Source organism: Aneurinibacillus sp. REN35 (assembly GCF_041379945.2).
In the GTDB taxonomy this organism is placed as follows: Bacteria; Bacillota; Bacilli; order Aneurinibacillales; family Aneurinibacillaceae; genus Aneurinibacillus.
This window is the reverse complement of the sequence record NZ_JBFTXJ020000002.1, coordinates 56668-114338: the sequence shown is the minus strand read 5'-3', so window position 1 is coordinate 114338 and position 57671 is coordinate 56668. Positions and strand designations below refer to the sequence as shown.

The 57671-nt window shown below is 43.9% G+C and carries 51 protein-coding genes (2 of these 51 only partly in view); 9 read left to right on the top strand and 42 right to left on the bottom strand.

Annotation, left to right across the window (positions count from 1 at the left end; all coding sequences use genetic code 11):
• On the top strand, positions 1-1293 hold the 3' portion of the coding sequence (locus AB3351_RS03740) for an MATE family efflux transporter (RefSeq protein WP_371145790.1). It extends 72 nt beyond the left edge of the window; only the last 1293 of its 1365 coding nucleotides appear in the window; its start codon lies beyond the left edge, outside the window; its stop codon occupies positions 1291-1293.
• A gap of 60 nt (positions 1294-1353) precedes the next feature.
• On the opposite strand, the gene AB3351_RS03735 is transcribed toward AB3351_RS03740, so the two are convergent.
• The 10 genes from AB3351_RS03735 to AB3351_RS03690 all read right to left on the bottom strand — a co-directional run bounded on the left by AB3351_RS03735 (position 1354) and on the right by AB3351_RS03690 (position 11644).
• Positions 1354-2400: a S8 family peptidase gene (locus tag AB3351_RS03735; protein WP_371145789.1), complete on the bottom strand. Its 1047-nt coding sequence runs from the start codon at positions 2398-2400 to the stop codon at positions 1354-1356.
• Positions 2401-2578: 178 nt separating this feature from the next.
• On the bottom strand, positions 2579-3919 hold the full coding sequence (locus AB3351_RS03730; RefSeq protein WP_371145788.1) for a YjiH family protein: 1341 nt from the start codon (positions 3917-3919) through the stop codon (positions 2579-2581).
• Between the two features lie 13 nt (positions 3920-3932).
• Complete coding sequence (locus AB3351_RS03725; RefSeq protein ID WP_371145787.1) at positions 3933-4952, bottom strand: agmatinase family protein; 1020 nt, start codon at positions 4950-4952, stop codon at positions 3933-3935.
• Positions 4922-6226 carry an imidazolonepropionase gene (gene hutI / locus AB3351_RS03720; protein WP_371145786.1) on the bottom strand — a complete coding sequence of 435 codons (1305 nt, stop codon included), beginning with the start codon at positions 6224-6226 and terminating at the stop codon, positions 4922-4924. Before hutI ends, AB3351_RS03725 begins: the two co-directional genes overlap by 31 nt.
• 10 nt (positions 6227-6236) lie before the next feature.
• On the bottom strand, positions 6237-7898 hold the full coding sequence (gene hutU / locus AB3351_RS03715; protein WP_371145785.1) for a urocanate hydratase: 1662 nt from the start codon (positions 7896-7898) through the stop codon (positions 6237-6239).
• Between the two features lie 158 nt (positions 7899-8056).
• Positions 8057-9550: a helix-turn-helix domain-containing protein gene (locus AB3351_RS03710; RefSeq protein ID WP_371145784.1), complete on the bottom strand. Its 1494-nt coding sequence runs from the start codon at positions 9548-9550 to the stop codon at positions 8057-8059.
• Between the two features lie 57 nt (positions 9551-9607).
• On the bottom strand, positions 9608-10393 hold the full coding sequence (locus AB3351_RS03705) for a DUF4240 domain-containing protein (RefSeq protein ID WP_371145783.1): 786 nt from the start codon (positions 10391-10393) through the stop codon (positions 9608-9610).
• A 137-nt stretch (positions 10394-10530) separates the two neighbouring features.
• Positions 10531-10845, bottom strand: a complete 315-nt coding sequence (locus tag AB3351_RS03700) for a DMT family transporter (protein WP_371146255.1) — start codon at positions 10843-10845, stop codon at positions 10531-10533.
• On the bottom strand, positions 10845-11198 hold the full coding sequence (locus tag AB3351_RS03695) for a DMT family transporter (RefSeq protein WP_371145782.1): 354 nt from the start codon (positions 11196-11198) through the stop codon (positions 10845-10847). Before AB3351_RS03695 ends, AB3351_RS03700 begins: the two co-directional genes overlap by 1 nt.
• Before the next feature lie 242 nt (positions 11199-11440).
• Positions 11441-11644, bottom strand: coding sequence for a hypothetical protein (locus tag AB3351_RS03690; RefSeq protein WP_371145781.1), 204 nt, complete (start codon positions 11642-11644; stop codon positions 11441-11443).
• Positions 11645-11893: 249 nt separating this feature from the next.
• Here AB3351_RS03690 and AB3351_RS03685 point away from each other — a divergent pair, with 249 nt between their 5' ends.
• The 4 genes from AB3351_RS03685 to AB3351_RS03670 all read left to right on the top strand — a co-directional run bounded on the left by AB3351_RS03685 (position 11894) and on the right by AB3351_RS03670 (position 14881).
• A complete protein-coding gene (locus AB3351_RS03685; protein WP_371145780.1) occupies positions 11894-12643 on the top strand; it encodes an SDR family NAD(P)-dependent oxidoreductase in 750 nt (249 codons plus the stop codon).
• 35 nt (positions 12644-12678) lie between these two features.
• On the top strand, positions 12679-13128 hold the full coding sequence (locus AB3351_RS03680; protein WP_371145779.1) for a MarR family winged helix-turn-helix transcriptional regulator: 450 nt from the start codon (positions 12679-12681) through the stop codon (positions 13126-13128).
• 16 nt (positions 13129-13144) lie between these two features.
• On the top strand, positions 13145-13945 hold the full coding sequence (locus AB3351_RS03675) for an SDR family NAD(P)-dependent oxidoreductase (protein ID WP_371145778.1): 801 nt from the start codon (positions 13145-13147) through the stop codon (positions 13943-13945).
• Between the two features lie 219 nt (positions 13946-14164).
• Positions 14165-14881 (top strand): polysaccharide deacetylase family protein, encoded by a 717-nt coding sequence (locus AB3351_RS03670; RefSeq protein WP_371145777.1) that lies wholly within the window; start codon positions 14165-14167, stop codon positions 14879-14881.
• A 37-nt stretch (positions 14882-14918) separates the two neighbouring features.
• On the opposite strand, the gene AB3351_RS03665 is transcribed toward AB3351_RS03670, so the two are convergent.
• The 10 genes from AB3351_RS03665 to AB3351_RS03620 all read right to left on the bottom strand — a co-directional run bounded on the left by AB3351_RS03665 (position 14919) and on the right by AB3351_RS03620 (position 27727).
• The gene (locus tag AB3351_RS03665) at positions 14919-16292 is read right to left on the bottom strand and encodes a vWA domain-containing protein (protein ID WP_371145776.1); all 1374 of its coding nucleotides are present in this window, start codon (positions 16290-16292) and stop codon (positions 14919-14921) included.
• Positions 16293-16490: 198 nt separating this feature from the next.
• Positions 16491-18152, bottom strand: a complete 1662-nt coding sequence (locus AB3351_RS03660; RefSeq protein ID WP_371145775.1) for a thiamine pyrophosphate-dependent enzyme — start codon at positions 18150-18152, stop codon at positions 16491-16493.
• A gap of 23 nt (positions 18153-18175) precedes the next feature.
• Entirely contained in the window at positions 18176-19348 is a 1173-nt protein-coding gene (locus tag AB3351_RS03655; RefSeq protein WP_371145774.1) for an LL-diaminopimelate aminotransferase, read from the bottom strand.
• Positions 19349-19360: 12 nt separating this feature from the next.
• On the bottom strand, positions 19361-21310 hold the full coding sequence (locus tag AB3351_RS03650) for a TRAP transporter permease (RefSeq protein WP_371145773.1): 1950 nt from the start codon (positions 21308-21310) through the stop codon (positions 19361-19363).
• A gap of 78 nt (positions 21311-21388) precedes the next feature.
• The gene (locus AB3351_RS03645; RefSeq protein ID WP_371145772.1) at positions 21389-22408 is read right to left on the bottom strand and encodes a TAXI family TRAP transporter solute-binding subunit; all 1020 of its coding nucleotides are present in this window, start codon (positions 22406-22408) and stop codon (positions 21389-21391) included.
• A gap of 154 nt (positions 22409-22562) precedes the next feature.
• A complete protein-coding gene (locus tag AB3351_RS03640; RefSeq protein WP_371145771.1) occupies positions 22563-23336 on the bottom strand; it encodes an IclR family transcriptional regulator in 774 nt (257 codons plus the stop codon).
• Positions 23337-23590: 254 nt separating this feature from the next.
• Positions 23591-24445: a GNAT family N-acetyltransferase gene (locus AB3351_RS03635; protein ID WP_371145770.1), complete on the bottom strand. Its 855-nt coding sequence runs from the start codon at positions 24443-24445 to the stop codon at positions 23591-23593.
• A 17-nt stretch (positions 24446-24462) separates the two neighbouring features.
• Positions 24463-26508 (bottom strand): S-layer homology domain-containing protein, encoded by a 2046-nt coding sequence (locus AB3351_RS03630; RefSeq protein WP_371145769.1) that lies wholly within the window; start codon positions 26506-26508, stop codon positions 24463-24465.
• Between the two features lie 489 nt (positions 26509-26997).
• The gene (locus AB3351_RS03625) at positions 26998-27477 is read right to left on the bottom strand and encodes a DsrE/DsrF/DrsH-like family protein (RefSeq protein ID WP_371145768.1); all 480 of its coding nucleotides are present in this window, start codon (positions 27475-27477) and stop codon (positions 26998-27000) included.
• A 22-nt stretch (positions 27478-27499) separates the two neighbouring features.
• Positions 27500-27727, bottom strand: a complete 228-nt coding sequence (locus AB3351_RS03620; protein ID WP_371145767.1) for a sulfurtransferase TusA family protein — start codon at positions 27725-27727, stop codon at positions 27500-27502.
• Positions 27728-27950: 223 nt separating this feature from the next.
• On the opposite strand from AB3351_RS03620, the gene AB3351_RS03615 reads away from it, so the two are divergent.
• The 4 genes from AB3351_RS03615 to AB3351_RS03600 all read left to right on the top strand — a co-directional run bounded on the left by AB3351_RS03615 (position 27951) and on the right by AB3351_RS03600 (position 31135).
• A complete protein-coding gene (locus tag AB3351_RS03615) occupies positions 27951-28643 on the top strand; it encodes a response regulator transcription factor (RefSeq protein ID WP_371145766.1) in 693 nt (230 codons plus the stop codon).
• On the top strand, positions 28630-29733 hold the full coding sequence (locus AB3351_RS03610) for a sensor histidine kinase (protein ID WP_371145765.1): 1104 nt from the start codon (positions 28630-28632) through the stop codon (positions 29731-29733). The genes AB3351_RS03615 and AB3351_RS03610 overlap by 14 nt, the downstream gene beginning before the upstream one ends.
• A 109-nt stretch (positions 29734-29842) precedes the next feature.
• Entirely contained in the window at positions 29843-30556 is a 714-nt protein-coding gene (locus tag AB3351_RS03605; protein WP_371145764.1) for a cytochrome c biogenesis CcdA family protein, read from the top strand.
• A 15-nt stretch (positions 30557-30571) separates the two neighbouring features.
• Positions 30572-31135: a peroxiredoxin family protein gene (locus AB3351_RS03600; RefSeq protein ID WP_371145763.1), complete on the top strand. Its 564-nt coding sequence runs from the start codon at positions 30572-30574 to the stop codon at positions 31133-31135.
• 70 nt (positions 31136-31205) lie between these two features.
• Here AB3351_RS03600 and AB3351_RS03595 read toward each other — a convergent pair whose 3' ends face one another.
• The 22 genes from AB3351_RS03595 to AB3351_RS03490 all read right to left on the bottom strand — a co-directional run.
• Positions 31206-32330 carry an MBL fold metallo-hydrolase gene (locus tag AB3351_RS03595; RefSeq protein WP_371146254.1) on the bottom strand — a complete coding sequence of 375 codons (1125 nt, stop codon included), beginning with the start codon at positions 32328-32330 and terminating at the stop codon, positions 31206-31208.
• A 218-nt stretch (positions 32331-32548) separates the two neighbouring features.
• A complete protein-coding gene (locus tag AB3351_RS03590; RefSeq protein ID WP_371145762.1) occupies positions 32549-33871 on the bottom strand; it encodes a hypothetical protein in 1323 nt (440 codons plus the stop codon).
• A gap of 139 nt (positions 33872-34010) precedes the next feature.
• Positions 34011-35774: a S9 family peptidase gene (locus AB3351_RS03585; RefSeq protein WP_371145761.1), complete on the bottom strand. Its 1764-nt coding sequence runs from the start codon at positions 35772-35774 to the stop codon at positions 34011-34013.
• A gap of 15 nt (positions 35775-35789) precedes the next feature.
• On the bottom strand, positions 35790-36782 hold the full coding sequence (locus AB3351_RS03580; protein ID WP_371145760.1) for an ABC transporter ATP-binding protein: 993 nt from the start codon (positions 36780-36782) through the stop codon (positions 35790-35792).
• Complete coding sequence (locus tag AB3351_RS03575) at positions 36763-37776, bottom strand: ABC transporter ATP-binding protein (RefSeq protein ID WP_371145759.1); 1014 nt, start codon at positions 37774-37776, stop codon at positions 36763-36765. Before AB3351_RS03575 ends, AB3351_RS03580 begins: the two co-directional genes overlap by 20 nt.
• Positions 37777-37812: 36 nt before the next feature.
• Positions 37813-38715 (bottom strand): ABC transporter permease, encoded by a 903-nt coding sequence (locus AB3351_RS03570; protein WP_371145758.1) that lies wholly within the window; start codon positions 38713-38715, stop codon positions 37813-37815.
• 13 nt (positions 38716-38728) lie between these two features.
• Entirely contained in the window at positions 38729-39679 is a 951-nt protein-coding gene (locus AB3351_RS03565) for an ABC transporter permease (RefSeq protein ID WP_371145757.1), read from the bottom strand.
• 105 nt (positions 39680-39784) lie between these two features.
• Positions 39785-41359: an ABC transporter substrate-binding protein gene (locus AB3351_RS03560; RefSeq protein WP_371145756.1), complete on the bottom strand. Its 1575-nt coding sequence runs from the start codon at positions 41357-41359 to the stop codon at positions 39785-39787.
• Positions 41360-41423: 64 nt separating this feature from the next.
• On the bottom strand, positions 41424-42632 hold the full coding sequence (locus AB3351_RS03555; protein ID WP_371145755.1) for a M20 metallopeptidase family protein: 1209 nt from the start codon (positions 42630-42632) through the stop codon (positions 41424-41426).
• 492 nt (positions 42633-43124) lie between these two features.
• Entirely contained in the window at positions 43125-44306 is a 1182-nt protein-coding gene (locus tag AB3351_RS03550) for a thiolase family protein (protein ID WP_371145754.1), read from the bottom strand.
• 19 nt (positions 44307-44325) lie between these two features.
• Positions 44326-45471 (bottom strand): acyl-CoA dehydrogenase family protein, encoded by a 1146-nt coding sequence (locus AB3351_RS03545; RefSeq protein ID WP_371145753.1) that lies wholly within the window; start codon positions 45469-45471, stop codon positions 44326-44328.
• Positions 45472-45627: 156 nt separating this feature from the next.
• The gene (locus AB3351_RS03540) at positions 45628-47712 is read right to left on the bottom strand and encodes a sigma 54-interacting transcriptional regulator (RefSeq protein WP_371145752.1); all 2085 of its coding nucleotides are present in this window, start codon (positions 47710-47712) and stop codon (positions 45628-45630) included.
• 108 nt (positions 47713-47820) lie between these two features.
• Complete coding sequence (locus AB3351_RS03535; protein WP_371145751.1) at positions 47821-49335, bottom strand: class I adenylate-forming enzyme family protein; 1515 nt, start codon at positions 49333-49335, stop codon at positions 47821-47823.
• Between the two features lie 343 nt (positions 49336-49678).
• The gene (locus AB3351_RS03530; RefSeq protein ID WP_371145750.1) at positions 49679-49957 is read right to left on the bottom strand and encodes a hypothetical protein; all 279 of its coding nucleotides are present in this window, start codon (positions 49955-49957) and stop codon (positions 49679-49681) included.
• Between the two features lie 157 nt (positions 49958-50114).
• Complete coding sequence (locus AB3351_RS03525; protein WP_371145749.1) at positions 50115-50417, bottom strand: hypothetical protein; 303 nt, start codon at positions 50415-50417, stop codon at positions 50115-50117.
• A gap of 37 nt (positions 50418-50454) precedes the next feature.
• Positions 50455-50772 carry a hypothetical protein gene (locus AB3351_RS03520; protein WP_371145748.1) on the bottom strand — a complete coding sequence of 106 codons (318 nt, stop codon included), beginning with the start codon at positions 50770-50772 and terminating at the stop codon, positions 50455-50457.
• Between the two features lie 139 nt (positions 50773-50911).
• Positions 50912-52900 carry a tetratricopeptide repeat protein gene (locus AB3351_RS03515; RefSeq protein WP_371145747.1) on the bottom strand — a complete coding sequence of 663 codons (1989 nt, stop codon included), beginning with the start codon at positions 52898-52900 and terminating at the stop codon, positions 50912-50914.
• Positions 52901-53201: 301 nt separating this feature from the next.
• A complete protein-coding gene (locus AB3351_RS03510; RefSeq protein ID WP_371145746.1) occupies positions 53202-53417 on the bottom strand; it encodes a hypothetical protein in 216 nt (71 codons plus the stop codon).
• Positions 53418-53543: 126 nt separating this feature from the next.
• On the bottom strand, positions 53544-56183 hold the full coding sequence (locus AB3351_RS03505; protein WP_371145745.1) for a cation-translocating P-type ATPase: 2640 nt from the start codon (positions 56181-56183) through the stop codon (positions 53544-53546).
• 301 nt (positions 56184-56484) lie between these two features.
• On the bottom strand, positions 56485-56694 hold the full coding sequence (locus tag AB3351_RS03500; RefSeq protein ID WP_371145744.1) for a small, acid-soluble spore protein, alpha/beta type: 210 nt from the start codon (positions 56692-56694) through the stop codon (positions 56485-56487).
• A 119-nt stretch (positions 56695-56813) separates the two neighbouring features.
• Entirely contained in the window at positions 56814-56951 is a 138-nt protein-coding gene (locus AB3351_RS03495) for a hypothetical protein (RefSeq protein ID WP_371145743.1), read from the bottom strand.
• On the bottom strand, positions 56948-57671 hold the 3' portion of the coding sequence (locus tag AB3351_RS03490) for a response regulator aspartate phosphatase (RefSeq protein ID WP_371145742.1). 362 nt of this gene lie beyond the right edge of the window; the window shows 724 of its 1086 coding nt (coding positions 363-1086); its start codon lies off the right edge, out of view; the stop codon is at positions 56948-56950. The genes AB3351_RS03495 and AB3351_RS03490 overlap by 4 nt, the downstream gene beginning before the upstream one ends.

The window sequence follows — 57671 nt, the reverse complement described above, 5'->3', positions numbered from 1 at the left end:
TCGCTCATCATCGAGACATTAACCTCAGTCATCGATACTTCCTTTGCGGGGCATTTAGACAATAAAAGCGAGGCGGCATTGGCTGCCCTCGGATTATTATCACCGTTATTAGCAATATTTGTTGCACTTCAAACACTTTTTGCGGCTTCTACCGCCATTATGATTTCAAAGTGCTTAGGCCGGGGAGATGATGTTGGCGTCCAGACGTATTTTACGATTGGCTTTACCATGACAGTAGTAGTTAGCCTATGCACCTCCTTGGTCACATTCTTATTCATGGACCCTTTGCTCCTATTTTTGGGTGCGGTAGGAGATACGTATACGCTTGCTTCCGATTATCTACAGATTATACTGATCAGCAACGTTTTTAGCTCGCTAGGGTACACACTAACGAGCAGCATTCGTGCATTTGGACATCCACAAGCAGAGACAGCGATTATTCTCCTGTCTGTTGTTATTAATATTATTGGCAACACCATATTGACCTTTGGCCTTCAGCTTGGCATGACAGGCATTGCACTGGGTACGCTGATAAGCGAATTGCTTTGCGCCCTTCTTTCACTAATATATCTTTATAAAAAGAAAAGGTGGTTTACATCGCGTACATTTTCTCTTTCCGAGCACCTTTTGTTTTCCTATACACTGTTCAAAATAGGATTGGCCCAAACCATCATTCAAATCATCGCAGGCATGTCCGCTTTTACCATCAACTACCAGCTTATCACTACGGGCGGCGCTCCCTATATCAGCACCTGGAATATCGCCAATAAACTGTACATGCTTATGCTCATGCCCGTGATTGGAATGACCCAAGGAGTGCAAACGATTCTGGCATATTTTGATGGAAAAAACGAGGAGACAAAGAAAAAGAGCACGGTACGAAAGACGATAAGCGCCTGTCTTGTTTATGGGATCGCTGTTACGGCAATGATCTATCTCTTCGAGAAACCTCTCCTTTATTTATTTACTTCAAATCCGTCTCTATTGGAATCAGCAGTGAATGTGGTACAGGTAATTTTCTTCACCTTTCCTCTGCTTGGCATCACATACACTGTAATGACCATACTCCAAGTGACAGGAAAAGAGGGGGGAGCCATACTACTTAGTCTATTGCGGCAGGTGATTATTCTTATACCACTTGTGATTGTCATTCCTATTATTTTTGATATGTTTCATCTACCGCAAATCGATCCAGCCTTTTCCATTTTCTTTGCTATCCCGCTAGCTGATATGCTAACACTTGGCTGCGCATTTATTTTTCTTACGGCCACCCGCTCTTCTAGCAATCAATAAAGCATCCACTCCCTCATCATCTCCCTTTCGCTGCTGCCTGCAGCAATGAAGGGGAGATGATTACTTTGCAAGAAGTGAAAGGTCGAGAACACCGTGCCCATACTCTCTTCGCGGTCCAAGCCGTTTGCTTAACTGCACAATATTTCTCGGTGCACTCTTATCGCTTCTGCTAAAGTTACGGCCAAGCATTAGAGCGACTCCTCCGCTTACATGTGGAGCTGCCATTGACGTACCGCTTTCTATCTTATATCCCCCGCCCTTCCATGCACTCCGTATGTCCACTCCAGGTGCCATCAGATCAACCCCGCTTCCCGTGCTAGAAAACGAGGCGCGCTTCATGTCACGGTCCACTGCCCCAACCGAGATGACCCAGGGAAAGCGGGCAGGATAATCAACCGTGCCGCCGCGTTCTCCGTCGTTTCCTGCGGAAGCAACTAAAATGATCCCTTTCTGCTGCGCCATTCTGGTTGCATACGCCAAGGCGGCGTTATACGTATTACTCCCGATGCTCATATTCAACACCTGCATCCGGTTATCAATCGCCCACTCAATCCCTTTGATGATATCGCTCATATTCCCCATACCGTCCCGATCCATAACCTTGATCCCGTATAATGCTGCCCCTGGCGATACACCATACAGGCCGCCTGATTTGTTCGCGGCAATAATGCCTGATACATGGGTTCCATGTCCATTATCATCCATGAAATTTTGGTTATCTGCGATGATATTGTACCCACCGGCGATATGACTGCGAAGCGCCTTATGAGAGTAAGCGATACCGGTATCTAATACGCCTATACGAATCCCCTCGCCTTTGCTCTTAGGCCAGACAGCGGGCGCATGAACCGCTTGAATATTCCATGGCACATGGGAAGCAGGTTGATTATGGGTTGAAGGCTCCGCGCGGTGAATTCGAATTCTCATATCTTCCTCAACCAAAGAAAAAGCCGGATGATGACGCAAAATCTTGCTGTTCTCCATGGTAGCCACAATAAAGGGAAAATGCTTCAGACAGTGTAATACTTGAACACCTTTTTGTTTTAAACATACTTCGCGCGCTTGATTCATGTCCGCTTTTACGTGGATGAGATATCGTTTTGCCATAAATATACCTCCTCCCTTACGGTCGTAGTACCAGTATATGAAGCGGTTCAGGAAAGGGGATTCGACATGCGGTAGAAGATACCTAAATCCCCGCCCTATTTTCGTTCCTACTCACATGCAAATGAGCAGCTACCTAAAAAGGCAGCCGCTCATTACTTGTTTACTTGCTATGAATATGTCAAAGCAGCAGGAAAGCAACAGGGGTCACCAGCAGGAAGGTAAGCAACGTGCGCTGGAACCATACGATAACCAACTGTGGAATGCTAATTGGAATCTCGGTTGATAGAATACATGGAATGGATGCCGAGAAGAACAGAACAGATGAAACCGAGACGATAGCGATAACGAACTTGGTTACCAGCGGCGCACTCGCTACGACAAGGGACGGCAAGAACATCTCAGCAATCCCGACCGAGAGCGCTTTCGCCGTAAGCATCGGCTCAGGTATCTGCATCAGCCAGGTGAATGGATAGAATGCATAACCAATGATATCGAACAGCGGCGTATATTTTGCCAGCACAAGACCAAGCAGGCCGACCGACATAATCGATGGCAGAATCCCCATCGTCATGATGAAACCATCTTTAAAATTTTGTGCCACATTGCTAAATAAACCCGGCGCTACATTCGATGCTTTCATTGCTTCACTCCAGGCAGATTTGATCAGACCTGATGTATATTCCGGCTCTGGGTCGCCTTCCTCCGTATAGTACGTATCGCTCTTTCTGCTGAGCGGGCGAATGCGTACCGTAATGGCAGTGACAATAAAGGTAATGACGAGCGTCGTCCAAAAATACAGGTTCCAATATGGCATAATATCAAGCGTCTTAGCCACTACAATCATGAAGGGTGTAGATACAGTAGAAAATCCAGTGGCAATAATGCACGCTTCTTTTATCGTGTACTTTCCTTCCTTAAAAACACGATTTGTAATCAAAAGACCAATCGAATAACTGCCCACGAATGAGGCGACCGCATCGACCGCTGAACGCCCTGGCGTCTTCCAGATCGGCCGCATAATCGGACGAACAAGCACACCGATAAATTCCAATAGGCCGTATCCTGTAAGCAGAGCTAAGAATACAGAACCGATCGGAACCAATAAACCAACCGGGATGACAAGCTTATCTAAGAGAAACGGCCCCATATCCTTCTCGAACAGCCATGCCGGTCCGATGTTAAACACCAGCATGACCGCGACAAAAAAGCCAATCACTTTAAAAAAGGAAAAGACAATGCTGATTTTATCCTTGTTCCATGTCCTGCTTACAAATGGATACAGACAGCCTATGAAAATCACCAGCAAAGCATAAAACGGCAGAAGAGACGGTACGCCTGCTTTGATGGCATTGACGATATGATCGAGAATAATCGTTGATTTCCCGCCTATGGTGATGGGGACAAAAAAAGCAAAGATGCCAAGAAAGCTAAAGATGAAAAATTTGTACGCATTCCCTCTCGCATTCGTCTGAATAGGTCCAATCTCAGACGCTGCAAGATTCATCTGCTCTTTACTCATCACGTATTCCCCCTTATTCGCTGCGAAGCTGTGTACGTTTCCGCTGCGCAAAACCGGTCAAGAAGGAGAGCATCACATGAACGGCCGTTTTTACCGTTGCTTCCCCCCTGTCTTTATATGGATCGAGGCATACAATGTCCATCGCTTTCACCTTTGGATGCGTTCCCGCTGTGTATACAGCATCAAACAACTCGTCACTGCGCATGCCGCCCGGTGTAGATGCCGGCACGCCCGGACCGTAGCTGCTGTCAAGAACATCCATATCAACGGTTAGATAAATCGTATCCACTTTAGCGCTCAACGCTGCAATCGCCTCGCGTACGGTCGCTTCCACCCCTTTTTTGCGAGCCTGGGTCAGCGTCGTATAATTTAACTTGACCTCATCGGCATACACTTTCAAGGAGCGAGCATTAAAGAAACCATGCAGGCCGATATTGTGCACATCCTCTCCTTTGATTACCCCGCTTTCAATCAAATTGCGGATTGGTGTACCGTTGCTCGGCCCGTTATCGGATAGATCTCGCAGATCAAAGTGCGTATCCAACTGCAGAATACCTACCCGCTCATCACGATGTACATCCTTCCATCCTTTTACGAGCATTGCTGTAATGGAATGGTCGCCGCCCATTGTAATAGGCAGGGCATGTGGATGATAGGTTCGCATGCTGGCCATCGCCTGTCGAATATTCGTATGACATGTCTCAATACTCGTTACATGCTGACGAACATCGCCTAGGTCGACGATACGCAGGTCGGATAAATCTTCATCATGATCCAGATTGTAGGTGGTAAAATACTTCCACGCACGTCGCATAGCATCCGGATTTTCACTGGCTGCAGATGCTGAAATCGAAGAGCGGGATAGGGGGACGCCGAGGATGACCGCATCATAGCAGTCCCAAGGCATCTCTTCTCCCCCCTCGGAACGAATGGTTTCAATCCATTCATGAACTTTCGGCTCTTCGCTTCGCATACTCTGATCCCAGGAAAATGTCGGGGGCTTTAGTTGGGGATACGGGTAGCTGTGCTGCACACTACTCTCCCCCCATCTACGACAGTTATGCCTTCTTTGAGTACCGTATGCGCATGATTAACACCATAGCGATATTGAAGCTGCATATAATTCGGCACATCGAAAATCGTCACATCTGCCTTTTTTCCTTTTTCCAGACTGCCGATTTCTTTGCCGCGTTTAATTGCGTGCGCGGCATTGATGGTGGCCGCAACCAGCACCTCTGACGGCGTCATACCCATCTTCAGGCAGCCAAGATTCATAATCAGCGGTACCGATACGGTCGGCGAAGAACCCGGATTACAGTCCGTGGATAGCGCCACCGGCACACCTGCATCAATCATTTTGCGGCCGTTTGCCGATTCTGCCATCAGGAAGAAAGCTGTACCCGGCAGCAGTACCGCGATGACACCCGCTTCCGCCATCATGGCAATGCCTTTATCCGATGCGCGCAGCAGATGGTCAGCCGATACTGCGCCAATCGAAGCCGCTAGTTCTGCTCCTTCATACGGTTCGATTTCATCGGCATGAATTTTTGGCAGCAGACCATACTCCAATCCGGCTTCTAGAATACGCTTGGATTGTTCCGGTGTGAATACTCCCCGCTCACAGAATACGTCATTAAACTCAGCAAGTCCTCGACGCGCCACCTCAGGAATCATCTCCTGGATCACTACGTCAACAAATGCATCCGGATCGGCTTTATATTCCGCAGGTACCGCGTGAGCCCCCATAAATGTCCGAACAATATCAATCGGATGTTGTGTATGAAGTTGGCCCGCCACTTCCAACTGCTTGATTTCGGCCTCAAGCGTTAGACCGTAACCACTCTTCGCTTCAATCGTCGTAACCCCATGAAGCAAAAATTGATCCAGGCGCTTTCGTCCTTCTTCAAATAGCACTTCGTGGCTTGCTTCTTTCGTCGCGGAGGTAGTGGCATGGATGCCGCCACCGTTATTCATAATCTCCATATACGTAGCGCCTTGAAGCCGCATATTGAATTCGTTCTCACGGCTGCCCGCATACACAAGATGGGTATGCGGGTCTACGAGACCGGGTGTGACAAGCTTATTGGTTGCATCAATGATCTCTGCTTCTGCAAGCCGTTCTTTATATCGTTGGGCTACCTCTTCATCTTTTCCGACATGCGCAATGATTCCGTTTTCGATCCAGAGACTGCCGCTTTCAATGATGTGCAACTCGTTCATTTTTTTTCCGGTTAACGGTGCATCAGAGCTGCCTGCGAGCGTAACGAGTTGGCTGGCGTTGCGGATACATACTGGTTTCTTATTCATAATCAGCCTCCTACTTCAGCATCGGGATATGGATGCCCTTTTCTTTTGCTGTCTGAATCGCAAGGTCGTAGCCTGCGTCTGCGTGGCGCACCACGCCCATGCCCGGATCTGTTGTAAGAACGCGCTCCAGACGCTTCGCGGCTTCCGGTGTTCCGTCTGCTACAATGACCATTCCGGCATGCAGGGAATATCCCATGCCAACGCCGCCGCCATGGTGGACAGATACCCAACTAGCCCCACCGACACCGTTGATGAGCGCATTAAGAATCGGCCAATCCGATACCGCATCGCTTCCATCCTGCATCGCTTCCGTCTCTCGATTTGGCGATGCAACCGAACCAGAATCCAGATGATCACGTCCAATGACAATAGGTGCCTTCAATTCACCGGATGCTACCATCTCGTTAATAATTCTGCCGAACTTCGCACGCTCCCCATAACCTAACCAGCAGATACGAGCCGGCAATCCCTGAAATTGAATGCGTTCCCGCGCCATCTTGATCCAATTGCACAGATGGGTGTTGTAGCTGAATTCGCGTAGAATGACTTCATCTGTTTTATAGATATCCTCCGGATCACCCGAAAGCGCTACCCAGCGGAAAGGCCCTTTTCCTTCGCAGAACTGTGGACGAATGTATGCCGGCACAAAACCGGGGAAATTGAACGCGTTCTCTACCCCTTCGTTTTTGGCTACCTGACGAATGTTGTTGCCGTAATCGAATGTAACGGCACCCTGCTCCTGCATGTTCAGCATGGCACGTACATGACCGGCAATGCTTGCTTTGGACTGTGCTTCATACGCTTTCGGGTCCTGGTTGCGAAGCGCTGCTGCTGCTTCTAAGCTCATTCCCGTCGGAACATACCCGTTCAGCGGGTCATGCGCCGATGTCTGATCAGTCAGCACATCCGGGATGAAACCTTTGGCAAGCATGCGGTTGAGCACATCTTCTGCATGGCCAAGCAAACCGATAGAGATACCTTTCTTCTCTTCTTTGGCCTTCAGTGCCATCGCAATCGCTTCGTCAAGATCCTCTGTCATGACATCAAGGTAGCGCGTATCGAGCCTGCGCTGAATGCGCGTCGGGTCCACTTCGATGTTAATGCTGACCCCGCCGCATAAGGAAACCGCAAGCGGCTGTGCGCCACCCATGCCGCCAAGACCTGCCGTGACGGTGATCGTTCCTTCCAGCGTTCCGTTGAAATGTTGACGACCGCATTCTGCAAATGTCTCATATGTTCCTTGGACAATGCCCTGGCTGCCGATATAAATCCAGCTTCCCGCCGTCATTTGTCCATACATCATCAACCCTTTTTTGTCCAGCTCATGGAAGTGATCCCAGTTCGCCCATGCAGGCACAAGATTGGAGTTGGCAATTAACACACGTGGTGCATCCGTATGGGATTTAAATACAGCGACCGGCTTTCCGGATTGAATCAAAAGCGTTTCATCATTCTCCAGGTTTTTCAACGTCTCAACAATAGCATCGAAGCACTCCCAGTTGCGAGCTGCTTTACCAATGCCCCCATATACGACCAGATTCTGCGGATGCTCCGCCACATCCTCATGCAGATTATTCAGCAGCATGCGCAATGCGGCCTCCTGAATCCATCCTTTTGTGTGAAGCTGTGAGCCTGTATAATGTTCAATCATTCTTCCCGTTTGCTTTGTCATTATTTTTTCACCCACTTATGAGTTTTTTATCTACACAAAGTGTAAAAAAATACAGAAGATAAAAATAGGGGGGAGTTTTTCGAATTCTTCACATTTTTTTAGACAAAAAAAGCGCTTTGATAGCGCTTCCATTTAGAAAGTATATTTTTTTTATATTTTTATACTTTCTTTCGATCTCTAAATATTCGAGGGGTACAACCCGTTTTTTCTTTGAATATCTTGCTAAAATAGTTCGCATTGATAAATCCGGTCTTTTCTGAAACCTCCTGGACAGTCATCTTGGTGTCCAAAAGCAGCCGCTGGGCTTCCTTAATCCGAACCGATGCCAAAAGCTGACGAAAGGAATGTCCATGCCTTTTTGTTAGAAGAGAGCTAAAATAGGCCGGACTGCGATCAACATACGCCGCCACATCTTCAAGCCGCAGATGGGGGTTATGATAATTCTCTTCAATATAGCGAAGCGCCTGTTCAATCAAATCCGCACGCGAATGATCTTGCCGGTTATTTGCCGTATCTAATACTTCATATAAAAACAATAGAAATTCCTGCACAATGCGGTATAGAATCGGGGTATAAAGAATAATTTCAAATACTTGATGATATCGCTCCTCAAGCCTGCCCTGATCTAAGTAATACGACTTCATAAAACGCCGAACCTGCGCGAGAATACTGGTTAGCCGCGTCCGCAGAAGCCCCGGCTCCGGATACGGCTCTTCCTTATGCAAAAACTCCTTGTACATCCACTGCTTCAGCTTCTCTCGGTCAGCCTCACCCAACATATCGATCCATTCTCTTTGTTCGGCTGGGGTTAAGAATGGATCAATAATCTGCCAGTCCATCTGATCCTCAATAACAGAAACTTGCCGATACCCTTTGAAAAAACGAATATCAAGCGCCTGCCTGGCGTATTGGTATTTCTGACGTAAGGAAAGTGACGCATCATTCGTATCATAGATGACAAGCGACAGTGGCTGCATATGTTTCTCCTCCCAATCCTGCAGCAGGCGATTGCCCATTTTTTTTAGGGACAGCAGGGAATGCTGCGGCTCACGAGTAAAAATCGAGACGATCATATCACTGAGCGGCAATAGCACCGGAGGAGTATAAAATGGATAATGCTGCAAAAAACTAAGCAATCGCGGCTGAGCCTCAGTCTCTTCTAGCTGTAGAAGCAGCAGCCAGCAGTGATCTGCTGTCGACTTCTGGGGCAAAAACAGCGAATGGTAGGAAGGTGCAGAGGACGCGACGCCATTTTCTATAATCTCAAGCCCCTGCTGAGGAGAGGAGGCAACCTTACAGCATCGTGCTAGCACGCGTCGAATGCTGTCCGGGGAATGCGGCTTCACCCATAGGTCATAGGCATGCAGTTCAATCCCCTGCATCGCCCGCTCAAACGTAGCCTCCGCTGTTGTAACTATAATCGTATGCCTAAACTGGCGAATGCGTTCTTTGAAATCATCCCATGCATCTCTTGGAATCATATCAAGCTCGATACAGATCACATCCGGCATGTTTGATTCTAGAATCTGAAATACTTCAAGCATAGTTCCAGCCATCAATACCTGCTCGAACGGGATGCCGTACGAATTGACTAGCCATCCCATTCCTGTTCGTTCATTATGATCTCGATCGGCAATTAACAGCTTTGCCATATGCCACTCCTCCAATAAAGAAGCCTGTTCCCGACACGAACAGGCTCTTTCTATCGATTATACAGACATTGAGTTTTCACCAAATCGTTCCCACAATGCTGGAAACTTGCTTTTGAGGCTATCGTCCTCTTGCTCCCAGTCAAAAACAATCTCAGGGTAGGTATATGCACCGTGCGTATATTCCTCAAATAACTGATAGTAGTCGTCGTCCGTATGCCCTGTCTTTTCTTCGAAGGCGACACAGGCTGCGCTGATCATCTCTTCATTTTCCGGATAATGGTCTTCCGGCAGCTCTTCTATAATCGAGATCAGATTTTCCGGATTCTCCAACACCCGGCTCCATACATCTCTGCCCTGTGAGATCAGCCATGCCCGGAAATAATCAAACAGATCGTCAGAGCAGCCGCCGAGTATAATATAGGCGGCCGCCCATAGATCGGACGTATACGATCCCATATAAAGGCGATTAAATATCGCATCAAATTCAAGAATTTCCTTAATCGACATCTTCATCAGCGCTTCCATTACGTATTCGGCCTGCTCCTCACCGTCACTTGACTTGCGGTGCGCCTTTTCGATAATGTCCCAGAATCTCTCTTCCGACATGGCTTCCATACGAACAATGCCCGCTTCGCTTTCTGCCTCATTGTATCCTTTTCTCAGCTTGGAAGCGATCAGCTTCTCCGCTTCTCGTTGGCATGTCTCCTCCGATGCAAAAACGGCTGCTTTACTCGCCCCTTTTGTCCCGACTTTTCCATAGGTGAGGAGATACGAAGTCCCATATACCTCCATCAGCCAAAACTTGTTTGACGTTTCACCCTGATACACCAGCAGTTTTTTCATTCTCACACCCCATGTTTATTAACAACTTCATAATCTATGGTTTGGCGGCGACGCCGGATCACACTCGATTGCTATTCTCTCTGCTATTCTACCTTCTTTGCGAGCGACGTGTAAAATCCCTGAACAAAAAACATTGATTATGAGACCGCCTTTAATCCTACGACACCGATAATAATGGCAAAAATACTTACCATACGTGCTGTGCTTCGAGATTCGCCAAAGAAAATCATATTCACCAATACAGCACCAACGGTTCCGGCCCCAATCCATACGGCATAGGCAACGCTTAATTGCAGATAAGCGAAGGAAGCATAAAGAAGCGCAAAGGACAGGCCAAAGCCGCCTACGTACAGCGCCATATTTCTTACTGTTTTCGTTTGGCTGAACATCTTCAACCCGATCACGCCGGCAATTTCACATATCGCGGCTGCCAATACAAGAAACCAGCCCATCATTGATACACCCCTTCCTGATTCTTTTCTTTATTTTTTTGATTATCAGCCAACTTCAAGCCAATGACGCCGGCAACAAGAATGACCATAAAGATTCCCTTTACCAAGCTGAAGTTTCCGCCCAAAATAAATACATCCATCAGCGCGGCTCCAACCGTGCCCACGCCGGCAAATATCGCATACACGGTTCCCGTTTGCAGGTTTTCGCACGCCTTGGACAGAAAGTAAAAATCTGCGAGAATAATAACGATCAATATTCCCCAATGCCACCAAGTTGTCGCAACATTAAAGCCATATACCCACAGCAATTCAAATAAACAGGTTAAAGCAACGTACATCCAATCTTTATTCATAATAGTTCACCATTTCCGTTCCCTTTCATCATCTTTTTACTCACCTTATCAGCAGCCAAATGACTGAACGACAGTCATTTTCTTCGGGAGAAGGGTTCGTTTTATGCCATCAAAACCGCCTCATGACTGACTATCATTCATTTTATTGGTTGTTTAATCTTTTGTCAATGATAATCGAACTAAAAAAGAACGAGGCGAATCGACATACCCCGCTCAGTAATAGGGCTGGAAAATAGAACAACTTAGCTAGAAAAGCGTTTGCAGGTATGAAAACTTCTCGGAAGCACACAATGAATATTGAGCTTTTCTCTTTTATCGTCGGACATACGCTCCCGGTCTTTCTGTGGTACATACAGTACCATATAGCGTTCAATTTTGCTCATCCAACGACCCAGCTTTTCCTTTTCCGACAGCTTGATCACATTACCTGGCCGATCGTTCATCATCTACCGCCTCCCCCATCTCAATACGTATTCAAGGAAAACATATTGGGTATTCTGCTTGCGTCATGATGGACCTTCTACCTAGAAGTCCTTTGTTAGCGACGGGTACCTCAGTTGTATAATGATGGAAAAATTTGATCACAAATTCCGATTGTATTTTAGCAACATTTATTTTAGTATTAAAATATATATTACTAAAATATATATAGTTAAATTATTTATTTCTATAATAAAAAGATAGGAGTGTTGTAAATGAGACTGCAAGAAAAGGTTGCCATTATTACAGGAGGAGCATCCGGAATCGGCCGAGGCATTGCCCTGGCGATGGCAAAAGAGGGAGCTAAGGTTGTTATTGTAGATTTAAATGAAGAAAACGGTAAAAAAACAGAACAAGAGCTGCAGCAATACAACGACGCTATGTTTATTCAAGCTGACATTTCAGATAAAAACAAGATCACAAAAGTCGTAAAAGACACGGTGGATAAATTCGGACGGATCGATGTCATGGTCAATAATGCACATGCCTCCCGTCAAGTTTCTTTCATGGAGACGACACAGGAGCATTTGGACCTGTCCTTTAATACCGGATTCTATCCAACTTTCCATTTCATGCAGGCGTGCTTCCCTTACTTAAAAGAAACAAAAGGAAGTGTCATCAACTTTGCTTCGGGAGCCGGTATTGATGGCATGCCTCTGCAGGCATCCTATGCTGCGGCTAAAGAAGCGATTCGCGGCATCTCAAGAACTACTGCTAATGAGTGGGGTCCATACCAAATTAATGTGAACTGCATCAGTCCAATTGCAGAGTCACCTGGAGTAGCCGCATGGAAAGAAAACATGCCTGCAGAATACGAAGCCATGGTACAAAAAATCCCGCTCAGAAGATTGGGCGATTGCGAAAAAGATATCGGCCGTGTAGCTGTGTTCCTTGCGAGTGAAGATGCAGACTATATCACCGGCCAAACAATTATGGTGGACGGAGGTACACTGAAGCTGAGATAATCGAGAGAACGAATATAGTATGGGAGATGGATGTTATGGCAGTACAGACAAAAGATCTGGAGATGGACAATACGGATATTTTTCATTTGTTGCATACCATGCAAATTTTCACAAATCATGCTGCAATTAAGTGGACAAAAGCGTTTAATCAGGAAATTGGCATCTCTCCCCTTATCGTTCTGTCGAAATTAAAGCATCATGGACGGCTTAAGCAATCAGAATTAGCAAATAAACTGGGGCTTACGCCTGGCGCCATTACCAATATTGCTGATAAATTGATTAAGAAAAGCTATGTCGTACGTGAATTCAACACCGATGACCGACGCGTGGTTTATCTAGTAATCACGGATGAAGGCAGAAAAATATTGGATAAGGCCATTGAAGCAAGCAACGAAATACAATTGGAAATCTTTCAAGCGATCAGCAAATCGGAACAAAAGCAGCTGCTGCAAATTTATCAGAAACTTATCGCCCAATTCACGTAAGCAAGGAGAGATTGGCATGGGACGGGTACAAGGAAAAGTAGCTATGATCACAGGGGGCGCTTCTGGAATCGGACTGGCTACCGCACAACTGCTGGCAAAAGAAGGCGCAAAGGTTGTCATTGCCGACTTCAATAAGGACGGGGCAGATCAGGCCGCCAAAGCCATTGAAGCACAAGGCGGACAAGCGCTTGCCTTATTTTTGGATGCGAGCAAAGAAGAGTCCATTAAGCAGGTCATCCAACAAACAGTGGATGCTTTTGGGGCGCTGCACATTCTATACAACAATGTTGGATTGACCAACTTAAAGAAAGATCTGGACGTTGTTAATCTTGACCTGGATGAGTGGGATCGCCTGATGAATGTGAACGTACGAAGCATCATTGTTGGGTGCAAATATGCGATTCCTCATATGATTGAAGCAGGCGGCGGCTCGATCATTAATACAGCATCCATGGCGGCATTTGCAGGAGATAGCATCCGTACAGCGTATGGCGCCTCAAAAGCGGCGGTAGTGAATGTAACCAAATATATCGCAACCCAATACGGAAAACACAAAATACGCTGCAACGCGGTTGCACCGGGGCTGATTTTGACACCAGCAGCAAAAAATAATTTGCCGCCGGATGTGTTGGATCTCTTCGAGAAATACAACTGCCTTCCGTATCATGGCGAAGCAGAAGATATTGGGTATACAGTGCTTTTCCTAGCTTCTGATGAAGCTAAGTTTATCACAGGCCAAACCATTCAGGTGGAGGGCGGCCACTACGTTCCAAGCCCGACGGTTCCGGACTTTACAAACCTCATGAACCAAAAATAATCTCAGATCACATACAGAAGCAGCTTCGGTGAGTTCATCATCGGAGCTGCTTCTTATTTCTTATATCTTCATCTGGCTCCACCGCTCACATGCTCGATGCTTCTCCCCCGCTAAAAAGCATGACGATGGAGCAAAAATTACATAGTAAAAGCAAGCACATTCGGGAACGCTAACGATACAGCACAACTGAACTTTTACTGTATTGGAATGATACTGTTTATGAAAAAAACCATTGTTATCGTGTTTTTAATGTTCATCTTACTCACCCCATCCATGCTTGCTCATTCTGCGGCAATCAGGCCGGAAAAAGAAGCTGTGTATCAAGTAAAAACATCAGAAAAAGTAATGGCTTTTACATTTGACGATGGTCCTCACCCTGTATATACACGAAAAGCATTAAAGGTGCTCAACAAGCATCACGCCAAGGCCACCTTTTTTGTGACAGGAGAGCGTGCTGAGCGCTTCGCATCCGTCATTAAAGACATGAACAGGCAAGGACATGAGATCGGAAACCATACGTATTCCCATCCCTCCATGCGAAAGATTACTTCATCCCAGCTTGAAAAGGAAATTCAGAAGACAGATGAGGTGATTCGCTCCTTAACCGGAGAACATCCCGTCTTCTTCCGTCCTCCCGGCGGTATACAAAATGAAAATGTATTCAAGGCCGCCAAAAAGAAAAACCATACCGTTGTAATCTGGTCTAGGCACCAGGATACAAAAGATTGGTCCAATCCTGGGGTGGAGAAGATGGTTCGTCAGATAACACAGCATGCAAAGCCTGGTCAAATTGTATTGCTCCATGATTCCGGAGTCAATCGAACACAAACAGTAAAGGCACTAGATAGAGCACTAAGTATATTGTCCAAGGAAGGCTACCGGTTTGTCACCCTGTCTGAGTTGCTCCACCAAAGTACAAAGGAAAAGGCACAATGACAGAGGTAAATCTGCCTCTGTTATCGTGCCATATCAGCTATTGGCTGTCTCTTTTTTTGATTGCATCCTGCGCTCCACTGTTTCCTTCATCCACAATCCGGTTCCATTCAGCATTTCCGTTATGTACCGCCTCATTCCATAAAGCGTTGCCTGTATCCACCGCATAATTGTAAATGGTCTGCTTGCGGTCAATGATTAGATTGTATGTTCCCCTGATTGGATGATTCACGTCGTATTTTCCTTTTATATACTCATGAGCATTCAACAAATGCTGTTTTTCTCTTTCTACCAAAAATTTGATCTCTTCTTTCGTAGTCTGTGCCAGCTTCTTCTTTTCCTCTTTTTTACTCATTGCTTCCTTTTTCCCTTTTTCCTTCCACGAATACCAATCACGCTTTAATTTATCATACTCTTGGCGCCATACCTTCTTTAATTCCCGGTCATCGTGTGCATAGATAAACTTTCCATTCCCTGCCGCCGCTACCTGCTTCAGCATCTCCTGTCCCTTATTATCAACATCAAAACCGATAATGTTTACAACGGTCTTCACATTTGACTCCTGAAGCTTCTTGGCTGCCTGCACAGGATCGCCACCGCACGTTTCAATGCCGTCGCTGACCACGTATACCACCGTTTCTGTCGCATCCTTTGGAACATCCTCATGTACAGCCTGCAGCGCGCGGGCGATTGGCGTCCATCCAGCAGGCTGCACTTTGCTAAGCGCCGTATCAAGCTCGGAAGCCTGATAGCCCACTCCCTGATATACTTCTTCTGTACTTCCGCAGGAAACCGCTTTATCCTGGTCACTGCCGCTGCCCTTGTGTCCATAGATGCGAAGGGAGACAGATGCATTCTCCGGCAGCTGTGATACGAAATCACGGATGGATTCTTTGGCGGCATCCATTTTTGTCTGGCTGCCCGCTTTCGCTTTCATGCTTCCACTCGCATCAAGCAAAATTGAAAAATGTATTTTTTTCCCCTCGGGAAGCCTGATGTTTTCGGTCGGCTTTTCATGATTCACTTCCACGGTTGCATCAAAATTCACAAATGATGTCACATACGGACGGTAGTCTTCCGTCATTAGGCCAATCAGCGCCTGAAAATACTCTTCTGTAGTCAAGTCAGCGGGCAGCTTATCCAACTCCTCCCTGACCTTTGTCGCATCGTATCGATCTCCGCCATACTTGCCCGGCGGTTTCATCATCATTTTTTCTACTTCTGTTAGCGGGCGGGCAAGTTCCGGCAGCGGTTCTTCTGCCTGCGCTGTAACAGAAGCAGCCATGCCCTGATCTTTTGTTTCCGTTTCCTTCACTTTTTCCGCTGCTTGCGGCGGCTCTGCCTCCGTTGTACTGCATCCTGCCCCCAAAAAAAGCAGCAGACAGACTGCCATTATCGCGTACCGCTTTTTCACTATGTATCCTCCTTCTCCCTTTTTCATAAACATTAACATAATTTCATATTCCTTCTAAATAGTTGGTACGGTCTATTTTACCCACTTATTTTCAGGACTTTGTATCCCGATCCTCTATCTTACTTTTTTTCATTCATAACAAAATCCCGGCTCGAGTTTACCTCTACATCGCCGGGATATGCTGTCACAGTATGCGTCTTACCGTTTTTGCCTTGCACCCTCTCGAATGGAGGTAATGGTGGACTGCACAGAAATCTGTTCAGGATTCGTCATAATCTCAATCACAACAGGGCCTTTTGCCTGCAACGCTTTGTGCAAAGCTTCCTCGAATTCATACTGCTCGGTTATACGGAAACTCTCAATCTGCAATACAGAGGCCAGCTTTGCAAAGTCAACCGAATTTAAAGACGTGCCAACGACCCGTTCAGGAAAATGCATTTCCTGATGCATGCGAATTGTGCCGTACATGCAATTGTTAAAGACAAGAGCAATCACAGGGATGTGATAACGCGCAGCAGTCTCTAACTCCTGAACTGTCATCATAAAGCCTCCGTCTCCAGATAGCGAGACGACCACTTTCTCAGGTCGCGCCAGCTTTGCGCCAATCGCTGCAGGCAGTCCATATCCCATCGCACCAGAAGTCGGGCCAATATATGTCTTAGGCTGTTGGAAGGAATAGAAATTATGCAGCCACCCGGCAAAATTCCCCGCATCATTTGTAATAATTGCATCCTTAGGCAGCACCTTCATCAATGTCTCAATAATATCTCTGTTATGAATCGGAGCGTCTTCTTCTTTCTGGATTGCATCCCCCGCACGCTCATATACTTGCCGTCTCTCTTTTGCCCAGGCCTCCCACGTACATTTTAGCTTCATCTCAAGCAGCGCTCCAAGCGCTTCCTTCGCATCAGCTACAATCCCTACTTCGGGGCTGTATACCTTGCCAATCGTATCAAAATCAATATCAATGTGAATAATCTTAGGATTGTGCTTAAAAATACAATAATCCTGTGTTGTTACTTCCGATAGGCGAGTACCAATCGCCAGCACGACATCCGCCTTCCGCATCGTATCAAGAATCGGAGCAAACGTGCCTAATCCAGAGTGACCTACATAGAGTACGTGCTGATTTGGAAACACATCATGCCGACGGAAGGACGCCATTACAGGAATGCCAAATGTCTCTGCGAACTTCAGCAGGGCGTCTTCTCCATTGGCGGCTGTCACCCCACCTCCAGCCAGAATCAATGGGCGCTCCGCTTTTACGAGCAGCTCCTGAACTGCGGCGATTTCCGTATGATTGGGACGAGGTGCAGGAATCGGAATAACATTACCGAAGCGCATCTCAGCCTCCTCCTTTAGCACATCTTCAGGGAGGGAGACAACCACCGGGCCAGGCCGTCCGCTCTTTGCAATGCGGAACGCCCGCTGTACAAGTTCAGGAATCCGTTCTACATCTTTGATTTCTACCGTCCATTTGGAGATATGACCAAAGAATTGGTCCAAATCGACCTCCTGGAAACCTTCCCGCCCACGAAACTTACTATGAACCTGTCCGAGAAAAACAACCATCGGTGTCGAATCCTGATATGCGGTATGAATGCCAATGGCAAGATTTGCTCCGCCTACTGCTCTCGTTGCCATTGCTACTCCCGTCTTTCGCGTCGCCTTCCCATATGCTTCCGCCATAAAGGCCGCCCCGCCTTCATGACGTGTTGAGATCAATTCAATAGCCGGGGAAGCATATAAGCTGTCCATTAAAGGCAAGTAGCTCTCTCCCGGAACACAAAAAGCATGAGTCACACCTTCAAGCTCCATGCATTTTGTAATTGCCTCTGCCCCGTTCATCATCTCTGTCATCCTACCATCTCCTATTTTATTTATTAAACAATGGTCGCTATATTGGCCTTTAGTCGATGCATTGCTTCTTTTAATTTCTCTGTTGGTACGGACAACGAAAGACGGAAATACCCCTCTCCATATTTGCCGAACGCTGTACCGGGCGTAACGACGACACCTGCCTGTTCAAGAATTCTTTCCGCAAATTTCTGAGAATCATATCCAGAAGGAACCGCGGCCCAAATAAAAAAACTTCCCCTTGGCGGCTCCGCCTCAATACCGATGCTCCAAAGCGCCCCAAGCACCGCCTCCATTCGCTCCTTATATATGCTGTTGTAAGCTTCTACACACTGCTGTTCAGAGGTTAAAGCTGTGGCGCCAGCTTTTTGAATCGGAAGAAACTGGCCTGTATCGAGATTGCTTTTTACAACCAATAAAGAATCAAGCACGTCTTTATTGCCAACCGCATACCCTATTCGCCAACCCGTCATATTGTACGTTTTAGAGAGCGAACCGAACTCAACCGCCACTTCCATCGCTCCCTTTACCTGCAATATGCTCGGTGCTTTGTAGCCATCGAATGTAACCATCTGATAAGCCGCATCATGGGCGATGATAATATCATTCTCTTTAGCAAATGCTACAGCGCTCTCAAAAAATGAAAGATCCACCGTAGCGGCTGTAGGATTCCCCGGATAATTAAGAATCATCAGCTTGGCCTTGTCTGCAACTTCGGAAGGGATGGAGCTAAAATCAGGACGGAATTGATTTTCCTTTAGCAGCGGCATATCGTAGACAATCCCCCCGCTAAGATGAACAGCCGTCCCATACACCGGATATCCTGGATTCGGAATTAGGACAATATCACCTGGATCGATCACAGCAGGAATTAAGTGACCGAGCCCCTCTTTCGAGCCGATAAGGGTAAGCACGTCCGTCTTCGGATCGAGTACGCTATCAAACCGTTTGCGATAGAACGCGGCCACCGCCTCCCGAAATTCATCACATCCTCTGTAGGTGCTGTACTTAAAATTCCGGTCATCGCCCATCTCTTCAATTAAACGGGTAACAATGTGGGGCGGGGTCGGCAAATCAGGACAACCAATACCTAAATCAATTACATCTATACCCGCCTCAATCAACTGCTTCTTTTTTTGATTGATCGTCTCAAAAATATACGGAGGAACCTCTCTCACTCTCTTCGGTTTTGTAAACATTATGGTCTCTCCCTATGCAAGATTATGTTCCCTCTTCACGATTTCTGCCGGACGTCGGCGCTGTCCAAACCATATAATTGCCATCAAAGCAAATCCGGCGAGCGATGTTTTCATATCTGGATAGATAAGCAGCAGGCCCGCTATAAATAAAATGATGCGTTCCCATAAAAGGCAGCTACGAATAAAGAATCCGATTAAAGCCGTACTAACCCCTGTCATTCCCAAGAGTGCGGTTCCTACAGCCGCTAACAGGCCAATAAAGGTGTAATCCACAAGAACAAGAATGGGATTTAATACAAACATATACGGAATGATAAACGCTGCTACCGCCAATTTCGTCGCTGTTACCCCTGTTTTAAAAGGATTCGCTCTCGCAATACCAGCTCCCGCATAAGCTGCAAGGCATACCGGTGGAGTAATATCTGCGATAATACCAAAATAGAACACAAACATATGAACCGCGATAGGCGCCAGTCCAAATTCATTAATTAGTACCGGAGCCGCCACACTAGCCGTAACAATGTAATTCGCAGTAGTTGGAAGACCCATCCCCAGAATGAGACACGCAACCATCGTGAAGAGTAACGATAGAATCAGCAAACCACCAGAAAGCGCAATAATACCTGCCGCAAATTTGCTGCCAAGTCCGGTTAAGCCCACTACGCCTGCAATCATTCCTGCGCAGGCGACGGCTGCAATCACCGGCAGAGCAACACGCGCACCTTCCTCCAATGTTTCAATAATTCCTCTCCATGACATTCTTGTTTCCTTACGGATGAAGCTAATTACAAAAGCAATAACAATACCTAAAAGCGCGGCACGCTGGGCGGTAAAACCAGCCATGAGTGTGTAAATAATAATCACAAGCGGCAGCAGCATGTATCCTTTTTGTAAAAACAGACTTTTTATGTTGGGAAGCTCGTGTTTTGGCATGCCATAAATGCCATGTTTTTTTGCCTCAAAATGTGTCCCAAGAAAAACGCCGCTAAAGTAAAGAACAGCAGGGATGGCTGCGGCGAGCATAATCTCTCCATACGTAACCCCGATATATTCGACCATAATAAATGCAGCAGCACCCATGATCGGCGGCATAAGCTGCCCACCCGTAGATGAACTGGCTTCTGCGGCAGCAGCAAACTCCGGTTTAAAACCTGCCTTTTTCATCATCGGAATGGTAAACGAGCCTGAGGCAACCGTATTGGCTACCGAACTTCCTGAAATCATTCCCTGAAGAGCACTGGACACAACTGCCGCTTTGGCCGGTCCGCCAGTAAACCTCCCTGTTACAGCAAAGGCAAGATCATTAAAATATTGTCCGATCCCTGACCGAACAAGCACGACACCAAAGAATAAAAACAAGAAAATGAATTTGGCAGAAATCTGTAGCGGCGTTCCGAATACGCCACTTTCACGGAACCACAGACTTGTCGTAATCTTTTCAAATGAAAAGCCAGGATGAGACAATACCTTAGTCGGAATATAAGGTCCAAGCATGGCATACAAAATAGCAACCGAGGCTACAATGACGATCGGAAGACCAACCGAACGGCGTGTCGCCTCCAAGACAAGTACGACTCCAATAATGGATACGAAGATCGCAAACGGAGTGTAGCCTGTAATACGGCCCAACAGCAATTCATCAAAAAACATAATCTTATAGTACCCTACGAATATAGCCACAAAGGCCAAACAAATATCATACCAGGGTACTCCTTCTCTATGCTGCAATCCTTTCTTCCATGGGTACAAAATAAAAATCAAGCCAAGTGCGGTTCCTAAGTGAATCGCTCCTTGAATCTGCGTCTGAAACACGCCAAAATACCCTGTATATAGGTGAAAAAGCGTAAGATATACCGCCAGAAACACAACGACCCATTTCCACTTCCCAAGTTTTTGTCGGTACATACTCTCACGATCGAACTTTTCTAACAAAGCTTGTCCCGTTATTTGCTCGTTTTTCATCCCTTTCACCACCTATCTATCGTATCAAACGTATCTCGTGAAAAGCCGCTATAGACTCTTCACGAGATCTTGGTGTTCTTATTTTTTTACGATATCTTCTAAACTGTTAATGCCTGTCGACTTGCGGGTGACTATTTGGATGACTTCTGGATAGATATGACCCATAAAAGCAACGTTTTTAATTTGATTACCTTCAAACTGTTCTTTTCCGGCAATCGCATTTTGCGCAGGAACATGGACAGACATCCCTAGATCCATTGTGCCTTCGCGTATGTTTGCTAGATTTTCAAGCGATGCGCTTGTCTCGGTATTCGTGATGTTGACACTCGCATACTTCTTCCATATGTTCGCCAACTCACCGCCCAGCGGATAATAAGTCCCCCCTTGACTTCCCGTTCCTAAAATCAACTCCTGCTTCCCCTTGGATTTGATATCGAGCGTAGCGACAGGATTGGTCACCTTTAGCCCTTTCTCCTCAAAATACTTCTTCGCTCCTGGATGAATCGGAAGGCCCTCGCTTCCATTCAGCGCATTTTTAAGTGTCATCTCTTTTGCCTGTGCGTGTGTATTCTCACTTGCCTTCTCATACATATATTTGGTCAATTCGTATCCTGTTTTTTCATCAATTGTATTCGTATTCCCTACTAAAATTGCATAGGCAGTAACCGTCTTCACGTCACTATCTAGAAAATCATAGCTGCCCTTGGGAATGGTGTAAGCTTTGTAGCTGGTATTTTTCTCAATATGGGCAATTGCTTCATCGGACAAGCTCAGCATCTTAACATCCTTAGCTGCAGCCTGGAGCTCATTAATCGAGCCGGTCGGAACACCTAAAATACCGAAAGAGATCGCAATGTTACCATCTTGAACACCATTTAACGCATCGCCGAACCCTTCTTGAAACGCTTTATAGTCTCCATCCTTCACACCATATGCTTCTAAAATTTTCTTAGCCACGGATTGGGTTTCACTGGCCGGAGGGCCGACGGCAATGTTTACTCCTCCTCCACTTCCACTCGTTTGCTGACTGCATGCGCTTACAAAAAATACAACAAAAAATAAAGCGATAAAAGCATTCCATCTACCTTTCTTTCGCAAAAAAACCCCTCCTTGTTTTCAACATCACTTTCTTTCTTCATTTCAATAATTGAAATGCTATTTCAATTATAAATAATTATATTCTAAAAATTTAATAATTTCAATTTTTTTAACAAAAAAATTGAGGACAACGCACATTGCCCTCTCTCCCTTTCTATCGCTCTTTTGTATAACCTAGATTCTTAGATATTTTCTGAGCTGTCTCTTTTGTCTTTTGTTGAATCATCTTCTTCTGCTCTCCGTATATTCGTGTACTTGGTCCGCTTACACCGAGGGCTGCTACCATTTTTTGAGTATAATCAAAAATAGGATACGAAATGCCGATGGTTTCATCGTCCTGCTCTCCTTCACTAATCGCATAGCCATCCTGCACAATCCGCTCTATTTCACTTCGCAGTTTATTTTTTTCTGTGATGGTATTCTTCGTAATGACTTGGAACGACATTTTTTCGATAATGCTTTCTTGTTCTTCACTTGGCAAGTAGGCAAGCAAAAGTTTCGGTCCTGAACCAACATACAATTCCGAACGCTTGCCAACCCTTGTATATAAACGGATACTCCGATTGCCTTCTACCTTCTCTACATATACCGCTTCATCCCCGTCCCTTACTACCAGATGAACAACCTCATTCGTTTCATCGCATAAATTTCTCATAAAAGGGAGAGCTACTTTTCGCAATTCCAGTTGTTCTGCAACCATGCTCCCCAGCTCCAAAAGCTTCAAACCGAGAGAGTACCGTACATCCTGATCGGAGTTTCGTGTTTTTTTTAGAAAGCCGCACATTTCTAATGAAGTGGCAAGCCGGTACACGGTCGGCCTTGGCATATCTGCCTTATTGGATAATTCACTAAGCGTTAGCTCTCTTTGCTCCTCCGAGAAAAAATTTAGCAGTCCTAGGGCCTTTACTACGCTCTGGTTCACATTCATCCCTCTCCCATTTTATATAATGAAATGCCATTTCATTATATAAATATATCACACTATTTTTGGAACAGATACGCATGAAAAGAAGTTCCTGATAACATACTCATACTAGAAAAAGGGATGACCTTTTTATCAGTCACCCCCATCTTATTATATTGTGAACGTGTAATGATGGCTATACCGTCATGAACGACATAATAATGGCTATTAATAGTAGCGATTATAAAAACTGCCGAATGTTCACTGTAGTCCCTGCTCTATATAACTTTATATGTTCTCCATAAAACTTCTTCACGAATAGAAGGATGCAAAAGTCTTTTCTTTGCGAGTTTCATCATACTTTTATTCGAGGATTCAATAAATACAATCCCGTTTTTATAATGAGAATGATGTAAGAGATTACGTATCGCATCCATCGCCAATAAGAACCCACGCCCCATACCTTGATGCGGTTTTTTCATAAACATGGATTTGAACAGTATTGTATCTGCATCAAATGGCTCCATAATCATCCAGCCTATCATGTTGTTTTTATAACGAAGAAGCAAGCTCAAATCTGGATCAATAGATTCTTCCTCAAAGAACGGATACAGAATGTCAGGATACCAGATTTCGCGGCCTCGCTCTATCACCGCTCGTTCGCCCTTTGACATATTTTTGAAATTTTCAACTGAGAAGGATTGGTGAGGGTTGGTAACAGCATACCACTTTTCCTTTTCATAACTGTTTAAGGGGCCGCTATACATGTATATACCTGGTGTTGTGAGATCAAAGCCACAGGATGATAAGAATAACCCTTCCTCTGGTTCTGATGCCGCACCAATAAATTCCACATATAACTTCTTACAACCGTTTTTCTCAAGGATTTTTTCGGCATCACGAACTAATTTCTGTCCGATCCCCTTCCTGCGCTCTTCTTCTATAACAAAAAGAGAAAGAAGATTTGCGGCCTCAAAATGAGGCCGCAGTTCCACTACAATAACTCCAATCGGTTTGCCAGAACGAACGGCTCCAAGCGCCACGCAAGAGGATGATAGATGTTCAAGCAGCAATTTAGCCTGAGGCAAAAATCCGGGTACAGACATGGTATCTAACTTTATGATTGTAACCAACTAGGTTCACCTTTTTCTTAATACTGATCCACGGAGATGATTTGTATTGTAGGGATCACCATACTATTATCTGCATAATCACGATATCCACTAACTGTAATTCTAAATTTACTACCTGTCGTAACACTCACCTTATTCCTTCCGGATTCAAGAAGATTAATTGTTAACGTATCCTGTGTTGGAACATTTATCGTGTAATCCATTCCATTATATAGAAGTATAGTATCCGTAAAATCCCCTGTAACCGAACCTTCTATCTGTACCAGTGGAATCTGGGATGGTGTGGCTGTAATCGATTCACTGGCCGTCAATGTAAACGTGTTATTCGCATAGCTTCCTCCTGTTATTTGCGGAGGGGTTTGATCAAAGGTAATTGGGAGTGATAATTGTCTAACCTCCTGCCCATCTTCTTGTAGATGAAACGTAATAGCTGCTGATGTCGATTCTTCTACGTTCTCATGCGGATGTAAATTGACCCCATTAGGGGCCGGCGCCAACGTAACAAGATCCGTGCTTGATTCCAATGCAATCTCTGCTACCGGTTCATTACTTGGGTTTATTACTTCGAACGAAGTGGTGCCTGGCTTATATCTGATATTTTCTATTTCTGTGCCACGTTTAATTTGTACAAGATTTTTGATATTCTGTTTATTGTATTGATACATCGGTGGTACAATATCGGTGATAAGAACATCACCTGCTGGGCCTAGTTTGTTTGAGTTTACATCAAATCGAACATTCGGCTGTAATTCAAAGGTCAATGGTGCAATTACAGATTGCTGGAACTGGATGATAGCTTGCTGTAACGCAGCCGCTGCAGCGTTTACTTCGTCCGATGTCGCTTGTTGATTATTTACGATTGATTGTGCATTCGTGATAGCCTGCGTTAAAGCCTCAAACGCATTTTGCGGATATTTACCCGTAGTATTTCCAAGCTGGGAGTTCTCTTGTAAGCTTGTTGCCTCGCTAATTTTGTTTAGTAAAGATGCTTTGCCTGTTTCAAGAAGCCGAAGCTCAATGGAGGATGACGGTACGGATACATTTCCACTTGCATCGACGGCATAGACCTTATAATTGCCTGCGGATAATCCTTCTGTTGTGAGGCTCGTGCTTGTATGTACAGCCGTCACGGAGGCTTTTTTCGCTTGATTACTTAAGACAAGACTCTCTAGTCGTTCTTTATTGCTCGGATTCTCAGAAGCTGGCACAAGGTATACCGTACCCGTCTCGTTACTTGTCACGATCACGCTGCTGCCTATATCAACAGGCGATGCGGAGACGAGCGTTACGGTTGGAGCCGTGCGATCTTTGCTGCTTTCACCGCCACCGCCACCACCGCCGCCACCACGATCACTTCGATCTGTTGTCGGGGCAGGCGTAGTAGGTTGTGTTGGTACACTTGGTGTTGGCTGCGTCGGATTGGTTGGAGATGGTTGTTGTCCCTTTTGTACTTCTGACAGGAATTTGCTTGCTACCACAGCGACCTGTTCCCTTGTTGCAATACCTCTTGGATTAAAGGTACCATTGTTGTTGCCAACGAGAAGACCCAGTTCTACCGCTGCGGCTACCGCATCTTTTGCATAATTTGCAATGGAAGCCGCATCACTAAATTTCAAGTCCGCTCCTTTTCCAGCTACCTCAATCCCTAACGCGCGTATAAAGATGACTGCCATATCCTGTCGGCTCAAGTTTTCGCCGCTGCCGAACTTCCCGCCCCCCGTACCATAGATCAGCCCGGCTTTTGCCGCTGCCTCTACCGCGGCAAAGGCATAATGATCTTTTGGAATATCCGAGAAGGTTGCCGTCGCTGGTGTACTGGAAACATCAAGTTTCAGCGCGTTCGCAAGAATAATTGCGAAATCTTGGCGCGAAATGTTGCCTGTTGGATCAAATTTTCCGTTCCCTTTTCCGCTGACAATCCCTTGATTCACAAGCTGTAAAATGGCCTCTTTGGCAAAGGAGTTGTTGATGTCTCCAAAAGAGGGCGCTGCCTGTACAGGAAGTGAAAGCGAACTGAGCAGCACAGCAGTCGTTACTACCTTAACAATACTTTTCTTAGCCAAACTCCATACCCCCAGTAATTTTCTTATAATAGACTAAGCACTGTAGTTACTCAATACTAACAGCGCTTAAACGATTCTCTAACACGTGTTTTACATATACATGTTGATTATAAAAAGAATGTATAGATGAAGCTGTAATCCAAACTACAGAATTTTTCATACTATCCTTCGTTTGTTATCAGGGTGTATGTATCTTTGTTTCATTTCGAGCGCTCGTCGCCCGTAAATATTGTCTTCATTAGCTAATATCAAAATCACACTTACAATGAATAATATATTCTGTCTCTTATCTATACATGAATTAAGACTTTTTTCAGACATAAAACTAATTCAAATAAAATATTACGTTCCAATGTTCATATCATTAAGAGCATATAGACCTATAACTTACATGGTTAAGTCATAAGTTTTGTCATAAAAAACGGAGCCACTCCCAACAGGGAGGACTCCGCTTTTCATGTACTACCTTATCTCGACCATCATAGGTCGTTAAATAAACAAATTCACATTTCCATCTTCTGCATCAGCTAAATAGGCGGCAACACCGGCATATTCAACATTATCAAGCAGTTCTTCCTGCCGCAATCCGAGAAGATCCATCGTCATCGTACATGCGACAAGCTTAATGTCTTGCTCCTGCGCCATCTCAATAAGCTGAGGCAGCGGCACAGCATTATGTTTTTTCATTACTTTTTTAATGAGCTGTGGACCAATTCCGGCAAAATTCATATTGGACAGTCCCATTTTATCGGCACCACGCGGCATCATTTTACCAAACATTTTTTCTAAGAAGGTTTTCTTAGCCGGAATAAGTTCTTCTTTTCTCAGTGCATTCAAACCCCAGAATGTGTGAAAAATCGTAACGTCATGATCATACGCTGCAGCCCCATTGGCAATAATATATGCGGCCATTGCTTTATCGTAATCACCGCTAAACAAAATAATATTTGTTGTTTTTCTATTCTCCATATTGATCCCCTTTCGTTATCTTCTACCCTTTTCGTATCCAAAACATAAGGACACCATTCTCTTCTTTAGCATCCAACCATTCATGCCCACCTGATTTGGCCCAGGCTGCCAAATCATTTTTTGCGCCTTTATCCGTCGCGTGAATCTCCAATACTTGTCCTGACTCTAATTCATTCATCGCCTTCTTTGTTCTAACAATCGGCATTGGACATGCGAGCCCTTTTGCATCAATTACTTTATCTACGTTCATCTATAACTCCTCCTCAAAATATTTTACATATACAGGTATACGTATATAAAACAAGAAAAAAATTTATTTTGCGAAGCAATTCTTTTCCTTATACCCTATGGAGTATTATATAAGGCAATCAAGCATTTGTCTACAGGAAACATCTCACCATTTCTTTATTGATTCTTTATAAATACGGGCTATAGTATAGATAATAACGAAACAGCAACGGATGGAGGACATAATGGGTGTAAAGGGAAAATCAATCTTACTTATCGAAGACGATGCAAAAATCAGAGCGCTGATGCGGATCTATTTAGAAAAAGAAGGATATGATGTATGGGAAGCAGGAACTGGTGAAGAGGGGAAGCAGCTATTTGCGCTGTATGACCCTTGCTTTGTTATTCTCGATCTGATGCTCCCGAAGCTGAGTGGCGAAGAAGTCTGTCGTTGGATACGGCAAGATGTCAAAAGCGATGTACCTCTTATTATGGTCACAGCAAAAGTTCATGATGAAGAAAAAATCCAAGGCTTGCAGATGGGCGCAGACGATTACTTAACCAAACCGTTCAGTCCACGTGAGCTAATCGCCCGCATCGAAACCGTACTGCGTCGCACTGCACACCGCTGCAGCAAAATTAGCTACCGCGGTCTAACGCTCAAACCGCTGCGCGGCGAAGCAAAAATCAATGGCAGCACTCTGCCGCTCACCGTGCATGAGTTTCGCTTGCTACAATTCCTTATGCAGCATCCGAATCAGATTCTGACGCGTGAGCAGCTTCTTGAAGAATTATATCCCAATCAGGAAAAGATCGTAACTGAACGAACCATTGATGTACACATTGGCAAGCTGCGGGAAAAAATCAGCAAAGAAGCACCGGAACACGATTTTATTGATACTGTGCGCGGAATGGGGTATCGCTTTGTCGCATTTTAAACCGTATTCCGCACTTTTTCACAGCTTACAGTGGAAATTGATTTGGGTAAACAGCGCCGTCATTTTAATTGTTATTTTCATTGCCGGTGTTTCCGTTAAGGACTTTGCCTGCCTTCTGGTAAACGACTTTCGGATTGTGGGAGAAGCCAAAAATGCTTTTTTTAATCAGACCATGCAATTCTATTTGATACGCGCCAGCTTTGTTGCGATTATTATTGCCGCTGCTGTACATTTTTATTTTATCCGCAAATGGTTTCTTCCGCTTCGCCAGTTGGCCCAGGCGACGCGACAGATGACGGGCGGAACCTATCCGGCCCCGCTTCGTGTCAGTAGCACTGATGAGATCGGACAGCTTACGGATGCCTTCAATCACCTTGTAGCCAAGCTTAAGCAGCAGGAACAGCAGCGAAACAATATGATCGCCGATATTGCCCATGATCTGCGTACACCGCTCACGAACTTGAACGGATATTTAGAAGCTTTGCATCATCGTGATATTGATGGATCACCAGCTCTGTTCTCTTCACTGTACGAAGAATCACAGCACTTAACCCGATTGGTTGAGCAATTTCAACAGCTTCATACATGGCAAACACAGAAGGCTAGCATGCCTTTTGTTTCCTTATCCATTCATGATCTACTGCATACTGTATTGCATGCATTTACCGTCTCTTTTCAGAAGCGAGGCATTCATTGCGCATCCTCTATCGATGAGGCAATTATATGGGGAAATGAACAGGGCATAAAACAGGCAGTAGAAAACTTGATAGCCAACTCTATACTGTACAACGAAAGTGACTGGATAAAAATAAGCGCAGAAAAGAATGGACGGATGTATGTCATCCACATTACCAATCTCGGTACGCCAATCCCTGCTGAGCAATCCGCACTGATTTTTGAACGTTTTTACCGGTTGGAGCCTTCGAGGAACCGTCATACAGGAGGCGCTGGGCTCGGACTGTCCATCGTAAAAGAAATTGCAGCACATCATCAGGGAAGCATCAGCGTTACCTCTAAGCAAAATGAGCATACTTTTTCCTTGGTATTGCCCCTGTATACAGATAAAGAGAAACCTATAGATAAGGACTAATCTATACTAAGCCATCGAATATTCGTTGGCTTTTTATTGTGCTCTTTATTGATTCTTAACAATGGAGCGATACAGTAAAGAAAAATCGTGTAGGAGGACCCTTGAGTATATGGAAACCATTTCTTTTGCCTTCGCTTTCGCGGCTGGAATCATTTCTTTCTTTTCTCCCTGCATCTTTCCCCTGCTTCCAGCCTATGTTGCACACTTAACCGGGGGAAACATCAAACAAAACCGATTGAATGCGGAACGAAAAGTAGTCATGATCCGATCGCTGGGCTTTATTCTCGGTTTCAGTTTTATTTTTGTTGTAATGGGCGCGTCTGCAAGCTTCGTCGGTCAGCTGTTCCGTGAGAATCGACAGCTTGTCGAGCAGATCAGCGGCATTTTAATCATAATTTTCGGTTTTCAAATGGCTGGTATGCTTAATCTTCGTTTTCTTATGATGGAAAAACGCTGGGATACAACTGCCGCGAAGCAGCAGAATATATGGGGCTCTGTCCTGCTTGGGCTTGCCTTTGGCTCCGGATGGACACCCTGTGTAGGGCTTGCCCTGTCATCCATTTTACTTTTGGCCGGCTCGGCAGAGACGATGTACAATGGCATGGTTTTATTATGGATTTATTCGCTGGGATTGGGCATTCCGTTTTTCGCGCTTTCTTTTGTCCTTACCTATTCGCTTACCGTTATGAAAAAGGTCAACCGCTTTATGCCTGTCATTTCAAAGAGCAGCGGCTGGATTATGGTAGGGATGGGCATACTGCTTTTTACAGGACAAATGCAGAAGATCAGTGCCTGGCTTGCACAATTCACTTATACGATATAGGGGGAGAATGATAAGATGAAGAAATGGATTGCGGTTGTCACATTACTGGTATTGGCTGGCTGGATGTTTTACAGTACCACCAGTAACGGCAATAAATCTGCCAACGGAGCCTATAAAGCAGATCCAGAACAAAGCTCCGCTGCAAAGATTGGTATCAATCAAGGAGACATGGCTCCTGACTTTGTACTAAAAGCAATGGATGGGACGGAGAAGAAATTGTCTGATTTCCGTGGCAAAAAAGTAATTGTCAACATGTGGGCAACATGGTGTCCTCCCTGCCGGGCTGAGATGCCGGATATGCAAAAATTCTATGAGAAAAACAAGCAAAAAGGCATCGAGATTGTGGCCATCAATCTAACACAATCGGAAAAAAACAAAAATAGTGTCCCCGCCTTTATCCAAGAGTTCGGACTTACATTCCCTGTTTTTTTGGATGAAAAAAGCGAGATTGCCAATACATTTCAAGTCCAAGCCATTCCCACCAGCTACATTATAGATAGTAACGGGATCATCCATCAGGCTATTACAGGGCCGATGGATTATGATACGATGGAAAAGCTGACAAGTGATCTGCCCTAATGATGCGCTATTAACGAATTCAACACGAAAAAGCGGCACCCCTTCTGTATGAAGGAGTGCCGCTTTCTTATTATGAAACAGCACAACGGTTTGGACCGATTTCCATCTCACGCTGCTCTTCTTGACTTGGTTCACGCTTCCCCATATTTGTTTCCCGAATTTCCTGGTATGCATTCGGCTGCGGAGGTAGGTTCTCAGTGACCATCCGACGGAAGGAATCTTCTTCCTCGACTTGAAGACCCGCATTTTTGGCATACAAATCTCCTAGACGCGCCATGACACGTCCTTTCTCATCCAATTCTTCCGGCTTCGCAAAGTGAGCCGGAAGCACATACAGCTCCGGAGAAAGCTGTTTATACGTTTGGTACAATGTACGGCGCAAATCACTCACCCAATCCTCAGCTTTACCAGCCAGATCCGGGCGCCCAATGGAGTCCACAAACAAGATGTCTCCTGTTAATAAATATTGATTATCGACAATCAGCGATGTACTTCCAATCGTATGACCAGGAGAGTACAGTGACTGTACGCTAATATTTGCCTGACCTACACTGAGGGATTTTCCATCTTCTAATGGTTCAAAGGAATACGTGACTTCTTCTGCGTCTTTTGGCGGCAGCCAATACGTTGCACCCGTCTTTTCTGCCAGCATACGTCCCCCTGAAATATGGTCAGCATGCAGATGTGTGTCCAGCACATACTTGATCCTAAGGTTATGCTGCTTGGCAAACTCAATAAATGTATCTGTCATACGAACGGCATCGACAACAACAGCTTCGCCTTCAGAAGCAATAAGGTAGGATAAGCATCCCTTGCCAAGACGATTAAATTGATAAATCGCTCCCCCTGTAATCTCTCCAAGTTTTACAGGCTCTAAATGCTCGCTCCACGACTTCATTCCACCCTGCAAATAGGCGACAGTACGTCCTGCCTCAGCCAATTGATCGGCGACAAACTTAGAAGAGCCTTCCTTTGCACATACAACTACTATTTCTTTATCCTCCGGAAGCTTGTCCATGATTGCATCGACACCTTCCAGCAAATCAAAATATGGAACATTGAGGTGCGTAACGCCAGCACCTTCAATTTTCCAGTTTTGAAAATCCTCTTCATTGCGCACATCTAGAATGAACAAGTCCTTGTTCTGTATCACTCGCTCTGCCACTTCTGTTGCGGTAAGAATTGCAGGATTCATCATGTTGCCTCCCCTTTTATATAAATTAAGTCTCACAATATACTTATACCCCTATAGGTAATCTTTAAACGTAAGATGATTATAATACAGATTGAAGCTTGTGTCTACTATCGCTCTTTTAGTATCACCAAAAAAGCAGCGACAATACAACAGGGGCCATCTGGCATCCATTGCATCACGGCTGCTTTTGAGTAAGCGCTCTTTGGCACTTGCCTTCTCTACGAAATTAATACAGAAGGAAACAATAATTTATATATTTTTTTAGGTCGACCACGATGGCCTGATTGTTCTTCACCAACTGTTACAGAAAGTCCGATTCTCTCCATCTCTGCCAGTACGCGTCTGCTATTTCGCTCAGAACACTTTAACCAGAGTGAAATATCGGTTGATGTCACAATAACTTTCTTATAATGATTGGCCAACGCTTCTATTTTTGATACGATGGCAAACGAAATGGACGCATCTTTGAAACGCTTCTCCCATTCCTCGCCCCAATTCCGCTGTTGAAATTGGAGTTCCTCATTTGCCTTGTACTCAATCACTTCCCTATCTTCATTCACTACGACAAAAACTTCATCCGCATGTTCGCGTACATGATGAAAGGCAAGGCGAAGGTTTTGTTCTGCCTCTAAAACGGTCACACCATAGCCAAGTCCAAGCTTTACATTTAGACCGCTTTTAGTTTTTATTTTATCAATAAGCGATTGAATAACTTTCTTTTTCAAACTAAAATCAAGCTCTCCTCTTGTCGTATAGATAAAGGATAAATCATCACCCAATTGAACAAATGACCCCTTGATATCCTCGGAAAACTCCAGCAGCACCTTCATAAGATCAAGTTTTTGATGCTTTTCACGATAGGAAAAATGCCTACTCTCCGTTGTCTTTGTTGCATCAATCGTCTCTACCCCAAGCACAGCTAACTGCGACATTCTATACTTACTAGAAAGTCCTCTTTCCCTTAGAAAATCAAGAACAAGCTTAATTGAAATATTCGCTGGCTTTACACGATAGCATGGAATTCCGATTTTTTTTAATTCCGAATACACAGTTTTCAGGCATGTTAGTGCAACTTCAACTTTACCAGCTTCATATAAATCTCGATGAAACGTAACAAGCTTTTGCGCTTCCATATATCCTTTATACGAATAAAAATAAAACTGAAGTGATTCGAACAAATAAGGTGCCTGGGCTGATTCAAATTCTGATTGATCAATTGTATCAACTGAAAACTTGTGTATAATCCTCTCCTCTGCCACAAATGCTTCGAGTAATGTTCCGATAAAACTTGAGCCATGTAAAGGGGGATAGCTTCCCTGACTCTCTGTGATGATTCCTTCATTTAACGCATAATGATAAGGTGCTTGTCCTGAAAACATCCACTGGTCTATAACATGATTATTATTTTTCAGAATAGAAAGCGTCTCTTCTGTTCGCTCATACGGAAACGTGATAACTTCAATGTCTTCATACTCTTTGGCTACATTCATCATATTTTGTAATGAATCCTGCGGCCCTACAAGCCCTAGTCTTATTTTCATTTTGCATCCACCTGCTTATTGTTATATATACTGTGTAAGAATGGAACCTATATACATTACACATGTTACTTAACTCAAAAAGCAAGGAAAAAGAAAATGAGACAGTGTTTTTATACAACGAACTACCGTACTCTTCTTTTTACTTTACGTATGTTGTCATAAACTCACTAATCATTCTGCTCATTTCAGAAATATTTTCTACTTTCTGCGTATCATGCCCTTCATCTTCAAAAACAACCAGCTTTACAACTTGGCCACGCTTTTCCATGTCGGATACGAGTTGTTCCGCTTCACTAACAGGAACACGCGTATCATTACGTCCATGAAAAACTAACAAGGGCGCTGTAATTTTATGAGAATGATATAACGGTGCAATTTCATCAAAAAATTGTGCATGCTCTTTTAGTGTACCGTATTCATATTCCCTTAAGTGACGACGCCACTTTCCTGTATTTTCAAGAAAGGTTCTAATATTGGACATGCCTACAATATCAACACCAGCCGCCCATAAATCAGGATAGTGTGTTAAAGCAGCTAACACCATAAAGCCACCATAACTTTCTCCCATGATCCCAATTTTTTGAGCATCGGCACCTTTTGACTTTATTATATCTTTGACAAGCCATACCAAGTCTTGAACGGCATCCATCCGTTTTCTTCCATCATCTAATTTTATGTAAGCCCGACCATATCCCTTGCTGCCTCGAATATTAGGCGCAGCCACCGCAAATCCCTGGCTAACTAAATATTGAATGAGGGGATTATAATCTGCCCGTGTTTGATTTTCCGGGCCGCCATGAACGTATATGACAACAGGCTTATTTCCCCCTTCTTCTTTTTCATAATAAAAATAGGGAACACTAAGCCCATCAAAAGAGGTGAACGAATGTAAAGCAGGTCTCTTCTGCACATCATTTTCCGCTACTACTTGCCCTACATAAGTCAATCTTTCTACCTTTCCACTATCCCATGTATACCTCCAAATATCTCCGGTACATACAGGTGTCTTGACAGAGAAAATACATTGATTATTATTCAACCAGGAAAGTGAACGAATTACTCCGGCTGCTATTCCTTCTACACCCTTCTTTTCATTGGTAGCTACGTCCAATGTAAACAGCTTCGATATGCCGCCTTCATTCATTGTGAAAAGTAAACGATCCTCATTTGGTGATAATTTCATTTCTTCAATATCCCATTGGGATGAACCAACCAGCTTTTCATACTTGTCAGGATACGCAAAAGAAAAACGGCATATATACATCGTATCTTCACCTAAATCAGTTACTAAATATCCGCCTTTGCTATCTTTCGTTAACTCGATGGATTCATAGCGAGCCAACTTCCCTTTTTCACCGAGTCTTAACATTTCCTTCGTTTTTATATTCAATTTGTATATATCTCTATCAATGTTCGTCCTGCTAATACTAATCAGAATACTTTCTCCATCAGGAACCCACTGTAAGGGCGTACAGATTTCATCAGATTGAAAAATAGGTTCGATCTCTTTTGAATTGATATCTTGCACAAAGATATCAAAAACTCCCGGGCCCCTACGATTACTAGAAAATGTGATTTTACTTTCATCCGGCGACCAACCGCCCAAATGATGAAAATATTCAGGTTCGTTTACTAATTCCTCAACCTTTTCACCATTATGTCGAACAATATATAATTGTTGTTTTTCATTCCCCTTGTGATCCATCCCAACAATGGTCATCGTGCCTAAAGGTGAATGCTGTACATCCATAATCCGATCCTCAAATTGACCAAATTGAATCGGCTCCCCTTTTTCGTCCAATGTCCATACCTGAGGAATACCCGTAATTTCAGATATAAAAGTAAATTTGTTTTTTTTGGGGATTGCTTGTGATTGATAAGCACTATTTGCAGTTATATACATCTTTTCTCAGCCTCTCTATGATTTATGCAAATGACAAGCTACAAAATGAGCAGGTTCAATCTCTCTTTTTACCGGAACTTCCTGCTTGCAGATGTCCATAACATACCTACATCTTGTATGAAAAGCACACCCTGCCGGTGGATTTAGTGGAGAAGGAACCTCCCCCTTGAGTATAATACGCTCTCTTTTAGCATTTGGATTTGGAAGCGGCACTGCTGATAATAACGCCTGTGTATAGGGATGCAGCGGTGTATCAATCAATCGATCAGTTGGGGCTTCCTCTACCATCTGTCCCAAGTACATTACACCGATACGATCTGAAATATGACGTACGACACTAATGTCATGCGTAATAAAAAGATAGGTAAGCTTCAGTTCATCCTGCAGCTCTTCTAATAGATTAATGATTTGTGATTGAATCGAAACATCCAAAGCGGAGACCGGCTCATCAAAAATAATGATTTTAGGATTAACAATAAGAGCTCTTGCTAAGCCAATCCGCTGCTTTTGTCCTCCTGATAATTCATGAGGATACCTATAGTAATGCTCCATCTGCATTCCCACTTTATACAGAATATCCATGACTCGTTCTGTTCGTTCTTTTGCAGAACCAATACGGTGGATGAATAGGGGTTCTTCTAAAATACTGCCCACTCGTTTTTTCGGATTTAGAGAAGAATACGGATCTTGGAATACCATTTGTAGCTCCTGGCGAATATTACGCAAGGATTTTCCCGCCAGATCACATATATTTTTATCCTTATATACGACTTCTCCTGCTGTCGGTTCTGTTAAACGTAGAATCGTTTTCCCTGTCGTGCTTTTTCCGCAGCCGGACTCCCCAACCAACCCAAAGGTTTCTCCTTCATAAAGTTCAAAAGAAACGCCATTTACTGCTTTAACTTGCGCAACTTCAGCCCCGAAATTCATAAAACTACTTTTTAGAGGAAAATACTTTTTTAAATCCTGAACTTTGAGAATAGGATGCTCATTGATTCGTTGCAGCATAGTTTTGCTCCTCTCCTTGAGCAATTTTTTCGTAATGCCAGCACCTAACTTTGTGGGAACCTTGATAGTGCTCAATCTCTGGCATTTTTGTTATACAAAGCTCATCTGCATATTCGCATCGAGGCGCAAAACGGCATCCTATCGGAATATTGTTTAAAGAAGGGACTGCTCCTTTAATCGTATAGAGTTTCTGTGTTCGATCACCTTCAAGTTTAGGAATCGACTTCACCAAGCCTTTCGTATAGGGATGAAGCGGTTTTGCAAAAAGCGTTGCAACGTCGGATTCTTCCACGATTTGGCCAAGATACATAATGATCACGCGCGTGCAGGTTTCCGCTACCACCCCTAAATCATGCGTGATTAAAATAATACCCATGTTAAGCTCTTGATTCATCTGCATTATTAAATCTAAAATCTGAGCTTGAATGGTCACATCCAGCGCTGTAGTAGGCTCATCAGCAATCAATAATTTCGGCTGGCATACAAGTGCCATTGCAATCATGACGCGCTGCCGCATCCCGCCTGATAACTGATGCGGATAGTCATGAATGCGGACTTCCGGAGTTGGAATTCCTGTCATTCTCAGCATGTCGATTGCCTTTTCATACGCTTCCTTTTTGGATACTTTACGGTGAAGCATAATCGCTTCCGTAATCTGATACCCGATCGTATATACAGGATTAAGCGAACTCAAGGGATCTTGAAAAATCATTGAAATATTGTTGCCTCGAATTTTTTGCATCTCCGATTTTGAGAGCGGCAATAAATTTCTTCCTTTTAAATTAATTTCACCTTCATACTCAACTAATCTTTCATCATATAATTTTAGAATTGATTGCGAGGTCACACTTTTACCACAGCCCGATTCACCAACAACCCCTACGATCTCTCCTTCTTCTACTTTAAAAGTAATGCCATCAACGGCCGTGACACGTCCTCGTTCTGTATAAAAATGCGTTCGAAGATCTTTTATCTCTAAAAGACACGCTGTCATAATCATTTCTCCTTCCACATTAAGCGCCTACTACATTTATTTGTTTTTGTTATTGTTTGTCTTAGGGTCTAAAAAGTCGCGTAATCCATCACCCAGCAAGTTTAAACCAAGGACAGATGCGACAATCACCAACCCGGAAAACACTACCATCCACCAAGCATTAAAAATCACTAATTTACCATCATACAAAATATTGCCCCAACTTGGATTCGGCGAAGGTACGCCTGCACCCAAATAGCTTAAGGACGCTTCTGTGATAATTGCATCAGCAAATATAAATGTAGCTTGTACAACTAATGGTGATAATGTGTTTGGAGCGATATGCAGCCAGATGATACGCGTATCACTAGCGCCTTGAGCTCTCATCGCTTCAATATAGGTCTCCTCTTTGATCACAAGGGCAGATGATCTAACTACACGTGCAATATAGGGTGTGAACACAATGCTTAAGGCTAATATGACATTGCCCATTTTCGGCCCCAACGCAGCCATAAGGGCAATCGCTAACAATATGCTTGGAAAGGCCATCAATCCGTCAGTAATCCGCATCAATATATTATCCAGGGTACGATAATAGCTTGCATACAAACCAATAACCATCCCCATAAATGACGTGATCATAGCTACAGAAAAACCAATTCCCATAGAAACCTTTGCTCCGTAAACAATACGGGTAAACAAATCACGTCCAAAGTCATCTGTTCCTAACAGATGTTGAGAGCTAGGCCCCTGCAATCGATCCGCCACTTCCATCTCATAAGGGTCGTATGGCGTGAGAAGCGGGCCGATCATTACAATCAGCAATAAAAAAAGAACGATGACGCTGCCAATCACCATAAGCTTATTCGAAAAAAAACGTCGAATAGCTAATTGACGCTGTTGTTTTTTTAGGCTATCCCTAATAGTAACCTGTTCCATGCTACTTTCCACTGTTCTCATATCCATTGCCACCTTACTTGCGCCCTAATCGAACTCTAGGATCGATAACGCCATATAATAGATCAACAATTAAGTTAACAAACACAAATGCTACTGTTACGAATAATACTGCCCCCTGTATAACGGAAAAATCTCGACGTTCGATAGAATCAATAATTAACTGTCCGATTCCAGGAATATTAAAAATGGTCTCTGTTACGACTGCTCCTGTTATTAACCCGCCGAAGCTTTGTCCAATTACCGTTAAAAGAGGAAGTAGTGCATTTCGCAATGCATGTTTGTAAATAACGTTGCGTTCTTTGACTCCTTTAGATCGGGCTGTTTTAATAAAATCTGTACTTAATGTATCTAGTAGTGAGGATCGGGCCATCCGTGCAAGAAGAGCGGCCTGCATAGTACCTAAGGCAACAGCCGGCATGATCAAGTGTCTGAGATATTCCCATAAGCCCGCGCTTATAGGTTGGTAACCGGCTACAGGCAGCCATTTTAATTGAACAGCAAAGAGTAAAATGAAAAACAAGCCCAACAGGAAACTAGGGACACAAATTCCTAATAGCGAAACTCCCATAAACATTCGATCTATAATAGAACCGTGATATTTAGCTGCCAAAATCCCTAGTGGTATCGCAATTACCAAAGCCAAAATCTGCGCCATAACAGCAAGCGCAAAGGTGGGTCCGATATGACTCCATATCGCTTCTATTACAGGCTGATCCATAAAATAAGAAACACCTAGATCACCTTGAAGTACTGCAATAATCCAGTTCATGTACTGCTGATAAATTGGAAGGTTCAGGCCCCACTGTTCGCGTAATTCTTCAATCTGCTGCGCGGTAGCATCCGGACCTAACATAACAGCCGCCGGATCGCCCGGAGTGATATGGATGACAAAAAAGACAACGGTTAAAACAACAAAGAGTACAGGTATAATCGAGAAGATACGTTTTAATAAGTAACTATACAATTACAGAAACCTCCTCTGTACTAAAGACGTAGGGGAAAAAGCATGCTAGCCATAAATGAATTCCCCTCACTTCACCGTAATTTATGAATGAAGTGAGGGATATTTTTACTTCAAGATTTTAATATTCCACGGAATAGGGCCATGGAACGTTGAGAGACCTTCTAACTTATTGGTCGTTCCAATAATCCGACTGTATTGACCTGCTTTGCTAACTGGAAGGTACTCATTCCAAAGATATCCTTGCAGCTCTTCCCAATGCTTCTTAGCTTCTTCTTGTGAGGCTGCTAGCGTAATCGCCTTCAACGAATTGGTTACTTTTTCATTTTCTATTCCACCTGCATAATTAGGACTTAATTCTAGTATTTCAGCAGGCGTGGATGAAAAGCCCATGCCGCCGATGAATATATCCCATTTTTTCGGGTCCTGACGCAATGTGAGCAGTGTTGCCCAATCATTTACTACTAAATTCACATTAATCCCTTGCTTTCCAAGCTGCTCCTTTATTACAACCGCTGCTTTGTAGCTGTAAGGATAATCGCGTGTCGTCAGCACTCTAATTTCCTTACCGTTATAGGCCGCTTCCTTTAATAATTGCTTTGCTTTTTCCGTATTGGACTGATTATATGATTCTTTCCCCGCTTCACTAAACCACTTACTATTGTCTTTATTCATATAGGAAGGAGTCATCCTGTACAGATCACCATTAGAAAAACTTGCTTTCATAATCATCTCCATATTCAACGCGGCATTGATGGCCTGTCTCATTTTAGCGTCAGCAAAGATCCCTTCTTTTTTGTTATATACGATATTGAGTGATCCACCTCCGGCAAATGAAAGATATGTTTTGGCATCTGGGGTGTTCTTTAGTTGTTCGTAATTATCAAACGGGATCTCATCAGCTATATCATATTGGCCTGTTTGGATACCGGCTAATCGGGTGGAAGGATCTGTTACAAAATAATAAAATACATCATTAACGAGCGCTTCCTTTTTCCCAGCCAGCCCGCTCGGCTTTGAATCAACCGCTTTGTAATCTGAAAATTTAGTTAATTTTATATATTGATCTTGTTTCCATTCTTCAAATTTGAAGGGACCGGTTCCAATATACTCGGATACACCCTTCTTACCCTCAGCAGCAATCACTTCCTTTGGCATAACAAGGGCCTCGCCCCGAGCTGCCATCATATCTAAAACATTCGATGAACGCTCTTTTAAATTCAAAACCACTTTATTTTTATCCTGTGCTTTAAAAGATGCGCCGCTTAGATTTACTTTTGCAACCTCTGATTTTTTTAACCAGCGATTCATTGAGGCTTCAACATCTTCTGCAGTCATTTCTTTATTATTATGGAATGTAATACCTTCTCTTAAATGAAACGTATATACCTTGCCATCTTCACTTTTATCCACAGACTTAGCCAGCATCGGAACAGGTTGGAATTCTTCATTCACTGTCATAAGGCCTTCATAAATATTTCTTCCAATATCGATGGCCGTCGAGGCTTTGGTCATATCCGGGTCAAGCGCAGGCGGTTGGGCACTGATTGCTATTTTTAGTGTGCCGCCTTCCGTCGATGGCTTACCGCTTGTAGACTCTGTAGACTTATCACTGCACCCTACAGCAAATAACGAGAGGATTAACAAAATAAGAAAACTAAAAGTAAATTTGTTTCTATACATTTTTCATTTCCCCTTCTATATTTTACTCGCTTATATCTACCTTCAACTTCTGCTTTGCAATTATTTAGTTAGCGCTCTTTTTTTCTGCTAATTCTTCAAGTGCATTCACTACGGTATGAACTAAGAGTTTGACCCCGAGAGGCAGTGCTTTTTCGTTTATTTTAAACTTAGGATCATGCAGCGGTTTTTGTTCTTCTTCATTTTCAACCTGTGTACCAAGCCATATGAACGCACCTGGATACTTTTCTAAGAATCTCGAAAAATCTTCTCCGCAAAGACTCGGTGTTATTTCTGGTAAACTCTCTTCACCAAATAACGTTCTTGTGGTGCTCCGGACATGTGCTGCCCATTTTGGAGTATTTATTGTTGAAGGATAGCCATCCAAATACTCAATCTCAACTTCAATTCCCATCGCTTTAGCCGTGTTTTCAACAATTTCAAAAAAACGTTTCTTCGCCATCATTTTCGTTTTTTCCTTAAATGTACGGATCGTTCCTTCCAACGTTACTTTTTCAGCGATAACGTTATACCTGTAACCACCTCCCATTTTTCCAACTGTTAATACGACACAGTCGATTGGATCGACATTGCGGCTAATAATAGATTGCAAAGCGTTCACCATTTGACTTGCAGCAACGATTGCGTCTATCGCTTGATGCGGCATACTTGCATGCCCGCCTGCGCCTTTTATCGTGATGGAAAAACGATCAGAGTTGCCCATCATCACCCCTTCGCGTATACCAACCTGTCCTACGGATAAATTCGGCCAAACATGCTGGGCAAAAATTACATCCGGCGGATTATTGTTAAAAACGCCATCATCCATCATTGGTTTGGCTCCGCCAATCGGTCCGTCTTCTTCTGCTGGTTGGAAGACAAGGAGAACTTTTCCAGAAAGTTGCTCTTTTATTTCATTAATTACCCTGCCTGCACCAAGCAGCATGGCTGTATGTGCATCATGTCCACATGCATGCATCTTCCCCGGGAACTTCGATATGTACTCGTCGTTATTCTTTTCAAGAATAGGTAGGGCATCAATATCTGCACGAATTGCGACGGTACCACCCGGACGTCCACCTTCGATGATGCCAAGCACACCCGTTTTAGCGTAGCCAGCTTCAAACTTGATACCATACTCTGTTAACTTTTTTTGGATATAGGCTGAAGTTTGAAATTCTTCTCCGCTTATTTCCGGATGTGCATGCAAATGTCTTCTCATTTGAAGTACATCTTCAAAAACCTTATCCAGAACTTCTTCCGCTAGCTTTAACATATTTTTGCTCCTTTAATTCAGAGAAGATCTCCGGTCGTTTTGACGAGACTACAATCTACCTTCATTCATTTTTTTAATACGATGATCTATCACCCTCCTCATAGCACACATTATAAGATCATTATTTTATTTTCGGATATTTCCTTAAACGTTCCGTTAATCGTCATTATAGTATATCAAGTAAAAAATGCAACTATATTTATTTAATTTTTTTAAAATTTAATAAATTAGGAGCAAAAACCTTATATATAACAAAAAGCAGCGACAATACAACAGGGGCCATCTGGCGTCCGTTGTATCGTGGCTGCTTTTGAGTAAGCGCTTTTTAGCACTTGCTTATCTTTTACCTTTTTAGAAAAGATATAAACGAGTTTTTCGCTAAATAAAGCATTCGTCCTTACAGGCTCAAAGGTATTCTTTCATATTTTTCTTGGATAAAAGACCGATTTTCTTTTTTCTTTATGCATCCTTAACAAACATAGTGTATGCACTCTAGTCAAGCATCTCTACAATCATAGCTGCCGCAGGTCCACCGCCTGCGCATAAAGAGGCACAACCGTACCGCACACCTCGCCGCTTCATTTCATTAAGCATCGTCACCACTAAACGAACACCGGTTGAACCCACCGGATGACCAAGCGATACACCCGACCCGTTGGCATTTACGTTTTCGATATTGATCTTCAACTCCCGGTTTACTGCAAGGAACTGTGCAGCAAAAGCTTCATTAATCTCCCAGTAACCAATCTCATCAAGGCTCAAATTTGCAAATTTCAGCGCACGTTCCACCGCTGGAACAACGCCGATTCCCATAACCTTCGGATCAACCGCAGCAGAGGCTGTGGCAACAATGCGCGCAAGCGGCTTTAACCCAAGCTCTTCAGCCTTATCAGCGGACATAATAATGAGAGCGGCTGCTCCGTCATTTAAGCTGGATGCGTTACCGGCTGTCACTGTCCCATCCTTTTTGAATACGGGACGCAGGGCAGCGAGTGATTCTGCACTCGTCTTATCGTTCGGGTGTTCGTCCGTATCAATAAAGAGCGCCCCTTTTCTAGTTTTTACTTCTACCGGCACGATTTCATTTTTGAATTTCCCTTCCGTAATCGCCTGGCAGGCGCGTTGGTGGCTAAGCAGCGCATGCGCATCCTGCTCCTCGCGGGAAATGTTGTACTGCTCTGCAAGATTCTCCGCGGTAACGCCCATATGATAGTTGTTGTATGGGTCAATCAATGCATCATGCAAAAGCGAGTCGACGATCTCTCCGCCGCCCATCCGGAAGCCGTCGCGTGCTTTGGGCAGCAGATGCGGCACATTCGTCATGCTCTCAAAGCCTACCGCAGCTCCGATTTCAACCTTGCCTAGCATAATTTCTTGAACAAGAATTTCCGCTGCTCGGATAGAGGACGGACACTGTTGATTAATTGTAGCAGCCACTGTTTCCACTCTGCAGCCCGCTCCTAATGCGACCTGGCGAGCCGGATTCCCTTTGCATCCGGCCTGATAGACATGGCCTGCGAGCACTTCTTCCACCTGGTCACAAGCAATGCCTGCCCTCTCAATCGCAGCGTTCAGCGCAATAATTCCTAAGTCTACTGCAGTTAGGCTTTTTAACGCCCCTGAAAAATCTCCAATCGGTGTACGTACCCCGCTTACAATTACAACATCACGCATGAAAATCCCTCCGTTATTTTTATAGTCCTAAATTTTTGGCAATGATCGTTTTCATAATTTCGGTTGTGCCTGCATAGATGGCTGTGACGGGAATATCGCGATAGCGACGGGCAATCTCGTATTCTTCCATATAACCATAGCCGCCGTGCAACTGCATGCATTCCGCCGCTACCTGCTTCGCCATATCGGTCAGCCACCATTTCGCCATGGAGACCTGCGTCACCACATCCTTACCTTCCATATGGTTGACGATCAGATCATCTAAGAATGTACGGCCGATTTCGATTTGTGTCGCCATCTCCGCAATTTTAAAGCGCGTATTCTGGAAGCTGCCGATTGACTTCCCGAATGCTTTTCTGTTTTGCACGTATTCAATGGTTAGCTTCAACATCTCTTCCGCTGCGACCTGTGCCGCAACCCCAACAATCAATCGTTCCTGCTGCAGCTTATCCATTAAATAATAGAATCCCTTACCTTCCTCACCGAGCAGGTTTTGCACAGGAACACGGGCATCATCAAAGATAAGTTCAGCCGTATCCTGGCTGCGCAGTCCTACCTTATCCAGCTTTTTACCACGTGAGAATCCAGGGGTGTCACGTTCTACTACCAATAGACTGATACCTTTATGTGCAGGCTTAGCAGTTGGATCGGTCTTGCATACAACAACAACCAAGTCGGCGTGAATCCCATTTGTAATGAATGTCTTCTCTCCATTCAAAATATAGTGGTCACCATCGCGTACCGCTGTCGTCCGGATGCCTGCCAAATCTGATCCCGCACCCGGTTCAGTCATTGCAATCGCTGTGATCAGCCCTCCGCTAATACAGCCCGGAAGCCAGCGTTCTTTCTGCTCTTCTGTTCCGTATGTATCCAGATAAGGAACTACAATATCGTTATGCAGCCCCACACCAATTAGACTTGAGCCGACACGCTCCAATTCTTCGTTAATAATAACGGCATATGCAAAGTCGGCGTTCAATCCGCCGTATTTCTCGTCAAGCCACGGACAAAGAAAGCCATTCTCACCCAATTTGTCCCAGAATTCTCGGGGAATGATTCCAGCTTTCTCCCATGCATCATAGTGAGGATACGCTTCCTTCTCCAAAAATTTACGAAATGCATCACGAAATATTTTATGTTCCTCTTGAATATATCGGCTGGTCATACGAACCCCTCCAAACATAATGTATACGTTCTCTCCTTACCTACTCTGAAGCAATTTTCATGCCAGCTATACCCATCCATTTTTTCTAAGGTAAAGGTTATTTTTTGACTGATATGTTGTAAATCCATACACATACAAAACAAAAAAGTGTCCTGTTTATGGACACTTTGTCTGATACTTCTTTAGCTTCTCATATAGAACAGAGCGGCTGATACCAAGCAGACGAGCCGCTTTTGATTTATTACCGTTTGTTTTCTGTAAGGCCAACTGGATTGCATCCTGTTCAGCTTTATTCAATAGGTTTTGCTGCTGAACGGGGGGTTGTGCGGCAGGCAGGGATGTTTTTTTCAGTACATAATCTGGCAGATCATCGACCCGGATCTTACCTGATTCGGCAAAAACCATCGCTCGCTCCAATACATTACGCAGTTCGCGCACATTGCCCGGCCATTCATATTCAAGCATTACTCTCGTAGCCTTTGGATCAATACCGGTAATGCTTGTTCCATTTACCTTATTTAAGTCTTTAATAAACAAATCACACAATAAAAGAATATCTCCTTTTCGCAGACGCAAAGGCGGAATCTCAAAAGATATCACGTTGAGGCGATAAAACAAATCTTCCCGGAACATTCCGCTTTCTACCATATCCTCAAGCGGACGATTCGTTGCAGAAATAAGACGAACATCCACATGAATCCGATCCGTTCCGCCAACCCGGTAGAACTCTCCCTCTTGCAGCACACGCAAGAGTTTCGCCTGCAGGGGAAGGGACATGTCTCCTACCTCATCAAGAAATAAAGTACCGCCATGAGCCAGATCGAATTTGCCGATTTTACCTTTATGCCGCGCTCCTGTAAAGGCCCCTTCATCATAGCCAAAAAACTCAGACTCCAATAGATGTTCCGGAATGGCTGCACAGTTCACGGTGACAAACGGCTGGTCGTTACGCGGGCTTGTACTATGGATAGCATGGGCAAACAGCTCTTTCCCCGTTCCGCTTTCTCCGCGAATTAAGATTGTAGAGCGCCCCTTTGCCGCCTTACCTACACTTCGAACCAGCTTCTGCATCTGATAGTCCTGCGTAACAATCTCATCAAATGTAAAGCGGGATGATTCTGAACGTCTCTGCTGCTTCAAACCCTCATTCTTGGATTCATGGCTATCAAATCGCTTGAAGCTCTCACGTACTTCTTGAAGCTGTCGAAACATTACTTTACCAATCGCGCCTACTACCTGCTGCTCCTGAAAGATAGGAATGCGGTGAACGATGTATTGAATACCGTTTACCTCCATAAAATCACTAATATCGGCAAGCTCGCTTTTGACGACTCTTGTTAAATCAAGCTGAGGCAATAGTGTGTCAATCGGCTGGTGAACCGCCTGCGATTCGTCCAATTCAAACAGCTCAATTAACGATGGACTTAAGAAGGATATACTTCCCTTCTTATTAATCATAACGATTCCATCATATGCCTTGTCAATTATCGTCTGAAGCATCGTCTTCCACCGTGTCACCGATTCAAGTTCCTCAGCCATTCGCTCCACTTCTGAAATATTCTGAAACAAGGCAATGAATCCTTCCTGCCCTTTCACTGTCTTGTATTTGGACAGACGAACGATGACACTGTGACTGCCAATCTGCAGCCTGCGATGAATATCCTGTTTCACCTCTTTTAAATCTGCTGTATGTATAGGGGGAAGAATCTCCTGTATATCGCGCTTGAAGACCTCCTTGTCTGTACAGCCGAGCATGTCACAGAATCTAGTATTCGTAAAGATAACCCGGTTCCTCTCATCCGTCATAACAGCACCAAGCTGCGAGGTAGCCAGGATAGCTTCAAGCTGATCCCGTAACGAATAGCTCATACGCAGAAGTGTTAAGGCAAAGTCAATCGCCGAAATTAAACCGATGGGCCGCTTCTCATTGTCAAGTAAAACCGCTGATTGCACATTGCTGTTCTCAACAACCTTTTCAAGAATTTCATATGGGGTATCCACCGAGAATGCCACCACATCTTTCCGCATATATGCGCCAATTGACGTATGCAGCTCACAACCATCCATAACCATCTGATAAAGAATACTTCGTGTAAACACACCAATAAGATAGCCCGCATCATCTACTACCGGGACAATGTTCCATTTTTTGCGCTTCATGATATCAATTGCCTGATATAATGTACCTTCACGATGCAGCCATTCGGTAACAGGCGTCATAATCTCTCGTAGTTGAATCACATACATCACACCTATCCTGTCTATTTACATTGTACGTGCACTATCTACCTATTATAGAATAGAATGACAAAAACCGTCAGCGTATCGCCAACGGCTTTTTAACAAGTACTATGAGAACTTAATTTCACCGCGAAGCACGGTTTTAAGAACTTTGCCGCTTGCATTCCTTGGCAGCGCCTCCACGAATTCTACCAACGCCGGCACCTTATACTTGGCCAGACGCTCTAGGCAGAACGCGAGTACCTGTTCTTCTGTTAATAAAGATTCCGGCTTGACCACTACACAGGCTTTTGGTATTTCCCCATATATTTCATGCGGAACTCCAACTACAGCTGCTTCAAGCACTTCCGGCATTTCATACAAGACTTCTTCCACTTCAATCGGATAAATGTTTTCACCACCGCGAATCAGCATATCCTTTTTGCGATCCACGATATAGAGAAATCCTTCTTCGTCGAACTTGCCCAAATCCCCGCTTAGCAGCCATCCGTTTTGCATAGCAAGCGCAGTAGCCTCCGGGTTCTTTAGATATCCTTTCATTACATGATCGCCCTTGATCGTAATTTCTCCGACCTGTCCTGTCGGCACTTCATTGCCGTCCTCATCTACAATCCGCACCTCGCTGCGCGGCAACGGTTTTCCTACTGACCCAGCTTTACTTAATGCATGCTCGTCTCCTAATGTCGATGTGCCTGGAGAGTTTTCTGTCTGACCATACAGATTCTGTACCTCAATATGCGGGAACAGCTGCTTGATTCTTCTAATTAGCTCATAGGGCATCGGTGCTGCCCCGTACATGAACTTACGCAGATGCGGTGCCTGTAGGTTTTCCATCTTCGGCGTATTTAATAGAATCATATACATAGCGGGTACTCCAAAGAAAATGGAGACGTCATTCTTCTGAATGGAATCCACAGCTTCCTGCGGATGAAAGCCCGGTTCGATAACAAGGGTACCTCCTGCATACATGGTCGGCAGCATAAACACATGCGCTGCGGCGCAATGGAACAAGGGAGCCACAATCATGACACGATCATCCTTACGCATGGCAAGCGCTTCATTCCACATAGAAGCAATAGAGACACAATTGCGATGCGTCAACATGACTCCTTTTGGCCTCCCTGTCGTACCCGATGTATAGAAAATAACGGCCGTATCATCCTCCTGCCGTGTAAGTTCCGGAATATCACCGCCAAGCTTGATTGCCTCAGTCAGTTCAAAGCCGCCGCCTCCCTCCCCTATATGCACGAAATGCTGCAAGGCAGGTACGCTTGGAATCAGTTGTTCAACCACGCTTGACAATTCCTGATCGTATACAAGCAGACGAGCCTCAGAATGCTGTAAAATATATTCAATTTCAGGCGGAGCCAGACGAGTATTAATCGGAAGAACGACAAGGCCAGCCGCTTGACAGGCAAAATAGCATGTCACAAACGAATCTGAATTATTGACCAATAGGGCCACTATATCCCCTTGAACAAGTCCTTGCCTATGGAAGTAGCCACCAAGATTGCGGCATTTCTTTTGCAATTGCTGATAATTTGTTGCATGTCCTTGGAAAATCGTAACGATTTGATCCGGTTGATTTGCAGCGTGCTGCTGCAATATATCCGAAAGTAGCATATACATTCTCCTCCCATAACTTCATAAATAGCCCACGACTACTATGTATAAAATCCTCTGCCTATTTCTCGGTCATGATGACCGGCGCGAACGAGCTTCTTTAGGGTATGAAGCAAATAACGTGCCAGTCAATAATAAGAGCAGAACAACGCCGCGTTCTTCATCGTTGTCATACACTATTAGCAAGTGCAAACATACATTGTATGAAATACGGACAACCTCCAAAACAAAAATCGTCCTGATAACGGACAGTATGATTCTCGTAATTAGGATGAACTTTACTAGCTGCCTATCCATTATATTAAAGACCTCTCCTATCAATCAGGAGAGGTCTTGGGATATACTATCGTGACTTATTTATGCATTTAACAGCCGCACCATTTTTCTTTCTTTTTCTTTTTGAAGCACCAGTAACAGTCGCATCTGTATTCAAATTCATACTCATAGCATTCATCATCGTGTTCATGTTTCTTATGGCAATCGTGCGGATGGCAGCGGTGTTTTTTACAAAAATGATCTTCATGATGGTGTTTTTTATGACAATCACAGGACTTGCCGTCACTCCAATCGTAATAATACATGAGAATCCCCCCTTTGCTATTGCATCAACAACTGCTTTCATGAAAGGAATTGTTGTATACTATACTATTCTGTTTCCCTCTCAAATGTCTGGACAGGCATCCCATTCCAATTGACCATTTTTTATCTTTTCATATAGTACACAAAGCATAAATGAAAGCAGCTACCCTCATCATTCCAAATAGCTGCTTTCTAGATACTTATTCGTTATTGTTGTTACAACTATATTTAAATTCAGGTTCTGTCTGAATATAATAACCGTTTCTGACATGCGCAACCCAGTTTCGAAGAATTTCCTTCCAAACAATACTTCCAAAAAATTCATCAAGCGGCCTTTTAGAATCCCATGTCAACCGCAGAAACGGACCCTGACCAAGCTGAAAGAATCCTGTCTCCTCAACATCCGCTTCTAAGATAAGCAGCAAAGGGAGACCATATAGATACGCCATAGCAGGTTCAATTTGTGAAAAGGCCGACCCTTCCCAGAATTCTTGTGGCGGCATCGGTACTTTCCCCAGATTATTTTGCAAAACCTTTACCTCACGCTGCTGCAGGTTTGCAGCTACTAATCCGTAGCATCATACGACGAACGTTTGTTAGTGGAGGCTCGGGATACTGCTCAGTACGCGGCAATGTACGGGAAAATAACAATTCTGATCTAATTTCTCTAATCAGACGCTGAACAAATGCCTGCTGCTTGGAATTTAATCGATTCGGAATGCTAAGAAAGATAGGGATTCTATATAAAAGTTGTTCTGTTTCCCGCATGATTTTTTCCATTTCTAGCATGTCAGAAGTTTGTTTGATATTTTTGTTTGCTTTTGGATCTTTGTTGACACTTATAATTCTTTTTTTCATTCTCTCACCTCTTTCATCGCTACATAATCATCATATGAAAGCAGGACAAAAGTGGCTTGGACGAAAAGCTGAATCAAATAAAACAGCTCGCCTGAATCAAGCCAGGTGAGCTGCTGGAAGTAACGTCTACCTCTATCTTCTAATGCAAGAATTTTTTCCCTATATATGAAGGACCTGAAGTAAGACTTATAACTTTGTCTTTCGCTTCTTCAATAATCTGCTCTGTAAACCCTTCGATCTCATCTAACACCCCATATATCTCTTCATCCGCTTTTCCCTGGTTCGTATAATATGCCCATCTGGCCAAATCGGACGCTGCTTCCTCCCATTGCAGAGCATCATAATATAGATACGCTCGCTCTATATACGCATCTCCATACTCTACATTTTCTTGAATACAACGAGTAAATGCAGCACGCGCCTTATCAAAATCATGTAATTCCTTATAAACAAGCCCCAAGTTGTAGTGTCCGGATGCATCATCTTCTTTAAGTAGCGTATAGCGTCCGGCATCCTCTAACGCTCTTACGTATTCTCCACTCTGATAATACAAAAATCCGCGCAACTGTACTAATGGATGATAACGGTCATCTATTTCCAATCCTTTTGTACACATCACAATTGCATCCATATGCCTGTTGCGGTTCATCTTACACACAGCAGCCTGCTCATATAAAAATGGCACTTCCGGGTTGTTTTCGATGGCTTTTATAAATGCGTGTTCAGCATCTTCATACGCTCCCAATTGCAGCAGGTTCATCCCACGCCCAATAAGAAAACCATTACTCTCACGCAGATTCGAATCCAAGGCTTCCGCCTGCTCCAAATCATGCAGCGCCTCCATATAACGGCCTATTTGATGTCGAACATAGCTTCTTTTCATATAAACATCCGCCGTCTCGCTTAATTCGGCTGCTGCTGTATAATCTTCTTCTGCCTTCGCATAGTAGCCTAGCTCTTCATATACTTCACCGCGCTTGATAAAATTGATCGGGTCATCGGCTTCTAACTCAATCAATTCGTCATAGCAAGATAGCGCCTCTTTTACCTGCTGCCTCCGTGAGAAGATATCTCCCATCCAATAAGGCACAAGCGGATGGGCAGAATCAATCGTCTTCGCACGCTGTAAATATTGCAAGGCCAAATCATCCTCGCCTGTACTTATATATAACACAGCCCTCTCCACACATGCCATGAGAAACTCAGGATCTAACGCAAGAGCCCGGTCCAGGTCATCTCCTGCCTTCTCCCATTCTCTAAGCCTGTGATAGAGAAGTCCACGGCGATAATATAATACATCCGTCTCGGGGTGCCGAAGCAGTCCCTCCGACAATGCGTCAACCGCCTTTTCCAGCTCCCCTTGTTCTATATACAAGTCTGCCAATTCAATCGCAAAAGATAGCATCTCTTCACAAAATGAGCGAAAGGTATGAAAGGCGTCTGCCGAATAGGCTCCCTGTTCACAAATAATGCGCCTCCCTTTATCTTCAAGAGAATCAAGAAAAGCGTGGCGCTCCGCCGCCTTTTCAAGATAACTAATAGCTACAGCAATATCTCCAAGGGATTGATGCGCTTCTGCTAATCGGTAATAAAAGATGGGCAGCGCTTTGTCTTCATCCTCTACACACATCCTCAACGCTTGTATAGCCTGTCCGTATTCTTCCATCCGCAAATATGATACACCCATCTCATACCAGGTAGAGTAGGCAGTATGAGGGCTTTCCCTATCGATAGCTTCCTTGAAATCAATAACTGATTCAGTAAAATGTCCCAAATCCTGATGGGCCAGCGCCCTTGTATACCAATAATGAAAAGGGACGGCATTAATTTCGATTGCTTTATTTAAGTCCTCAACAGCCTCCTCTTCTCGGCCTATTTCCCGAAGAATATGGGCTCTTATCCCATATAAAAAGTCTGTTTCAGGGTGCTGTTCAATCAATTGATTCATTATCGTAATTGCCTCTTCAGTACGACCGCATTCATGCAGGGCAGCAGCATAATTCTTTTTATCCTCCACACTCATCCAGCGTGCCTGTACCTTCTCATACCAGGAAACTGTACGTTCCCATTTTCTTAGCTTGTTATTTTTCCTTGCAAATGAACGGTAAAAAAGTGTGAGTAACAACATGGCTTCGTCTCCTATAGTCGATAGAAATAGGGCTCTGTAACCTGTATCAGCCGTGCTATTATACGACTTTCACGCTGAAAAAAGCCCACATTTTTCCCATTTTCTACACAGAACTTGTATTTTCCTCCAAGCATAAAGAACTAATTTTCAACCTGTCTATTTTCATGCTACTAAAAATTTTTGTCACTTCATTGTAAGACAACACTCCACCTATCAGTGATCTAGTCAGCAGGATGAGATTAACATAGCAACTGATTGCTTCGTTTTATAAAAAAAGATCGTACATTCGGCAATTGCCGATCTACGATCCTTTTTTACTTACCCGCTCCTGTCGTTGGGCTGACAAGGCATCCAACTCTTGCTGATGATGATAAATCTGTGCCGCTCTACGTTTTAATTCCTTTTTATACTTCGCCTCTTTTCTTTTTTCCGAATGCAGGAAACGAAGAGATAGAGGAAAAACAACAAGGAAAAGTAAAACGAGAACAGATACAACAATATATACCTTATTCATCATATACACCCCTTTTTATATGTACTCATTATAATCCTCTTGAGGGGTGTTTATAAAAACATAAAATTCCATATGATAAATCAATTAGCGGCACGTTGCTTGGCGAAGTTCTTACAGATTCATCTCGTATTAAACAGTCCTATGCTGAATCACTTTTACAATTTCCATTAGAACGACAGAAGCTAGGGCAAGTGCTGTCGCTATCAACCAGTCTGTCATGCCAAATTCAGGCGGGATACTGAAGATACCACGAGTAAACGGCAAGACAGTAACGCCGTATAGTACAAATCCTAGTACAACTGCACCAATGACATATTTATTGCTAAAAAATCCGAACCCTATTGCGGTTTGTGTATTGGAACGGGCCGCAAATGTTTGTAGTGTTCTAGATAGAATGAGCGTAGTAAATGCCATTGCCACACCCATCTCATCCGAATGTGATAGGCCAATATAAAAGGAAACAATAACCGCAATCCCAATGAGCATGCCGCGTGTCAGTACCGCCTTCATTGTTCCACCAGCAAATATACCCTCATCAACTGCGCGTGGTTTTTTCTGCATGACATTTGGCTCCGATTTTTCTACACCCAGGGCAATGGCAGGTAGGGAATCATTAACAAGATTAATAAATAGGAGCTGCAAGGCAGTGAATGGGTTAGGCAGATTAAAAATGACTGCATACAGGATGGCAATGATTGCTCCCAAATTCCCTGCAAATAAATAACTAATCGCCTTCTTAATATTATCAAACACTGTTCTGCCAACTTGGACAGCCTTAACAATGGATACAAAGTTGTCATCCGTTAAAATCATCGCAGCCGCATCCTTGGCAACATCGGTCCCACTTCCCATCGCAATGCCTATATCCGCCTGTTTTAATGCTGGCGCGTCATTGACACCATCGCCCGTCATCGCCGTCACCGCCCCTTTTTTCTGCCATGCCCGCACGATGCGAATTTTATTTTCAGGCGATACCCGCGCATATACAGAGATGGTATCGAGTTTTTGGTCCAGTTCTTCTTCAGACATGGTATCGAGTTCCTGACCCGTAACAGCAATATCATTTTCACCCATTAATCCAATATCACGGCCAATCGCCTGCGCTGTTGTTTTATGATCACCTGTGATCATAATCGTACGAATGCCTGCCTTTTTCGCTTCCTCTATCGAGCTATACACCGCTTCCCTAGGCGGGTCCATCATCGCCGTCAAACCGACTAATACAAGATCGTACTCTTCTTCATGGTCGATGTGTGTTTTACCTTCCGGCAGGCGTTTATAACCATAAGCCAAGACCCGTAAGGCCTGATTGGAGAACTCTTCATTCGCGCCTGTGAAACGTTCTAATAAATCATCGGTCATTGGCTGTTCTTCACCGTTTACTAACACGTAGCTGGCACGATTGAACATCACATCAGGACCGCCCTTCGTTAGCATCCTATGTGTCCCATCAATGATATGGAGCGTTGACATAAGCTTCCGATCGGAATCAAACGGTATTTCCGATAGTCGTTGATGCGTTGCACGAAGCTGCTCATATTCGTGTGCATGTTTATCCGCAAACTTGATCAAGGCAACCTCTGTCGGATCGCCTACTTCCTGACCATCTTGATTAATATAGGAATCGTTGCAGAGTGCGGCAATGTGGACAAGCAAACGCTCGGCTTCATCCCAATCATCTGGATTTTCTGGCAATCGTTCATTCTTATTAAAAGGTAAAAAGTGATCTGTAACGGTCATCTTGTTTTGTGTGAGCGTCCCTGTTTTATCTGTACAAATAATCCGTGTCGATCCCAACGTTTCGACAGCAGGAAGCTTTCGAATGATCGCGTGCTGTTTCGCCATTTTGTTCGTACCAACAGCAAGCACAATAGTAACGATTGATTGTAATGCTTCTGGTATGGCAGCAACCGCAATGGCGACAGAAAACATAAGCGCATGCAGCAAGGCGCTTACCGTGTCTTCATCGCTGCCACTAAACCAAATACGCGCAGCCTGTACAGCAAAAATGACGATACAAAGCAATAGAATACCAATACCCAGCTTCTTACTGAAATCATGTAATTTTCGCTGTAGCGGCGTTTCCTTTTGTTCAGCTTTAGAAAGCAAATCAGCAATTTTACCAACCTCTGTTTTTTCCGCAGTACCAGTAACGACAAAAGTACCGCGTCCATACACAACTAGCGAGCTGCTGAATACCATATTGCGGCGGTCACCAAGAGCTGCTTCTTCCCCGATTTCTTCTATTGACTTTTCCACAGCTTCTGACTCACCTGTTAACATACCTTCATTTACTTTCAATGAGCCGCTCTCTAGCACACGTCCATCAGCAGGTACGTAATCTCCAGCTTCAAGAAAAACAATATCTCCTTGTACAAGTTCTTTTGCCGCAACTGTTTGTTTGGTTCCATTGCGCATCACTTTTGCCTCAGGTGCAGACATATCCCGCAATGCCTCTAAGGAGCTTTCCGCTTTCCTTGTCTGCACCACACTAATTACTGAATTAATAAGCAGAACAAGAAAAATAATTAATGACTCAACCATCTCACCAAGCAGGATTTGTACTGCGGCTGCTATAAGAAGAACAACCACCATCGGGTCCTTAAATGTTTCTAAAAATAGCTTATATGTTGACACTTTGTCTTTATCTGCAAGTTCATTATAGCCATCCCGCTGTAGACGCGATTGCACTTCCTCACTTGATAGGCCCTTCCCATTGGAATTAACGAGTTCTAGTACGTCTTCTTTGCTATGTTGGTAAAATTCCATTTCATTTCTCCTTCGTTTCAAATTCAATGGATCTCTTTTGCCCCTCCCTTGATGAATATATTGGCTTTATACCTGAAGCTTAAACAGAAAGAACTGGCTATCTACGATATTCTACCATATGAATACAGAAAATTTTCAATATGTTAATTTACAATGGTAGCAAAAATACGTACCCGGTGATCCCATTGATTTCTTATGTATGTATGCTTACTGTATAAAATCAAACACCCTCCAAGATTGACGCTTAGAGGGTGTGATTGTAATGATCATGTTTGTTTCACTGCAAGCAATGGCGTACCTATTACTGCATGCGGCCGCCAAGCTGTTGTTCTGCCATTTGTACCAAGCGTTTTGTAATTTCGCCGCCCACAGATCCATTTTGACGAGAAGTCGTATCTGGACCAAGCTGCACACCAAATTCAGTTGCAATTTCATACTTCATCTGGTCTAACGCCATCCGCGCTTGAGGAGCGACCAGATTATTACGATTTCCGCTTTGTCGTTGTGCCATAGTATATTTCCTCCTTTGGTTAATGATGGGTATTGCTGCTCTTATCATTTCTTATATAACGAAAATTATACGCAAAAAGAAAAAAGCTGATTTCATTTTGAAATCAGCTTTCCCAGTGATTATCCTCCGTGATGGGCAAATGTACCAATCGACGGCTTACCTTTTACAGCCGTTGTATCCTTTACGTATGGTCCCGTGATTCCAAAAGCAGTAACTAACGCCAACAGACCTACTAACATTTTGGTTTTCTTGATCATTTGACAACCTCCATTTGTAATTTATTATCAGCTCGAAGAGCCAATTGATAATATTCACAAGCTTCCTCATACTTTTCCTGCTTGTACAAAGCATCAGCATACGTCTTAGCATATTCTTCGGCAAAGGCCCAACTTTTTTTCTGCTGGAAATACGCAATGCCATCCTGAATGACTGTCGTATCATGAGTATCGTATATCGCATGAATCATATTAAAATGATAAATGTATTCCTGTTCTCCAATCTCTGTACACATCATTATTCCTTTTTCGATCCATTCAATAGCTTTCTGTTTGTCACCGATTTTGAAGCGCTCTCTTGCTAAGAGAAAAACAGCTTTATAACCTTTATTTTTTTGTTTATTATAAGCAGCCTCCAGGTAAGGAATTGCTTGATCTGATAACCCCTGTTCGGCATATAAATATCCGATATCTTTTGTAATGCGGTACAATAATCCTTCATTTTTTTTCAGGGGTTGCGCAAGATGCAAAGCTGTCATAAGATGCTCTTCTGCTCGCATAAAATCTTTTTCAAGCATTCTGCAAATACCTAATAAATTCTCACAATCCGCCTGTCTACGTTTATAGTTTGGATATGTATCAAAAATGGTTTTGGCTTTTTGTATATGCTGTAGCGAGATATATACATCAGGAATAAAGCTCAGTGCCCAAGCAACTTTAAAATGAAATTCCGCTTTTTCAATTTCATCCGGAATAACTGTA

What these genes read in the sequence shown, in the direction of transcription:
- AB3351_RS03695 (WP_371145782.1), bottom strand. Translation starts at nt 11,198, where the DNA reads ATGAATAAAGATTGGATGTACGTTGCTTTAACCTGTTTATTTGAATTG.
- hutU (WP_371145785.1), bottom strand. Translation starts at nt 7,898, where the DNA reads ATGACAAAGCAAACGGGAAGAATGATTGAACATTATACAGGCTCACAG.
- AB3351_RS03545 (WP_371145753.1), bottom strand. Translation starts at nt 45,471, where the DNA reads ATGACCAGCCGATATATTCAAGAGGAACATAAAATATTTCGTGATGCA.
- AB3351_RS03680 (WP_371145779.1), top strand. Translation starts at nt 12,679, where the DNA reads ATGGCAGTACAGACAAAAGATCTGGAGATGGACAATACGGATATTTTT.
- AB3351_RS03650 (WP_371145773.1), bottom strand. Translation starts at nt 21,310, where the DNA reads ATGAAAAACGAGCAAATAACGGGACAAGCTTTGTTAGAAAAGTTCGAT.
- AB3351_RS03560 (WP_371145756.1), bottom strand. Translation starts at nt 41,359, where the DNA reads ATGTATAGAAACAAATTTACTTTTAGTTTTCTTATTTTGTTAATCCTC.
- AB3351_RS03525 (WP_371145749.1), bottom strand. Translation starts at nt 50,417, where the DNA reads ATGCCGCCACAAGAATTCTGGGAAGGGTCGGCCTTTTCACAAATTGAA.
- AB3351_RS03625 (WP_371145768.1), bottom strand. Translation starts at nt 27,477, where the DNA reads ATGGAGAATAGAAAAACAACAAATATTATTTTGTTTAGCGGTGATTAC.
- AB3351_RS03510 (WP_371145746.1), bottom strand. Translation starts at nt 53,417, where the DNA reads ATGATGAATAAGGTATATATTGTTGTATCTGTTCTCGTTTTACTTTTC.
- AB3351_RS03660 (WP_371145775.1), bottom strand. Translation starts at nt 18,152, where the DNA reads ATGACAGAGATGATGAACGGGGCAGAGGCAATTACAAAATGCATGGAG.
- AB3351_RS03655 (WP_371145774.1), bottom strand. Translation starts at nt 19,348, where the DNA reads ATGTTTACAAAACCGAAGAGAGTGAGAGAGGTTCCTCCGTATATTTTT.
- AB3351_RS03595 (WP_371146254.1), bottom strand. Translation starts at nt 32,330, where the DNA reads ATGAATCCTGCAATTCTTACCGCAACAGAAGTGGCAGAGCGAGTGATA.
- AB3351_RS03520 (WP_371145748.1), bottom strand. Translation starts at nt 50,772, where the DNA reads ATGAAAAAAAGAATTATAAGTGTCAACAAAGATCCAAAAGCAAACAAA.
- AB3351_RS03705 (WP_371145783.1), bottom strand. Translation starts at nt 10,393, where the DNA reads ATGAAAAAACTGCTGGTGTATCAGGGTGAAACGTCAAACAAGTTTTGG.
- AB3351_RS03670 (WP_371145777.1), top strand. Translation starts at nt 14,165, where the DNA reads ATGAAAAAAACCATTGTTATCGTGTTTTTAATGTTCATCTTACTCACC.
- AB3351_RS03500 (WP_371145744.1), bottom strand. Translation starts at nt 56,694, where the DNA reads ATGGCACAACGACAAAGCGGAAATCGTAATAATCTGGTCGCTCCTCAA.
- AB3351_RS03505 (WP_371145745.1), bottom strand. Translation starts at nt 56,183, where the DNA reads ATGGAATTTTACCAACATAGCAAAGAAGACGTACTAGAACTCGTTAAT.
- hutI (WP_371145786.1), bottom strand. Translation starts at nt 6,226, where the DNA reads ATGAATAAGAAACCAGTATGTATCCGCAACGCCAGCCAACTCGTTACG.
- AB3351_RS03575 (WP_371145759.1), bottom strand. Translation starts at nt 37,776, where the DNA reads ATGACAGCGTGTCTTTTAGAGATAAAAGATCTTCGAACGCATTTTTAT.
- AB3351_RS03530 (WP_371145750.1), bottom strand. Translation starts at nt 49,957, where the DNA reads ATGAAAGCAGTTGTTGATGCAATAGCAAAGGGGGGATTCTCATGTATT.
- AB3351_RS03600 (WP_371145763.1), top strand. Translation starts at nt 30,572, where the DNA reads ATGAAGAAATGGATTGCGGTTGTCACATTACTGGTATTGGCTGGCTGG.
- AB3351_RS03555 (WP_371145755.1), bottom strand. Translation starts at nt 42,632, where the DNA reads ATGTTAAAGCTAGCGGAAGAAGTTCTGGATAAGGTTTTTGAAGATGTA.
- AB3351_RS03585 (WP_371145761.1), bottom strand. Translation starts at nt 35,774, where the DNA reads ATGTATATAACTGCAAATAGTGCTTATCAATCACAAGCAATCCCCAAA.
- AB3351_RS03495 (WP_371145743.1), bottom strand. Translation starts at nt 56,951, where the DNA reads ATGATCAAGAAAACCAAAATGTTAGTAGGTCTGTTGGCGTTAGTTACT.
- AB3351_RS03535 (WP_371145751.1), bottom strand. Translation starts at nt 49,335, where the DNA reads ATGCTACTTTCGGATATATTGCAGCAGCACGCTGCAAATCAACCGGAT.
- AB3351_RS03615 (WP_371145766.1), top strand. Translation starts at nt 27,951, where the DNA reads ATGGGTGTAAAGGGAAAATCAATCTTACTTATCGAAGACGATGCAAAA.
- AB3351_RS03570 (WP_371145758.1), bottom strand. Translation starts at nt 38,715, where the DNA reads ATGAGAACAGTGGAAAGTAGCATGGAACAGGTTACTATTAGGGATAGC.
- AB3351_RS03710 (WP_371145784.1), bottom strand. Translation starts at nt 9,550, where the DNA reads ATGGCAAAGCTGTTAATTGCCGATCGAGATCATAATGAACGAACAGGA.
- AB3351_RS03675 (WP_371145778.1), top strand. Translation starts at nt 13,145, where the DNA reads ATGGGACGGGTACAAGGAAAAGTAGCTATGATCACAGGGGGCGCTTCT.
- AB3351_RS03605 (WP_371145764.1), top strand. Translation starts at nt 29,843, where the DNA reads ATGGAAACCATTTCTTTTGCCTTCGCTTTCGCGGCTGGAATCATTTCT.
- AB3351_RS03685 (WP_371145780.1), top strand. Translation starts at nt 11,894, where the DNA reads ATGAGACTGCAAGAAAAGGTTGCCATTATTACAGGAGGAGCATCCGGA.
- AB3351_RS03640 (WP_371145771.1), bottom strand. Translation starts at nt 23,336, where the DNA reads ATGAATGTGAACCAGAGCGTAGTAAAGGCCCTAGGACTGCTAAATTTT.
- AB3351_RS03515 (WP_371145747.1), bottom strand. Translation starts at nt 52,900, where the DNA reads ATGTTGTTACTCACACTTTTTTACCGTTCATTTGCAAGGAAAAATAAC.
- AB3351_RS03590 (WP_371145762.1), bottom strand. Translation starts at nt 33,871, where the DNA reads ATGAAAATAAGACTAGGGCTTGTAGGGCCGCAGGATTCATTACAAAAT.
- AB3351_RS03690 (WP_371145781.1), bottom strand. Translation starts at nt 11,644, where the DNA reads ATGATGAACGATCGGCCAGGTAATGTGATCAAGCTGTCGGAAAAGGAA.
- AB3351_RS03620 (WP_371145767.1), bottom strand. Translation starts at nt 27,727, where the DNA reads ATGAACGTAGATAAAGTAATTGATGCAAAAGGGCTCGCATGTCCAATG.
- AB3351_RS03730 (WP_371145788.1), bottom strand. Translation starts at nt 3,919, where the DNA reads ATGAGTAAAGAGCAGATGAATCTTGCAGCGTCTGAGATTGGACCTATT.
- AB3351_RS03580 (WP_371145760.1), bottom strand. Translation starts at nt 36,782, where the DNA reads ATGCTGCAACGAATCAATGAGCATCCTATTCTCAAAGTTCAGGATTTA.
- AB3351_RS03700 (WP_371146255.1), bottom strand. Translation starts at nt 10,845, where the DNA reads ATGGGCTGGTTTCTTGTATTGGCAGCCGCGATATGTGAAATTGCCGGC.
- AB3351_RS03550 (WP_371145754.1), bottom strand. Translation starts at nt 44,306, where the DNA reads ATGCGTGATGTTGTAATTGTAAGCGGGGTACGTACACCGATTGGAGAT.
- AB3351_RS03735 (WP_371145789.1), bottom strand. Translation starts at nt 2,400, where the DNA reads ATGGCAAAACGATATCTCATCCACGTAAAAGCGGACATGAATCAAGCG.